The 57,671-nt window shown below is 58.2% G+C and carries 49 protein-coding genes and 5 pseudogenes; 21 read left to right on the forward strand and 33 right to left on the reverse strand.

The annotated features are described in order from the left end of the window. Positions 1–320: flavoprotein (locus AC1DNW_RS31395; protein WP_477855366.1), on the reverse strand; the 320-nt coding region annotated here is incomplete at its 3' end. Beyond that, positions 304–1,812: a UbiD family decarboxylase gene (locus tag AC1DNW_RS31400; protein ID WP_477855367.1), complete on the reverse strand. Its 1,509-nt coding sequence runs from the start codon at positions 1,810–1,812 to the stop codon at positions 304–306. The genes AC1DNW_RS31400 and AC1DNW_RS31395, both read right to left, overlap by 17 nt. Before the next feature lie 101 nt (positions 1,813–1,913). Here AC1DNW_RS31400 and ubiT point away from each other — a divergent pair, with 101 nt between their 5' ends. The 8 genes from ubiT (at position 1,914) to AC1DNW_RS31440 (ending at position 6,684) form a co-directional block, all read left to right on the forward strand. Beyond that, entirely contained in the window at positions 1,914–2,420 is a 507-nt protein-coding gene (ubiT, locus tag AC1DNW_RS31405; RefSeq protein WP_113298857.1) for a ubiquinone anaerobic biosynthesis accessory factor UbiT, read from the forward strand. Next, complete coding sequence (ubiU, locus tag AC1DNW_RS31410) at positions 2,411–3,388, forward strand: ubiquinone anaerobic biosynthesis protein UbiU (RefSeq protein ID WP_477855368.1); 978 nt, start codon at positions 2,411–2,413, stop codon at positions 3,386–3,388. The genes ubiT and ubiU overlap by 10 nt, the downstream gene beginning before the upstream one ends. A 3-nt stretch (positions 3,389–3,391) precedes the next feature. Beyond that, the gene (gene ubiV / locus AC1DNW_RS31415; RefSeq protein WP_113298859.1) at positions 3,392–4,309 is read left to right on the forward strand and encodes a ubiquinone anaerobic biosynthesis protein UbiV; all 918 of its coding nucleotides are present in this window, start codon (positions 3,392–3,394) and stop codon (positions 4,307–4,309) included. After that, entirely contained in the window at positions 4,306–4,728 is a 423-nt protein-coding gene (locus AC1DNW_RS31420; protein WP_477855369.1) for a hypothetical protein, read from the forward strand. Before ubiV ends, AC1DNW_RS31420 begins: the two co-directional genes overlap by 4 nt. Next, the gene (locus AC1DNW_RS31425) at positions 4,725–4,934 is read left to right on the forward strand and encodes a hypothetical protein (RefSeq protein WP_113298861.1); all 210 of its coding nucleotides are present in this window, start codon (positions 4,725–4,727) and stop codon (positions 4,932–4,934) included. The genes AC1DNW_RS31420 and AC1DNW_RS31425 overlap by 4 nt, the downstream gene beginning before the upstream one ends. 126 nt (positions 4,935–5,060) lie before the next feature. Next, entirely contained in the window at positions 5,061–5,243 is a 183-nt protein-coding gene (locus tag AC1DNW_RS31430) for a twin-arginine translocase TatA/TatE family subunit (RefSeq protein WP_113298862.1), read from the forward strand. Positions 5,244–5,293: 50 nt separating this feature from the next. Beyond that, the gene (locus AC1DNW_RS31435) at positions 5,294–5,692 is read left to right on the forward strand and encodes a hypothetical protein (protein ID WP_477855370.1); all 399 of its coding nucleotides are present in this window, start codon (positions 5,294–5,296) and stop codon (positions 5,690–5,692) included. 428 nt (positions 5,693–6,120) lie between these two features. After that, the gene (locus AC1DNW_RS31440; RefSeq protein ID WP_477855371.1) at positions 6,121–6,684 is read left to right on the forward strand and encodes a threonine transporter RhtB; all 564 of its coding nucleotides are present in this window, start codon (positions 6,121–6,123) and stop codon (positions 6,682–6,684) included. Between the two features lie 330 nt (positions 6,685–7,014). Here the strand turns inward: AC1DNW_RS31440 and AC1DNW_RS31445 are convergent, their stop codons facing one another. Further along, positions 7,015–7,476, reverse strand: coding sequence for a hypothetical protein (locus AC1DNW_RS31445; RefSeq protein WP_477855372.1), 462 nt, complete (start codon positions 7,474–7,476; stop codon positions 7,015–7,017). Positions 7,477–8,223: 747 nt separating this feature from the next. After that, the gene (locus tag AC1DNW_RS31450) at positions 8,224–9,117 is read right to left on the reverse strand and encodes a DUF3313 domain-containing protein (RefSeq protein ID WP_477855373.1); all 894 of its coding nucleotides are present in this window, start codon (positions 9,115–9,117) and stop codon (positions 8,224–8,226) included. 92 nt (positions 9,118–9,209) lie between these two features. Here AC1DNW_RS31450 and AC1DNW_RS31455 point away from each other — a divergent pair, with 92 nt between their 5' ends. Next, entirely contained in the window at positions 9,210–9,608 is a 399-nt protein-coding gene (locus tag AC1DNW_RS31455) for an amidohydrolase family protein (protein ID WP_477855374.1), read from the forward strand. A gap of 202 nt (positions 9,609–9,810) precedes the next feature. Here AC1DNW_RS31455 and AC1DNW_RS31460 read toward each other — a convergent pair whose 3' ends face one another. The 7 genes from AC1DNW_RS31460 to AC1DNW_RS31490 form a co-directional block, all read right to left on the reverse strand. Then, positions 9,811–10,680 (reverse strand): D-psicose 3-epimerase, encoded by an 870-nt coding sequence (locus AC1DNW_RS31460; protein WP_477855375.1) that lies wholly within the window; start codon positions 10,678–10,680, stop codon positions 9,811–9,813. Between the two features lie 121 nt (positions 10,681–10,801). After that, positions 10,802–11,449: a nucleoside triphosphate hydrolase gene (locus tag AC1DNW_RS31465; RefSeq protein WP_477855376.1), complete on the reverse strand. Its 648-nt coding sequence runs from the start codon at positions 11,447–11,449 to the stop codon at positions 10,802–10,804. A gap of 38 nt (positions 11,450–11,487) precedes the next feature. Continuing rightward, entirely contained in the window at positions 11,488–12,348 is an 861-nt protein-coding gene (locus tag AC1DNW_RS31470) for a sugar phosphate isomerase/epimerase family protein (RefSeq protein WP_162748636.1), read from the reverse strand. Between the two features lie 3 nt (positions 12,349–12,351). Next, complete coding sequence (locus AC1DNW_RS31475; RefSeq protein ID WP_113311812.1) at positions 12,352–13,347, reverse strand: ABC transporter permease; 996 nt, start codon at positions 13,345–13,347, stop codon at positions 12,352–12,354. Beyond that, positions 13,344–14,360, reverse strand: a complete 1,017-nt coding sequence (locus AC1DNW_RS31480) for an ABC transporter permease (RefSeq protein ID WP_113298871.1) — start codon at positions 14,358–14,360, stop codon at positions 13,344–13,346. The genes AC1DNW_RS31475 and AC1DNW_RS31480 overlap by 4 nt, the downstream gene beginning before the upstream one ends. Then, complete coding sequence (locus AC1DNW_RS31485) at positions 14,353–15,843, reverse strand: sugar ABC transporter ATP-binding protein (protein ID WP_477855377.1); 1,491 nt, start codon at positions 15,841–15,843, stop codon at positions 14,353–14,355. The genes AC1DNW_RS31480 and AC1DNW_RS31485 overlap by 8 nt, the downstream gene beginning before the upstream one ends. 114 nt (positions 15,844–15,957) lie before the next feature. After that, positions 15,958–16,932 carry an autoinducer 2 ABC transporter substrate-binding protein gene (locus tag AC1DNW_RS31490; protein WP_113298873.1) on the reverse strand — a complete coding sequence of 325 codons (975 nt, stop codon included), beginning with the start codon at positions 16,930–16,932 and terminating at the stop codon, positions 15,958–15,960. 244 nt (positions 16,933–17,176) lie between these two features. On the opposite strand from AC1DNW_RS31490, the gene AC1DNW_RS31495 reads away from it, so the two are divergent. Beyond that, positions 17,177–18,241 carry a LacI family DNA-binding transcriptional regulator gene (locus tag AC1DNW_RS31495; protein WP_477855378.1) on the forward strand — a complete coding sequence of 355 codons (1,065 nt, stop codon included), beginning with the start codon at positions 17,177–17,179 and terminating at the stop codon, positions 18,239–18,241. Positions 18,242–18,460: 219 nt separating this feature from the next. Here AC1DNW_RS31495 and AC1DNW_RS31500 read toward each other — a convergent pair whose 3' ends face one another. Beyond that, on the reverse strand, positions 18,461–19,132 hold the full coding sequence (locus AC1DNW_RS31500; protein ID WP_477855379.1) for a hypothetical protein: 672 nt from the start codon (positions 19,130–19,132) through the stop codon (positions 18,461–18,463). 624 nt (positions 19,133–19,756) lie between these two features. Beyond that, entirely contained in the window at positions 19,757–20,074 is a 318-nt protein-coding gene (locus AC1DNW_RS31505; RefSeq protein ID WP_113311816.1) for a DUF982 domain-containing protein, read from the reverse strand. Between the two features lie 805 nt (positions 20,075–20,879). On the opposite strand from AC1DNW_RS31505, the gene AC1DNW_RS31510 reads away from it, so the two are divergent. Then, complete coding sequence (locus AC1DNW_RS31510; protein WP_477855380.1) at positions 20,880–21,554, forward strand: hypothetical protein; 675 nt, start codon at positions 20,880–20,882, stop codon at positions 21,552–21,554. Positions 21,555–22,052: 498 nt separating this feature from the next. Next, the gene (locus AC1DNW_RS31515; protein ID WP_477855381.1) at positions 22,053–23,138 is read left to right on the forward strand and encodes a sensor histidine kinase; all 1,086 of its coding nucleotides are present in this window, start codon (positions 22,053–22,055) and stop codon (positions 23,136–23,138) included. Positions 23,139–23,274: 136 nt separating this feature from the next. Here AC1DNW_RS31515 and AC1DNW_RS31520 read toward each other — a convergent pair whose 3' ends face one another. The 3 genes from AC1DNW_RS31520 to AC1DNW_RS31530 form a co-directional block, all read right to left on the reverse strand. After that, on the reverse strand, positions 23,275–23,706 hold the full coding sequence (locus AC1DNW_RS31520; protein ID WP_477855382.1) for a response regulator: 432 nt from the start codon (positions 23,704–23,706) through the stop codon (positions 23,275–23,277). After that, a complete protein-coding gene (locus AC1DNW_RS31525) occupies positions 23,703–24,830 on the reverse strand; it encodes a PAS domain-containing protein (RefSeq protein WP_113298881.1) in 1,128 nt (375 codons plus the stop codon). Before AC1DNW_RS31525 ends, AC1DNW_RS31520 begins: the two co-directional genes overlap by 4 nt. Before the next feature lie 237 nt (positions 24,831–25,067). Next, positions 25,068–29,063, reverse strand: a complete 3,996-nt coding sequence (locus AC1DNW_RS31530; RefSeq protein WP_477855383.1) for a hybrid sensor histidine kinase/response regulator — start codon at positions 29,061–29,063, stop codon at positions 25,068–25,070. A gap of 383 nt (positions 29,064–29,446) precedes the next feature. Here AC1DNW_RS31530 and AC1DNW_RS31535 point away from each other — a divergent pair. The 3 genes and pseudogenes from AC1DNW_RS31535 to AC1DNW_RS31545 form a co-directional block, all read left to right on the forward strand. Further along, positions 29,447–29,674, forward strand: a pseudogene (locus AC1DNW_RS31535) (Ku protein); the annotation flags it as partial. Between the two features lie 260 nt (positions 29,675–29,934). Beyond that, positions 29,935–30,261, forward strand: coding sequence for an RT0821/Lpp0805 family surface protein (locus AC1DNW_RS31540; protein ID WP_477855403.1), 327 nt, complete (start codon positions 29,935–29,937; stop codon positions 30,259–30,261). A 139-nt stretch (positions 30,262–30,400) separates the two neighbouring features. After that, the gene (locus tag AC1DNW_RS31545) at positions 30,401–31,285 is read left to right on the forward strand and encodes an MBL fold metallo-hydrolase (RefSeq protein ID WP_477855384.1); all 885 of its coding nucleotides are present in this window, start codon (positions 30,401–30,403) and stop codon (positions 31,283–31,285) included. A gap of 423 nt (positions 31,286–31,708) precedes the next feature. Here the strand turns inward: AC1DNW_RS31545 and AC1DNW_RS31550 are convergent, their stop codons facing one another. Then, the gene (locus AC1DNW_RS31550) at positions 31,709–33,133 is read right to left on the reverse strand and encodes a sensor domain-containing diguanylate cyclase (protein ID WP_477855385.1); all 1,425 of its coding nucleotides are present in this window, start codon (positions 33,131–33,133) and stop codon (positions 31,709–31,711) included. Between the two features lie 326 nt (positions 33,134–33,459). On the opposite strand from AC1DNW_RS31550, the gene AC1DNW_RS31555 reads away from it, so the two are divergent. Beyond that, positions 33,460–34,848, forward strand: a complete 1,389-nt coding sequence (locus AC1DNW_RS31555) for an enoyl ACP reductase FabMG family protein (RefSeq protein ID WP_477855386.1) — start codon at positions 33,460–33,462, stop codon at positions 34,846–34,848. Positions 34,849–34,984: 136 nt separating this feature from the next. Here AC1DNW_RS31555 and AC1DNW_RS31560 read toward each other — a convergent pair whose 3' ends face one another. The 4 genes from AC1DNW_RS31560 to AC1DNW_RS31575 form a co-directional block, all read right to left on the reverse strand. Next, positions 34,985–35,128 (reverse strand): hypothetical protein, encoded by a 144-nt coding sequence (locus AC1DNW_RS31560; protein WP_477855387.1) that lies wholly within the window; start codon positions 35,126–35,128, stop codon positions 34,985–34,987. A gap of 335 nt (positions 35,129–35,463) precedes the next feature. Then, a complete protein-coding gene (locus AC1DNW_RS31565; protein WP_477855388.1) occupies positions 35,464–35,862 on the reverse strand; it encodes a VOC family protein in 399 nt (132 codons plus the stop codon). 2 nt (positions 35,863–35,864) lie between these two features. Then, complete coding sequence (locus tag AC1DNW_RS31570) at positions 35,865–36,302, reverse strand: FadR/GntR family transcriptional regulator (RefSeq protein ID WP_477855389.1); 438 nt, start codon at positions 36,300–36,302, stop codon at positions 35,865–35,867. Between the two features lie 48 nt (positions 36,303–36,350). Further along, a complete protein-coding gene (locus tag AC1DNW_RS31575; protein WP_477855390.1) occupies positions 36,351–38,312 on the reverse strand; it encodes an elongation factor G in 1,962 nt (653 codons plus the stop codon). A 133-nt stretch (positions 38,313–38,445) separates the two neighbouring features. Between AC1DNW_RS31575 and AC1DNW_RS31580 the strand changes: the two genes are divergently transcribed. After that, positions 38,446–38,649, forward strand: coding sequence for a hypothetical protein (locus AC1DNW_RS31580; RefSeq protein WP_477855391.1), 204 nt, complete (start codon positions 38,446–38,448; stop codon positions 38,647–38,649). A 402-nt stretch (positions 38,650–39,051) separates the two neighbouring features. Here the strand turns inward: AC1DNW_RS31580 and AC1DNW_RS31585 are convergent, their stop codons facing one another. The 7 genes and pseudogenes from AC1DNW_RS31585 to AC1DNW_RS31615 form a co-directional block, all read right to left on the reverse strand. After that, positions 39,052–39,981, reverse strand: a complete 930-nt coding sequence (locus AC1DNW_RS31585) for a glucosamine inositolphosphorylceramide transferase family protein (RefSeq protein ID WP_477855392.1) — start codon at positions 39,979–39,981, stop codon at positions 39,052–39,054. 35 nt (positions 39,982–40,016) lie between these two features. Beyond that, positions 40,017–41,117 carry a glycosyltransferase gene (locus AC1DNW_RS31590; protein WP_477855393.1) on the reverse strand — a complete coding sequence of 367 codons (1,101 nt, stop codon included), beginning with the start codon at positions 41,115–41,117 and terminating at the stop codon, positions 40,017–40,019. A 653-nt stretch (positions 41,118–41,770) separates the two neighbouring features. Then, positions 41,771–41,866, reverse strand: a pseudogene (locus AC1DNW_RS31595) (integrase core domain-containing protein); the annotation flags it as partial. Positions 41,867–41,967: 101 nt separating this feature from the next. After that, positions 41,968–43,539 (reverse strand): glycosyltransferase family 39 protein, encoded by a 1,572-nt coding sequence (locus tag AC1DNW_RS31600; protein ID WP_477855394.1) that lies wholly within the window; start codon positions 43,537–43,539, stop codon positions 41,968–41,970. A gap of 40 nt (positions 43,540–43,579) precedes the next feature. After that, positions 43,580–44,713, reverse strand: a complete 1,134-nt coding sequence (locus AC1DNW_RS31605; RefSeq protein WP_477855395.1) for a glycosyltransferase — start codon at positions 44,711–44,713, stop codon at positions 43,580–43,582. A gap of 347 nt (positions 44,714–45,060) precedes the next feature. After that, complete coding sequence (locus tag AC1DNW_RS31610; RefSeq protein WP_477855396.1) at positions 45,061–45,831, reverse strand: phosphatase PAP2 family protein; 771 nt, start codon at positions 45,829–45,831, stop codon at positions 45,061–45,063. A gap of 177 nt (positions 45,832–46,008) precedes the next feature. Beyond that, positions 46,009–46,863 carry a MipA/OmpV family protein gene (locus AC1DNW_RS31615; RefSeq protein WP_477855397.1) on the reverse strand — a complete coding sequence of 285 codons (855 nt, stop codon included), beginning with the start codon at positions 46,861–46,863 and terminating at the stop codon, positions 46,009–46,011. A 226-nt stretch (positions 46,864–47,089) separates the two neighbouring features. Between AC1DNW_RS31615 and AC1DNW_RS31620 the strand changes: the two genes are divergently transcribed. The 3 genes and pseudogenes from AC1DNW_RS31620 to AC1DNW_RS31630 all read left to right on the forward strand — a co-directional run. Further along, complete coding sequence (locus AC1DNW_RS31620; RefSeq protein WP_477855398.1) at positions 47,090–47,827, forward strand: response regulator transcription factor; 738 nt, start codon at positions 47,090–47,092, stop codon at positions 47,825–47,827. Beyond that, positions 47,824–49,188 (forward strand): ATP-binding protein, encoded by a 1,365-nt coding sequence (locus AC1DNW_RS31625; protein WP_477855399.1) that lies wholly within the window; start codon positions 47,824–47,826, stop codon positions 49,186–49,188. Before AC1DNW_RS31620 ends, AC1DNW_RS31625 begins: the two co-directional genes overlap by 4 nt. Positions 49,189–49,384: 196 nt before the next feature. Then, positions 49,385–50,049, forward strand: a pseudogene (locus tag AC1DNW_RS31630) (transposase); the annotation flags it as partial. Positions 50,050–50,127: 78 nt separating this feature from the next. Here the strand turns inward: AC1DNW_RS31630 and AC1DNW_RS31635 are convergent. The 5 genes and pseudogenes from AC1DNW_RS31635 to AC1DNW_RS31655 all read right to left on the reverse strand — a co-directional run. Continuing rightward, on the reverse strand, positions 50,128–53,235 hold the full coding sequence (locus tag AC1DNW_RS31635) for an efflux RND transporter permease subunit (RefSeq protein ID WP_477855400.1): 3,108 nt from the start codon (positions 53,233–53,235) through the stop codon (positions 50,128–50,130). Then, positions 53,232–54,467 (reverse strand): efflux RND transporter periplasmic adaptor subunit, encoded by a 1,236-nt coding sequence (locus AC1DNW_RS31640; RefSeq protein WP_113311835.1) that lies wholly within the window; start codon positions 54,465–54,467, stop codon positions 53,232–53,234. The genes AC1DNW_RS31635 and AC1DNW_RS31640 overlap by 4 nt, the downstream gene beginning before the upstream one ends. Before the next feature lie 540 nt (positions 54,468–55,007). Continuing rightward, positions 55,008–55,691, reverse strand: a complete 684-nt coding sequence (locus AC1DNW_RS31645) for a DUF3313 domain-containing protein (protein WP_477855401.1) — start codon at positions 55,689–55,691, stop codon at positions 55,008–55,010. A gap of 93 nt (positions 55,692–55,784) precedes the next feature. Beyond that, entirely contained in the window at positions 55,785–56,228 is a 444-nt protein-coding gene (locus tag AC1DNW_RS31650; protein ID WP_477855402.1) for a hypothetical protein, read from the reverse strand. Further along, positions 56,225–56,644: pseudogene (locus AC1DNW_RS31655) on the reverse strand (ATP-binding protein); the annotation flags it as partial. The pseudogene AC1DNW_RS31655 and the gene AC1DNW_RS31650, both read right to left, overlap by 4 nt. Before the next feature lie 70 nt (positions 56,645–56,714). On the opposite strand from AC1DNW_RS31655, the pseudogene AC1DNW_RS31660 reads away from it, so the two are divergent. Further along, positions 56,715–57,388 (forward strand): annotated as a pseudogene (locus AC1DNW_RS31660) (IS6 family transposase). Positions 57,389–57,671 lie beyond the last annotated feature (283 nt).

Consider the following 57,671-nt stretch of genomic DNA (forward strand, 5'->3'; position numbering starts at 1 on the left):
GAGGAAAGGCCGGTTGAAATCGCAGCCAGCGTGTTCATCGAGCAAGGCGCGACGATCATCCCTGCGACACGAAACGAGCCGCTGGCAATGGTCGCGCCGATGTCTGCATTGTCATAGCTTCTGTAAGCCTTCGGCAGCATCCGGTCATGGGCGTCGGCCCCGGCCTCGTGCAGAAGCGTCCGCTTGCCGCTTTGCGAGACGACGAGATGCACCCGAACGCCGAGCCCGCACAAGAGATCGAGGACGGCAAGGCCGAGAGCCGCGCCTGAGGCTCCGGTAATCGCCAGCACGACGTCGCGCTGCTCATGAAACGATGTCACGTTTGATCCTTTCCCATGTTGTTGCCGCGCGCGCCGCAATGTCTGACGGCATGCGCAGTTCGCGACCCCATTCGCGGTCGGTCTCCGGCCCGATCTTGCGGGTGGCGTCGAGGCCCATCTTCGTTCCGAGACCCGCTCGGGGCGATGCAAAATCGAGATAATCGATCGGCGTGTTTTCAAGCACCGTCAGGTCGCGCGAAGCGTCGAACCGGGTCGACACTGCCCACATCACGTCCTCCCAGCTCCTCACACCGATGTCGGCATCGACCACGATAATCAGCTTGGTGTAGTTGAACTGCGGAAGCATCGACCAGAACCCCATCATCACCCTGCGGGCCTGTCCCGGATACCGCTTGTCGATGGAGACGACCGCCATGCGGTAGGAGCAGGCCTCCGGCGGCAGCCACAGGTCGCGGATTTCGGGAAACTGTCGCCGCAGGATCGGGACGAACAGCTCTGTCATCGCCTCCCCGAGCCTGGAGGGCTCGTCCGGCGGGCGGCCGGTGTAGGTCGACAGATAAACGGGCGAGCGGCGGGTGGTGATGGCGCTCAGCCGGACGATCGGAAAGGGTTCTACGCTGTTATAATAGCCGGTGTGGTCGCCGTACGGTCCTTCGGGCGCAGTCTCGTCGATCGACACGCGTCCCTCCAGAATGATCTCGGCACAGGCCGGCACGTCGAGCGGCACGGTCAGAGCGCTGACGACCTGCGTGCGCGCGCCGCGCAGAAGACCGGCGAAGTTCAGTTCGCTCACGCCTTCGGGCAGAGGCATGACGGCGGCAAGCAGCGTTGCAGGGTCGGCGCCGATCGCGATCGCCACCGGCATGTCCTGACCGCGTCGCTGCCATTGGCGGAAGTGCTTTGCGCCACCGCGATTGGCGAGCCAGCGTATAATCAKCGAGGAGCGGTCGCGAACTTGCATCCGGTAGATGCCGACGTTGATGTCGTCCGGATCGTCGGGATCGCAGGTTATGACCAGCGGCCAGGTCACCAGGGGGGCCGGCTCGCCCGGCCAGCACCATTGGACTGGAAGCATACCGGTATCGATATCGTCTCCCCGGTAGACCACCGCCTGCGACAGGGCCGTGCGCCGATGCTTGGGCCGCATGCGACTTGCGGCCTTGATCAGGGACAATCTGCTCAAGGCGTCTGCGAGCGACTTTGGCGGAGATGGGTTTCGAAGATCGGCGAGGTCCTCCGCAAGTCGTCCGAGGCCGCCCTGCCCGACCCCGAAGCCAAGCTCTATGCGCTCCCTGGTGCCGAACAGATTGACGAGCACGGGGATAGGGCTGCGCCGTCCATCGGCGTCTATCGGTGCCCTTATGAGGAGGGCCGGCCCGTTTTCCTCAAGAACGTGCTGATGCAGGGCTGTCAGCTCGTGGACGAGCGACACGGGTTCGTCGACCGACAGAAGCAGCCGGCGCTGCTCGAGCTCGTGGATGAAGGATTGCAGGTCGGCATGACGTTTGATCTTGAGTGGATTGTTTAGCATGGGGATGCAATCGGCGAGGAAACCACTCCTGTCTTTGTCTCAAAACAAACAGGGCGAATGCGCCAGGCCCTAGGGTGCCGACCTCACGAGAAGAGGCCTCAATGCTTGCTCCATCCCGCCTGATAACTGCGGCCGGTATCGTGCCGTTGCCGATCGCGGCGCGCGCCGCATCCCTGCTGTTCCAGCAGGTTCTCAAATCCCACCCCCGGCTCTTCGACCGGCTCGGAGACTATCGATATTCGTGTTTTGGCTTTGCCCCTACCGACCTTGCCTTCGAGTTCGTGATCCGGCCCGCCGGAGGCGGTATCCGAACCTTCCGGCGTGGGCGCGCGCCGGAAGCCGACGCCAGGATCAGCGGTCCGCTGCTCCTGATGCTTGCGCTTGCCGAAGGCAGGGTCGACGGCGATGCCGTCTTCTTTGCCCGCAAGCTTATCGTGACAGGCAACATGGAAGCTGTGCTCGCGCTTCGAAATGCGCTCGATGACAGCGGAATCGATCTGGTGAAACTGGCCGGAGACATGTCGGGGCCGATTCGCCGTCCCGTAATGGGGGCACTCTCGTCCATCCGGCGCCACACACTCGAGGCCGAAGGTGCGAGATGGAACTGATATGTCCGGCCGGAACGCCGTCGTCCTTCAGAGAAGCAGTCGATGCGGGTGCAGACGCGGTTTATTGCGGCTTTCGCGACGAAACGAATGCCCGAAACTTCCCAGGTTTGAATTTTGATCTGCAGGAGCTCCGAGAGGCCGTTTCCTATGCCGGCGTCCGAGGCGTCAAGACCTTCGTGGCACTGAACACATTCATGACGGCAGGGCGGGAAGATCTCTGGTATCGCCGGGCGCAGGAAGCGACCGATGCCGGGGCCGACGCGCTGATCGTAGCCGATTTCGGGCTGATGGCACATGTTGCCGAACGTCATCCGCACCAGCGCCTGCACATCTCCGTACAGGCTTCGGCCTCCAATCCGGACGCGCTCGCCTATCTGGTCGAAAGTTTTAGCGCAGCACGCGTCGTCCTCCCCCGGACGCTGACGGTCGCCGACATTGCCCGCATCGCTCATCGCGTAGCCTGCGAGCTTGAGGTCTTCGTCTTCGGCGGCCTCTGCGTCATGGCGGAGGGGCGGTGCGCGCTGTCCTCCTATGCCACCGGAAAATCGCCCAACATGAACGGCGTCTGCTCGCCGGCAAGCCATGTCCGCTACCGGCAGGAAGGCACCGACATGGTGTCTGAATTGGGCGGGTTTACGATCAACAGGTTCTCCGAGAAGGAACCGGCCGGTTATCCGACCCTGTGCAAAGGGCGCTTCGAGATCGGCAGAAGCAAGACTTATGCCTTCGAGGATCCGGTTTCACTTGATGTCATGGATCAGTTGGACGAACTCCAGGCAGCCGGTGTCACGGCGCTGAAGGTGGAGGGGCGCCAACGCGGCAAGGCGTATATTTCGCAGGTCGTTTCGACGCTCCGTGCYACGATGGAAGCCGCCCCCAGCGAGCGTCCGGCGCTGATGGCCCGTCTCAAGGCCCTCAGCGAGGGATTGGCGACGACGCATGGCGCCTATGAGAAGCGGTGGAGGTAAAAGATGAAGCTGACACTTGGCCCGCTCCAATATCTCTGGCCGAGCGACCGATGGCGCGACTTCTACTTCGGGATCGCCGACGAGGCCCCGGTCGATGTCGTCGTCATCGGCGAGACGATCTGCTCGAAGCGCCTGCATTTCATGGAGGCTGAGCTTGCTGTTGTCATCGAGCGGTTGGAGGCAGCAGGAAAAGAGGTCCGGCTCTCGACACTGGCGCTCGTCACGCTCGATCGCGAGGCGAACTATCAAAGGGCGCTCGCTCAGGAGGAAGTCAGGCTTATCGAGGCCAATGATCTGTCTGCCCTCTATCTTCTGAAGGGCCGGCCGCACGCCGTTGGACCGTTCATCAATGTCTATAACGCCGCGACCGCACGCGTTCTGGCATCCAATGGTGCGACGATGATCTGCCTGCCGCCGGAGCTTCCAGCTTCGTCCGTGGCCGCCATTGCCAGGACCTGTCCGGATCTCGACCTGGAGGTCTTCGCCTTCGGCCGCATGCCGCTCGCCATCTCCGCACGCTGTGCTCATGCCCGTTCGAAAGGGCGAACCAAGGACAACTGCCAGTTCGTCTGCCAGGAGGATCCTGATGGCATTACAGTCAAAACCATTTCAGGTCAGCCCTTTCTTGCCCTGAATGGCGTCCAGACGCTTTCGCATACATGTCAGGCGCTTCTTGAGCCCCTCGACGAATGGACAGGATGGGGCGTCAGTTCGCTTCGACTATCGCCGCAGACCTGCGACATGGTCGAAGTATCCCGGACTTTTCGCGGGATGTTGAACGGAGAAATCGAGTCTGGGCAGGCGTTGGCGAGGTTGCGCGATCTTTATCCGGACATTCCGCTATCGAACGGGTTTCACCACGGCAAGACCGGCGCGGAATGGGTCGCGCGCCTGAGAAACGCAAAGGAAGCGACACAATGACCACGAGCCTGGCGGAAAGTGATGCTGCTGGCGACAGAAAGATCTTCTCTGCTCTGCGTCAGATAAAGGCCTTTGCAAAGGACCCGGATTGCGACTGCAGTTGTACCCTCATTATCGCGGAATTGCTCGCACGCCTGGTCCCAAGACAAAGAGCCGCCGTTGCGCAGGAGCTGTTCATGTCGGCACTGCGTCAGCGGACGAAAGTCGGAACACTCCTCGAGCTTCTGAAGGAACTCGATCAGTTCGGACCCGCCTCTGAGATCGGCGAGGTCGAGGAGGTGGCTCTGATTTTCGACGATGTGGCAAAACAGGCAAGAATGGGCTCTCTGCTTCTCAGAGCCTTCGCCGCCAACCGGCGCGACGTTGTTGACGGTCGGCAAACTTTTATCGCCAACCAGGCCGGGGAACGTCGGTCATGACTGCAGACAGCCGCCGGGACCGACATGTCGACGTGCTCGAGTTCATAAGCTGCGACGGTTCGACCGGAGGCGAGGCGCGCGCCGCACTCGAAATGTTTCTCCTGCAGACACGGCCGATCCTCACGCCGGAGCCGAATGCCGTCGAGCGACTGAACGGTCGGCGTAGGCGCGGCGACAATGAGGCGGGCGGGCATCCATATCCGTGAGTCCGCGTCCTCGGCTACCGCCGCCAGCAATTGACCGCCAGTTCACGAACATCATTGCATTTGCGCCAGATCAAGTACGGTCGAGGCGGAAGGTTTAAGCTCGTCACATGACTAGGAGTGATTGAAATGGGAAGCTTTAGCACCTGGCATTGGCTGATCGTCCTCGCCATCGTCCTCATCCTGTTTGGACGCGGCAAGATCCCCCAGCTCATGGGCGACGTCGCACATGGGATCCGGGCCTTCAAGAAGGGCATCGATGACGGGCAGGTTAGCGAGAAGGACAGGGACGGCGATGCAGATCGATCTTGATCCGGATCAATGCGTGTTCGGTCATGGTTGAACGTCCGGGGAAGCCCAAGATGGAATATTCGATCATCTCGGCCCGGTTCGACGACGCAGAAAAATGCGGTCGCGTCGGTCTTCGAACCGCTGAGCAAATCAGGTCACTGATCGTCACCCGGCGATCGCTACTAAGCGTCGCCTCGCCCCCGCGCGCGAGTGAGGCGCGGCTTTTCCAGTTTCTGCATAGCTTTTGCGAAATCGCGCTCACCTATGGCAAATGCGATCCGAGGCATGCCGGGACCCTGATCGTCACAGCAACCGACGTAAGACGTTGGCGCCGCGGTTATTCACAGTCAGAACCGCTGTGGACGTGGCAGGGTATCGACAGTACAATCACACCCGTTCCCCGCCGAATTGATCCATTGCCTGGCTTATACGCTTCGGCAGAAACGCTCGAACGCTTCGCGGGTGCATAGGTTCTGGAGATGTTCCTCGTCMTGATCGTGCGCGAGATGACGAAGCACCAGCTTGAGCAGTTCCCATTCGGTGGCGCGGTTGCGATTGAACCACGACGCCTCCGCAATATCGTCATAGATGTGGAGAACGCGCCTGGCGGTGACTGGATCGAGATCTCTCAGGAGCATGGTGGGAGGGGCCGCTTTTCGAACATGGATTACATCCCTATGGTGATGCGAGAGCTTCGCTCGTCTTCGATGAGGCAGCACAACAGGGGTGCTGATGTCTTCGCATGACGGACGAGTATCGCATGCCGTTGCTATCGCCCCTCGGCTTGCTCGTCCTTGATAAATCTCAATCTGGCCGGAGCGGTACTCGAACTGATACAGATCAAAACCGTCCGTCAGAATTCATGAGAAGGGTGGCAGACAATCAAGGACCGGATTTGATGAACCTGCCGACATTCGTTATCGCCGTCTTCACGCTGCTGATCCTTCCAGGCCCCACCAATGCGGTTCTGGCGTTGGCGTCGACAGCGCTGACTGTCTGGCGGTCTCTGTCGCTCATCGCCTCGGTGGTGCTCGCCTATCTCGCAATCATCGTTCCGGTGTCGGGCATCGCCGCCCCGCTCCTTAATGGCCATCCAGGCATCGCCTGCATCGTCAAGCTCGCTTCGGCGATATGGGTTCTCTATCTTGCGCTCAAGCTATGGGTTCCGGCACCGGCGGGCCGCCAGAACGCGCTCGGCATCGGTCAGCTCTTCGTCACCACGCTGCTCAATCCCAAGGCCATCATCATCGGCCTCACCCTTGTGCCTGCCGTCCAGGCGGGAGTGCCCGCAGCGATGGTGGCATTCGTCGGTTGCGCAACGGTGACGTCGGCAACATGGCTTGGTATTGGCGGTCTGCTTGTCGGGCGCCACGCGCAAATGCCACCTTTTGCGCGGCATTGTGGTTGCACGGTGCTGGTCGCCTTCTCCCTGACACTTGCCGTCAGCGCTCTTTGGACCTGAGACCTGTGTGAGATTTTCATGCCGGATAGCGCGGCCTTAAGACACCTATGAGCCATCGTTCACGTGGTTATGCAGCGCCGGTGACTGTCTGCTGACTTGACCTTTGGCGCGCTTTGACGGTGGGTCTCTCCGGGTCCCTAACGCGCCTTCATAAACGACCACACCGAGATAGCGCTCGCCCGTTTAGTCCCAGATATGCACAAAAATTGCGACAACCAATCATATATGACATGTCAAATTCAGGTCAGCCGTGCCGCTGACGCACGGACCCACATAAGGAATCCGCTAGCCTTCGGACCGATCATCTCGTCTCGAGTATCCTCTCCGATTTCAGCTCGCGCAGAGCTTCTTCAATGCATTCTCCACTCCCTTGCGAAGGGCAGCCGAGATCTCGGGTTCGAATGTTGTGACAACGTCACCAAACTCGCCGCCGGCCTCAATGATCTCGATCGAACTTCCGCTCATGACACAGGTGGCAAGATTGGCCTGCAGGTGAATTCGAGCCTTTGCCGAAAAACCGCCCTGGAGAGGGGCATCGTCCGATGTCCGGCAGGCGAGCGTGCCGAGTGCGCTTGCCTCGGCCAAATCTCTGTCAACCCGGATTTCAAGCGTGTCGATCCTAACGAAGTCGAGCTTATCGATGCCCAATTGGATCTTCACGCCCAAGACCGATTGCCTGACCTTCAAAGGCTTGCAGGGCTKGGCTGCCGCAATCGCTCGTTCGAGAACATTGGCGGCGGATGCCGGCGAGCTCAAGAAGGGGGTGACGACGATGACCGCTGTGAACGCCATGCACCTCAGAAGGTGCCTGGCGTTCCGGTATGTCATGGCCTGACGTCTCAGGTCGCCGGGCGAGCCTGTCAAGCCAGACACCATCTTCGAACGAATTTCAAAATGATCGACACGCATGCTCATCCTCAGGTCGAAGTGTGTCTGGCGACATCAGAATACAGCGTCCTTACGCAAAGGGAAGAATGTTGCATCAGGTCCCCAAATACCCGGCTCCAGCGTAGCGGCAGGCATCGGTTCCCAAATCTATCGCCGGAGAAACTTCGACCCAATCGCGACAAACGTGGCTGTCAGCAATGGGGAGCGAACTGTGCGATGGCACAAAACCGCCGATGTCCCGGCTGTCAGCCAGAGCAATCACCACACCCTCTCATCACAATTCTACTCGCAGCTGCCTCATCGAAGCGCGCCGGATGGTGGTTTCGTAAGGGACAAGCGCCAGGAACGCGGCCAATGCGGTCTCCTATGAAGGAGTCTCGCAGTCCGAGCGCGAACACGCAAGAACCCGTCGCCGCATAATCGTCCCTGCGACGTCTTCCCAGGTGGATCGTGTATTTGTCAACAGAGGCACGTCGCCGTTCGGTGAGATCGTCAAGGCTGGCGCTCCCGCAGGCAAACAGCAGGCGGGCAGAGCAATGCCCGGGGTCTGGCACTGTCTCCGCCCGTCCCTCGATCGGCGAGGCCGGTCGATCTCTTATGCCTGTTCCAAACCTTCGCAGAGCGACTGCGACACCCACGCTAACCCTTCCGTCAATGCGTCATTGCAGGCTTTGGCTTCCTTTCCGTCCATTGCGGCGGAGCGCCGTACTTCGAAGCGACCACCCCAAGCAGCCCGGGTGCGCGGCCGAACGCATCGCAGGCAGCATATTTCGGCTTTCCGCCGAGCCAGGACCGAGCGCGTTGTCTTGACGGAAGTGAGAGGTTCAGTCCCTTCGGTTCCTTTCCGGCGATCAGCACCCGCGAAAAATCACCGGCAAATTTTGTTGCGAGGCMATAAGCGTCCCCGACCTCGGAAACGCGGGGATTGTCCTGAATGGAGTTGGCGCCGCGTGCCCACAGCATTGCGGCATTTTGCATTCCAGTGGCGTCGAGCGCTTCGGCTTCGATCGCCAGGCCACCGAGGCCGAAGGGGAGGCGCGGCACGCTCACAGGCAAGGCAAAGCCCGAACCAACGCTGACGACGGTTGCGACCCCGGCAACGGCCTTGTTGGTCGGAACGATGTCGGCGACGACCGAACGGACGGTCAGATCTGCCGGCTGGCCGGCTGGGACCATCTGGTATTTGTCGCTTAGCGCCACGCACAGTGCCCGGTCGAGAGCGTTGGACACCAGAGACCGGTCGGCCTCGGACTTGATTTTGGACGCAGCGCTGAAGGAAAAGACAGTCGGAACGATAGCGACGGTCTTTACCCGTGCCAGTTGCTGCCCGTCGACGTAGAGCCGTTTCTTGCCGAGCGTCCCCTTCGATGGACCGAGATTCGTGTAGGAGGCCAGCGTTCCCGCCTCCTTGAGCGGCACGGCAGCACACCCGGAAACGGTTGCCGTTATCAGTAAGGCAATAAACGCCAGGAGCGATGCTCTGGACTGCTGGTTGAAAAGCGGTTGGTTGAAAAATCGACGACGTGAATGCGAATTGCTGGGCATGTTTCTCGTTGGCCTCTGGTCATGACGATGACCGGACACTCGGAGCAAACAATTGCTACACCATTACGTGGTCCACCGTTTGCTGCATTTGGATGCAGGATCGATACTTCTGTTCCCGACGAACCGCGTTCATTCCCGAATTTTCCGCAGAAGCGGATCGCATTCGGCGGCGATATAGACATTGGAAGCGCACCGAAGGAGCCCGCGGCCTGAAGCTCGATCACAAGACCGGCTCGCTGACGCCGGGCAAGGAAGCCGACATCATTCTGCTCGACGCCAATGCAATCAACGTTGCTCCGCTGAACCATGTGCCCGGCGCTGTCGTAACCCTTATGGAGCGATCGAACGTCTCGACGGTTCTTTGCGCCGGCAAGGTCMGCAAGTGGCAGGGCGCTTTGCTTGGTCACGACATTGCCAAGCTCTGGGTCGAACTGGAAGGAAGCCGCGACTATCTGATTGAAGCGGCAGGCATCAAACGACGTTATTTCTGAGCAATCCAAGCAACGAGGGGTTCTCATTTTGGTCACTCAATCGCGGGTGGGCGTCAACAGAATTGTCGACGCCGCCACTCCCTCGTCTTCCGGTGCCGGAAGCTGAATAGTCATTTAGCTGAGCGGTCAGCTCCCCTGCGGTTGGCAGGAGAGCTAACATTTCAAGCCGAAGATTGGTTCAGAACGAAAGACGCGTTCCCGATCAGCCGCCAAGTACAAATCGAGAAAATGCGAGGGAATTCTGCGCATCCTCATCCATCCTGGCTTCGTCTGCGCCGTCAGTCAGGTCTCGCCAGACCCGAATGTCAGAGCCAATCGTACCACCGGTCTTGACGAATGGTTCCATGACGACAGCGCCAGTGTAGTCGATTTCGCGGAGTGCGAGGCCTATCTCGTGCCAGGGTATTCTGCCTTTCCCGGGCACGCGGCGATTGCTCTCTCCAGTGTGAAAATGACCTAGCAAGGGGCCAGCGGTGCGGATGGCATCGCCGAAACTGTCTTCCTCGATGTTCATATGGAAGGTATCGAGCATCACCTTGACGTTTGATTTGCCGACATCCTTCACGAAGGCAACGCCTTCAGCGGCTGTGTTCAGGACGTGGTTTTCGAACCGGTTCAGCACCTCGAGGCAAAGGTTTATGCCCAGGTTGTTTGCGAAGTCTGCAATGCCATGAATGCCCTCGACACCACGCGCCCGATCACCGGCTTTGTCGATCGGCTGCGAGTAATCAACCGGCCAGTACGAGTGGAGTGCACCGCCGATCGTCTTGATATCAAGCTTGGCTACGTTGGTGAGAGTTTGCTCGAAAAACGCCTTGCCAGCTGCCCGTATCGCACTGTCAGGCGACGACAGGTTTTTGGACCTGGAAGGACCAATCCCCGCGGTCAGAATGATACCGTTGTCCTTCGCGCTCTGCTTGATCGCTGCGAGATCTGCATCGCTATATTCATTGATGTGATGCGCGGCGACTTCGAGAATGTCGAACCCGAGCTTCGCCACCTTTTCGACGTACGGGCCAAACTTGGCGCTCCATTCATGCTCCCAGTAGGAGTAGTAGATTCCGTATTTCATAAGAGTCTCCCTTAGGTTTCAGCTGTATTGGTTGGTGGCTGGCAGGACCGCGGCGCCGACGAAGGCGGCAACGAGACCTTGAGCCGAAGCAGCGAACCGAAAGCCGTTCGGTCCGACATGGCTAGTTGTTGTCGATGCGTCGGTCGGGCTCAGCACTGCCAGAGATGATGGCAAGACCGTTTGGCAGATCGTTCTCTTCGACCTTGCGATTGATTTCCGTCGGATCGAGCCCGAAGGACCGCCAGYGATCCTGGAGCCGTTTGCGTAGATTGTCCTCGCTGACATCCACGAAGACAGTGAAGTCAAAAATTGGTTTGAGCCTGCCCCACGGCGCTTGGCGGGAAAGAAGGTAATTCCCTTCACAGACAATGATATCAGTTGATTGCGGGATTAGACTTCCACCGGCACGGGCGATTTCGATCGAACGATCAAACACGGGGACGGCGACGACGTCGTCTTCGTTTGCCTTGAGTCGCTCGAGCATCCGACGGAACCCGTGCGCGTCGAAGGTGTCGATGGCTCCCTTAAACGGCCGTCGGCCCATCTGTTCCAAGACGACATCGTCGTAGTGATAGCCATCCATGGGGAACAAAGCCGCATTGACACCATGATCCGCCTTGAGCCGTTGCACGATCCGCTCGGCAAGAGTTGATTTTCCCGAACCGGGTGCACCTGCAATGGCGATCAACACTCTCTTGCCGCCACTTTCAGATAGCCGTTCAGCGGCGACCCTCGCGATCTCACCCGCGTTTTCTTCAATATTGCTCAAGGAACTCCTCCCTTAATTTCGGCCTGGCGCACTAAGGCCTATGCGCCAAAGCCTTGCATTCCGTATTGCGCAGCCTTGCCGCGCAGAAACGAGAGACCGCTTCCCATGACTTCCTCTTCGTCGCGAGCAACCGGACGCCAGGTGGAAATGTCGCCGGCCATCTCGCGCGGCATGCTGACAAAGCTCTCCAGGACAAGAGCGCCTTTGAAGCCGATTGCTGAAAGGGCAACGAAGATCGAATCCCAGGGTACGTTGCCTGCACCGGGGGTTCCGCGATCGCTTTCCGACATGTGCATGTACTTGAGGTGATCGCGAGCGGCGAGAATGCCGTTGGCGGCCCCCTTTTCCTCAATGTTCATGTGGAATGTGTCCAGATGGACGAAGACGTTGTCCATTCCGATCCGCTCGACCAGCGCCGCGGCCTGCTCCGCGGTGTTGACGAGATGGTTTTCGTAGCGGTTTACCGCTTCGACGCCGAGCTGGATGCCCTTGGACTTAGCGCGTCGCGCCGCCGCCTCGAGGGCGCGGGTAAGGTTGTCGTACTCAGCCTCGGTTGGCAGCGAGCCGGTTCGTTCGTTGGTACCACCAAACGTCACTCCGGTGAGTGCCTCAGCGCCCATCTCGGCGGCCTTGTCTATTGCTACTTCAAGATGGCGGATGGCGGCCTCTGGTCGCTTTGAGGCCCAAGCCGCCTCAGGAAGCACGAGCGAGCATGCTGCCCTGATCCTGTTCTTTGCCAAAAGCGAACGGGTGTGCTCGGCGTCTACAGAGGGTGCGTCGACCAATGGGATTTCAATGAACCCGAGCTGGTACTTCTTTGCACCGGCAATGGCCCGCTCCGCTCCTGCGCGGTCCCAGTTCATTGTCCACATGCTTGCGTGAATTCCAAAACCCTGCACGGTTCATCCCCTCTTTCTGCGTGAGGCCCTGTAGGCCGAAACGATGGTTCTGGCGGCCATGACCACGATCATCAGAACGCCCCAGAGCGCGGTTGCGAGATGTTGATTTGCCCCCATCAGGTTGAGACCCGATGACAGGAGTTGGAGCACGATGAGTGCAACGAAGACCGGCAGCACGCGGCCAAAACCGCCAAACGGATTGATCCCGCCCAGAAATGCAGCAAGCACCGTGATAAGTAGGTAAGATTCGCCGTGTCCGACGCGGACGGAATTGAAGCGGGCAAGCATGATCACCCCAGCAACGGCGCACATCAGCCCGGACAGCATGTAGACAAGGACCAGGATGCGACGGGTGTTCAAGCCGGAATAGCGAGCTGCCTCGATGTTGGAGCCGATCATCAGCAAGCCGAAACCGAGCTTGAAGCGCGTCAGCAAGAGCTGCCATAGACCAACACAAACGATGAAGATCATCAGCGGGATCGGGAAGCCGAATATCTGTCCGTGCCCGATCGGAGCGATGAAGCTCGGAAAACCGGAAACGTCCCCGCCTCGTGTGAGAAACTCCCCCAGGCCGCGCAGGAAGATCATCATCGACAGCGTCACAAGGATCGGATGGGCACGCGTATAGGCGATCGCCGCACCGGTCATCAGTCCCGCGGCGCCACCGGTGGCAAGCGCAGCCAAGATGCCAAGAAGAAAGGCGAACGGAGGCGCATCCACTCCGCCGTATGATTGCATCACCCACGCAGCGGCAAGACCCGACAGATTGGCGGTGAATGTAACCGAGAGATTGATGCCGCCAGTCAAAAGCGGAAGCAGCATCGCCAGCGTAAGGAGGCCCAATTCCGGAAGCTGGAATGCGACGGAGCCGAACGTTGCAGCGGAGATGAAGTTGTTTGCTGCAAGACCGAAGATGATCATTACGGCCAGGAAGGCGATGGCCGGACCCATCATATCAGCGCCGAAGGTGGCATTGAACCTTTGAGCCATGGCTTTCATTGGTGTGTGCTCCCTCTGCTGGTGCCGCCCTTGGCAAGGAACGGCAGGAGCTTGTCGATCCGTGCGGAAGACAGCGTGATGGCGATGAGGATGATCGCACCGACGATCATCTTGAATGCGAATGGCGAGACACCCATGAGGTTAAGGCCGTTCTGAGTGATCGAAACCATCAGCACACCCAGGACACATCCGATGACGGACCCTTTCCCGCCACCCAGCCGGGCCCCACCGAGAACTGTGGCGGCCAGGACATCGAGTTCACGACCATAGAGAGCGTTGGGAACGACTTCTTCGGCGTAGTGGGCCTGCATCAGTCCGGCGATACCCGCCATGAGGCCCAGCCAGCCGAACGAGATGTAATGCATGGCTCCGATGTTGATACCGAAGCGGCGTGCACCCTCGGGATTGTCGCCGAATGCGTAGAGCTGACGTCCAATGGTCGTGCGGGAAATCATGAACCAGGTTGCCACGCAGCAGAGGATCATGACGACGACTGGCAGAGTAAGCTCCACCCACGAGCCATCGGCCATCTCGTGCTCGTAGAAGACAACCCGTGTGGTCAGCCACTCAGGCAAGTCGTAGATCGACACGCCCTTGGTGAAGAACATCAGGAGCCCGAAGAAGATGTTGAACGTGGAGATCGTCGCGACGATTGAGATGATGTGAAGCCGATAGACCAGAGCTGCGTTGATCAGACCAAGGCCGATCCCAACGGCTCCAGCGATGATGAAACCTTCGGCCCAGTTTCCGCCGCCCAATGCACCCAGTGCGAGCGCGGTCACGTATTGGACCACCGACGCGGCAACGGCGAAGGAAATGTCGATCCCGCCTGAAATCAGGACTACGAGAAGTCCGACGGCGAAGATGATGTTGACGGCCGAGACGTTCAGCACGTCGAATGCATTCGAAACCGTAAGAAACCGGTCAGTTCCAAAGGACAGTCCGACGCATAGCACGATCATGACCGCCAGAAGCGTGGATTCTGTTGTGTGTCCAAGGATCAATCTACGCATAGACGGCGGCCTCCAGTTCGGCGAGCGACACGCTTCGGGGGTCGTAGGTCGCGTGGATTTTGCCTTCCACCATGTGAATGATGCGGTCGGCGTTGAAATACACCTCGGGGGGTTCGTCGKAGATCAGGATGATCGCCAGGCCCTGGGCCGCCAACTTGCGCACGATCTCGAAGATGCCAGCGCGGGCACCGACATCGACGCCAACGGTTGGCGCATCGAGGATCAAAATCTTGGGACCGATGGCCAGCCACTTGGCGATTGCCACGCGTTGTTGGTTGCCGCCGGAGAGTGTTCGAATCGGGTCATCCGGCGTGCCAATCTTAATGCCCAGCGCCTTAATCCAATGGTCGACCACGCTCGCCTTCTTGGGCGGCGAGATCATGCCGCCCGACAGAAGCTTATCGAGCGATGACATGACCAGGTTGTCAGCGATTGACTGCGGCTGGTTGAGGCCGAGTGACAGCCGATCTTCGGAGAGATAGGCAATGCCCGCGCGGATGGCGTCTCGGTTGGAGCCAAAGTGAGCGCGCTTGCCCTCGATGGTGATTTCACCCGCTTGAGGGCGGTGCATACCGAAGATCGTCAGCGCAAGTTCAGTACGGCCAGCACCCAACAGGCCGGTTATTCCAAGGGTCTCACCGCGACGCAGGTCAAACGTGATGTCCTCGAACTCCCTTGCGCGAGTGAGCCCGCGGACGGAGAGGATGACGCTTGCGTCGTCATGGTCGGCGGCAATCACGGAACTGTCGAAATTCCGGCCCGTCATAAGCTCCGTCACGCGGGACTGGGTCATCCCCTCTCCCGGGAAAACGCCGACGAGCGAGCCGTCGCGAAGAACGGTCATTCGATCGGAAATCTCGAGTACTTCCGCAAGACGATGCGAAACAAAAACGACCGCGACACCGGATGCCGAGAGGTGTCGAACGATGTCGATCAGGTAGTCGGTTTCGGACTGTGTCAGCGATGCGGTCGGCTCATCCATGAAGACCAGTCGAGCTTCGCCGACCAAGGCGCGGGCGATGGCGACGATCTGGCGTTGCGCGATCGGCAATTCCTTGAGCGGCTTATGAAGGTCGATGCTGACACCGAGCCGCGCCAGTGCCTTTTCGGCCGCATCCACAATCTTCCGCTTATCGACCAGGCCGTACTTTCCGTTGACCGCGTACTGAAACCCGATGTTTTCGGCGACGGTCATCTCCGGGAAAAGCGCGAGGTCCTGCCAGATGACCTGAATACCCAGCGATTGCGCCAGCGTCGGTGTCATTGCCGTGATTGGCTGGCCGTCGAAAAGGAATTCGGCACCATCCTGCGGCTTATAAACGCCAGTGATGACCTTGATCAGCGTGCTCTTGCCGCAGCCGTTCTCACCTGCAAGGCAATGCACCTCGCCKGGATTGACCTCGAACGAGACCCCTTTCAGAGCCCGCACACCGCCAAACGTAACTTTGATATTCTTGAGTGAAAGGAGCGGTACAGCGCTCATAGCATATCCCCCTGATCAGCCGCCCGCTCGGCGGGGTGCGCAGGTGCCTAAAATCTCGATTGGGGGGTCGCGAGGAGCATGTCCCACGCGACCCCGGCCTGGGCTTGGGGAGGGTCAGAGGCCCATGGCGACCAGCTTGTCGATGCTTTCCTTGTTGATGGTCAAAAGCTGGTCGACGATGATCGTGTTGCCTTCGGGGTTGATCTTTCCGAGACCTTCGATGTCATCACCGGCCTTGGGAACTTCGCCCTTGGAGATACGGTCCGCAAGGGTCACGAAGACCTCGCCGGCTTGTTTGGGATTCCACATGAACCCGCCGGTCAGAGCACCCGACTTGATGAGCTTGGCGCCCTGCCCTGGCGAGAACGGACCGATCACGAACACCTTGCCGTCCTTGCGACGCTCTTCTACGGCGCGACCAGCACCGATTGGACCCTGCGAACCGAATGCCAGGAAGCCCTTGAGGTCGGCGTTCGCGGCCATCAGGTCGAGAGCCGTCGAGCGGCTCTTGTCGACGTCCTCGGCAACGCCGTAGCGGTCGCCGACGAGCTTCATATCAGGATAATTCGCTTTTATGTATGCGATAGCGGCATCAGCCCAGGCATTGTGCAGCGGAACGGTCAGCGATCCAACGAAGACCGCATAAGAGCCCTTGCCACCCATCTTTTCTGCAAGGAGCTTGCCATGCGCTTCGCCAAAGCCCTTGGCGGAAGCAAGTTCGAAGTCCCAGTCAGCGCCGACCTGCTTCGGCGATTCATGGGTGATGACCTTGATTCCGGCTTCCTGGGCCTTCTTGAGAACCGGCTCCAGAACCTTGGCGTCGTTGGGTACGACACCGATGAAGTCGACCTTCTGGGCGATCAGGTCTTCGATAGCACGAACCTGAAGAGCCGGATCGGCACTGGTCGGACCGACCATGAAGCCTTCGACACCGAGCTTGCTGCTCTGCTCCTTAATGCCGGCCTCCATGGCATTGAACCACGGGATACCGCCGATCTTCACCACAACACCGATCTTTGGTCCAGCGAAGGCGACGGATGCGAGAAGTGTCAGCGAGAGGCCGAGCGTGACTGCGAGCATTCTCTTCATGGATTTTCCTCCTCCAAACACGGTCAAAGGAGATGCGCCACACGAGCCCCATGCTTGTGTGCTAAGCGTTTTCGGCTCCATGATAGAACCTCCTCCCCTGCCGCTTTCCTCAAAGCGCCCATCCTTTGCACAATCGTTATTGCTTTCTTGCACAATCGATGGTGCAATAACCATATCACTAAAAGGCCTTTCGTCAAGAGGTTCGATTGTTCTAGATAGTGAAGATCGGTGAGGAGATTCGGGGATGTCGGAAAAAGAGCAAAAGAAAGCAACGATTTACGATTTATCGGTGGTGTCCGGCGCATCCCCGTCGACCGTCAGCGCTGTACTCAACGGCACCTGGCGTAAGCGGCGCATTTCCGAAGAAACCGCTGACAAAATCATGACGCTTGCAAAAGCGCACCGCTACACGGCGAACCTTCAGGCCCGTGGGCTGAGAAGCTCGCGCTCCGGCCTTACTGGGCTGCTCCTGCCCGTCTACGATACCCGCTTCTTCTCATCGATGGCACAGACGTTCGAAGCGAAAGCGCGCCAGCGTGGGCTGGTGCCCATGGTCGTTTCGGGACGACGCGACCCCGAGGAGGAACGGCAGACAGTCGAGTCGCTGATCGCATACTCCATCGATTCCCTCTTCGTTGCCGGCGCGACCGATCCAGACGGCGTTCATCAGGTCTGCCTGCGAGCAGGTGTGCCGCATGTGAACATCGACTTGCCGGGCAAATACGCCCCGTCGATTATCTCCGACAACCGGCAGGGGGCGGAGATGCTGACGAGCGCGATAATCCGGCATGCCGAGGGGATGGGGCCGCTTGCCCCCGAGGATGTATGCCTTTTCGGTGGGMGCGATGACCACGCAAGCCGCGACCGAGTACTCGGCTTCCACGCGGTGAAGCAATCAATTTTCGGCGATGACGTCCCGAAGGACGATATCGAGACCACCGGATATTCTCCGGGCATGACCGCCCTCGCCTTCGAGCGCTTCTATGAGAAACATGGCAGGCTGCCGCGCTGCTTCTTCGTAAACTCGTCGATTAATTTCGAGGGGCTCTTACGTTTCATGGGACGTCACGATGGCGAGGCCTTTGGCGACATTGTTGTGGGATGCTTCGACTACGATCCGTTCGGGTCGTTTCTTCCGTTCCCCGTTTACATGATCAAACCAAACGTCTCGGAAATGCTCGATCGAGGGTTTGATTTGCTGGGGGAAGATKCACTGCCCGAGATCATCATGATCGAGCCGCAACTCGTGCTGCCGCGTACGGCGCTTGAAGGGCCTCTCGACGCCATCAAAGACCCCACACCCGCTTGACGGCCTGCCGATCATTCGATCGTCTGCCGCCCTGAATTCACGAATTCAAGCTGAGATTTTGGTTCGCCTTCCACCGAAAACAAGGTGCCTCGTCTTACGCAGTCAAGTGGGCACGGGTGATTGGGCGGGATGGCATCGATGTTACATGGCGAAGACAGGGACACCCAATGTCGATGCTCCACTCGGTGTACCCATCCGTCGGCGGCGCGCCCGCCCTCGTCATCGATCAGCTTCCTCGCCTATCCTGGGAAAGAGTTGCAAAACATTTGAGCCACTCGTTTGCACCTCAGCGCCATTTTTCTGGCGAKCGGAGCTACGTTCGCCTGCACTCTGGATCGCCGAGACGAACCCCTGCCGTTGGCGGTAGTAGTCCGGTTTGGCAGGAAGGGTCAGGTCAAACTCCTCGAGCATCCGCTCGATGATGTCCATGGCCTCTGCCGCCAACCCCGCATACCCTTGCTGGCGTCGCTCGAAGAATCCATCATAGCCTGGGCCCGAAAGGTCCAGGCTGTCCAACGCATATGTGAGGTTCTTCACACGGTTCGAGAGCCACAGGATTTGTTCTGAAAGTTCGGCATTGAAAAGGGCCCAATTGACTTCCCTGGGAAGGACAAGCGTGGGCTCCGGAACGTGAAAAGTAAATTCGCCCTCGTCCATGGGATTGAATTCGGGCGTGTCGTGAACGGCCGCGTAGCTTGCTCCGACAAAGTCATCAAGCGCCAGTACCGTCATCATTGCGAGATTTCTTGCCTCGGCTTTCGGTCGCCGATCCAAACCGCTCTTCGCAAGTCGAATGATGGTCGGAACCAAAACGCCGACAGCTAAACTGCCAGCCCCGATGAACGCCCCCATTGCCATAATACCTTGGGCGGATTCGAAGAACTGCGTCAATATTCACCTCGTTGAGTGTGAGATGTGAGTTGCGTCAATAAGCTCGCGTAGACGGAATCAGCACTTTCACCTCCAGTTTGCCTTGAACCGAAGAAATAGGAAACCGCCTTGGTAGGAGCTTCGGTGAACGTCTAAGTGTCAGCATATCAAGTGAGGCTAAGCCCACTGGCTTTCAAGGGCCTATCTTCCGGGAATTGGCCAAAGCAAGATCGCTCTCCCTAGAGTACGAACGCTATTGAGGGCTTCGTTTTCATGCGCGGAGTCGTCGTTTGTGCTCCAGTCCTTAATCCTCTTCTTGCCCGGAGGCGGTATGCGGAATGAAATATGCCGGGAAACGTCGATCCAAGCCGACGATCGGCAGACCTCAAATTGGCGAGGAAGGTTCCAGCGGCGCTCGATACAAAAGCACCCGACCGCTTGGCATGAGTTGGGAGAGGAAATCGAGGTCGCGGACGTTGCCGGTCAACGCGCTCGCACCGAGCTGGCGCGCCTGCAGGAAAGCGAGGGAATCGTTGTTGAGCAGCGTTTCTTACAGATATTCGCTACGTGTTCCACAAATCTGGCCCCCACGTCATGGGACGTCATCAGTGTCACAACGTCAGCCAAAAAATTGAGATTTTTGTTTCAGAGGCCCTGCGGAAACCGAAGTGGCTCGACGCGCTCCTCGCGCAGAGCCGGGTCGCAGACCAGCGAGAGGGCGCAAACGCCAGCCTCGAGGGCAGCGTTGAGAAGGCTCTGCCGGAACTCCTCCGGGCTGACTTCCCCGATCAGCGCATCAGCGCAAGCCTTGACGGCTATGACGTAATCCTCGCCATCGTCGAGAGGCCAATCTTCTATGAGAACACGCGCCGCGTCGGTCAGGTTCCGGACGATCATTTGCGGCTGACTGTTGTGAAATTTTAGTCCGATCGGCGCAAAGGCCGAATATCTATTCGCTGCCATGCCTTCACCCAGTCCATTGAGAGCGTCATTATACACGACGAAAGCGCGCTTGTATTTCAATTAGTTAAAACAGCGTTAACGTGGCGAGAGTTGCTGATTGCCCCCGCAGAATCGCGGACACCGAAGGAACCCGACGGCCGCACCGTAAGCATTCCATCGTGGGGGGTCGATCGTATGCACGCGCTGACTTCTCAGGCGATCGCGTGTTGCCGGGCTTGCTGTAGGAGAGATATGAAATGGCGCTAAGAAGCCGGAATATGCCTCATCGCCGAGCGTCGCAGCATGTTGATTTGTGCATAGGCAGTTTGCGAAAGCGGCATTTGTCATCGCAGCCGAGCGGCAGTAAAGCACAGCCCATGTTGACGGCCTGCCGATACGTCAGTGTTTGCCGTCGGTAGCAACACACGGGCGCTCCCTGATCAGGTCGAGCGCCCGTTTTGTTTGAGCCGACTGGACGCTTCGCAGGTACTCGATCAACGAGGCATCAAGCGAGAAAAGGAGCGCGGCCCGTGGCCGCTGCAGGATTGGCGGCGTTCGCCGAAAGCGCGATGCGTAGGCGATCCCCCTCCGCATTGTCTGCTTGTCTCCTCCCCCCGCCGTTGCCCACGAGCTCGCGAAGCAGGAGCCCCGGGTCCTGCGCCGCAGGCTCACTTCACGGAAGAGAGGAGGTTATGACTGAGACAGAATAAACCAGAGCCCATCGCTGCCCGCTTGCTGCAGCGAGCGGCCGTTCAACATCATCAAACCTTCAGATAAGGTAATCCAAATACGTCCATCATAGTTCGCCTCCCACCGGACGTGTGCTGTGCTGAGCGCCGGCGGCACCACACCAACTGCCCCGATCTCGAAGATTGCATTGGCCCTGGCCCTTGTGGCAGAGACGAGAAACATCGTTGACAGCGCCATGGCGGTTTGTCGGGCCCACGCCGAGAGACCGCTCACCTGTGTCGACAACCATTTTAGAGCTGATGCCCACATGGACCCATTGATGACCGCCTCGATTTATACCGACTATGTTCATGATTTGAAGGCGACGCTGGACGACCTTTATGAACGGCCAGATCGATACCAGACCTTCGACCTTCACATCGAACTGGCGATGGGTGATGCCCTTCTCGTTTATCAGACAAGACGGCAAAAGGGGCAAACGGATACGATCGCCTATGCCCGAACGCCAAAAGGCAACACGCAGGTTTCGCCGGCCACTGCCTATCAGCGGGTTTCTGCCTTCTTAACGATGCAGAACCATATTGCTCTGACGGGCGAACCCATGATCGGCCTCAACGCGGAATATCCGCACGCTGTCATCAGCTTCGAGCACAGGGCCAAGGGCGCGCCATTCAAGAGTTCGATGAAGATGATCTTCGTCGGGGTCAATGACGCAGACGACGCCAGCCGTTATCGTGCAATAACGAAAGAACCCGCTGCCATCGTCACCACACGACCGCACCATTCGGTTGGGCTCTGGGAGTGGAAGTAAGCGCCAAGAAACGGTGCAACATATCCAAGCTCCGCACCGTGCCGCGCCTCCAAACCGCGTCTACTGCCAGCACAAGCTAGCGTGTAAAGAAATTCGATCAAGTCGCGGCGAGCGGTCGTAACCTCCTCATCTCCGTCGATACCAAAGCCAAGGCATCGAAGTTCCTTTCGCAATCGGGCCGCGGCCGGCTCTCGCCATATGCCGACCTCGCCGCTTCGCGCTTCCGATGCGTGGAAGATCTTCATATCCGGCGAGGCAGGCCATGGTGACCGACCAGGAAGGCGGTAAGCACTGACCGGCTCTCTTACCGCACGGCATCGCAGGGTGAGGACAACGGCGACTATCCCTTTTTGCGCCAGATCACCCAATCGCGACGGGCGCAAAATCCGGGCAAGTGATTACAGGCTTGTTCATCACAGCGTTCCGGCAGCCCATAAGTTCATTGTGCACCGGCCCATCTCTGACCTATACAGGCTGGACGATTGTCCGGAGGACCACATGGATTCCACAGGTAACATCACCCCCGACGACGTCGAAAAGCTCGCAGAGATGCCCCACTTGGCTGAAGCGCTCGAGGCCGAGCAATTCCGTCAGTTTCTGGACCACATTCCCTTCGGCGTCTGTGTATCAAGTCTCGACGGTGACGAGCTCATCATTTTTGCCAATCCTGTCTTCGAGCGATTGGTTGGTCTCGAAGCAGCAAAACTTCAAGGCCAGGGTTGGGATGCGATCAGTTCTGAAATAGCACATCAGTCCGACGGCCGTCCTCTGAGCGTAGCAGTTATCGGTGACGAAGAGTATCTCGGGCGGTTTACCGCACGGGTCGGCGAACAAGCGGTGAGTATCGATGCCTGGTCCAACAGGATTCTGGACGATGCGGACAAGCCAGTGTACCGGCTGGTCGCGTTGTCGGAAGTGATCGAGAGCGACCGCGACGAGCGAGCGGCGCTCGCCCAGGAGCTACTGGACAAGGACACCCTGCTGAAGGAACTCCAGCACCGCGTAAAAAACAATCTGCAAATGGTAACGGCGTTGATAAGGCTGGAGGCCCGCAACACGCAGAAGCAAGTCGTGCCAGAACAATTTGAAAGACTGGCCGGGCGCGTCGATGCCCTTGCACTTCTCTACCGCTCGCTGTCGGAGGACGAAAAGGGGGAGACGGTGGACCTTGGCGTCTATATCAGCCAAATCGCCTCCGCGGTCATGGCCGCCCATGCGACAGAAGGAATCCGGCTCAACCTGAAGGTCGACGCCTGGCCCGTCTCGATCAACGCGGCCATGCCCGCCGGTCTTGTGGTCAACGAACTGATGACAAATGCGCTGAAACACGCCTTCATCGGCAGGGAGTCGGGCGAGATTGCCGTTGAAAGCATTGTCGACGAGACAGGCTGCACGGTCACCGTCGCCGACAATGGAATCGGACTTCAGCCCGGAACGGTCTGGCCAAAACCGGGCAAGCTCAGTGCTTTGATCGTAAAATCCCTGGAGCAGAACGTGAAGGCAAAAGTCGTCATGGAGACCGCTTCGCAAGAGGGTGTGAGAGTGCGCCTGTTTTTTGCCCGGGACTTGGCGATGAACGCCTGAGAAGACGCGGCTGGCGGCTTGTCCACAGTTGCGCCTGAATGGCTATTTTTTTGGGATGGCCAAGGCAAACATAGGTCGTTCCACTTTCAAACGCCCTGCGGCCGCAAGATCACATGTCGATATCCGCAATACCTTGTCATGCGTGCCGACGGATGGTCCGGGGCTGGGCATCAGCGGCCAAAACGAGACTGGTCGGCGGTTCTACATCCTCGTTGCCGGCAACCACGGCAGAAATATATTGCAGTGCGTTCTTCATCCCGTTGATCGTGTAGGGTTTTTCGATTGCCCCGAGAGCCCCGACGAAATCTTCGGGAAGACGCTTGATGTTTCCACTCACGAACACGAACGGTATCTCTGCTTCCGCGAGGCGCCGCCCCACGTCTATTCCAGTGGGGCCGTCCATGAGATGGATGTCGACAAACGCGAAATCCGGGATCGAAACAGCCAGAAGATCACGAGCCTGATCGCTGTTCATCGCAACGCCAATCACGTCGTGCCCCTCCGTTTCCACTTCATTTTCCAGTTCCATGGCAAGCAGCATCTCGTCCTCGACGATCATCACCCTCATTTTTTATTCTCCTGATGGTCGTCGACAAGTAATGTCACATCGACAATGGTTTTACGGCCCTCGTTGCTTCGCACGATGTGAGCGCCAAGCTGTTGCGCCGAAGCTTCCAGAAGCAGCCGACCATAGTCCGCGCTTTCCGGGTCGGGCTGGACGGGTTCGGCAATATCCTCCACACGGATGCGGAAATGCCCGTTAAGCCGCTTGATCACAACATGGATTTCACCACCGCCGTCGCTCAAGCCGCGTCTGACCGCATCGCCTACCAATTCATTGACGATCAGCGAAAGAGGTGTCGCCTTGACGGCCGGCACATACAGCGGCTGCAGGTCTAGGGTCAGATGAATATCGTCTCGTCCGAGCGCGCCGATGAGATCGGTGACGAGCTCACGGGCAAAATCGGAGACGTCAAATCTCGATATATCGTCAAGTGTGAACAGCTTGCGATGAACCGTGCTGAGCGCTTCCACCCGATTGAGGAGGGCCATTAGGGTTCGTCTCCGGCCCTCGTCTTTCGTTGTCCGGGCCTGCAGCTTAACGATCGAAGCCATCGTCAAAAGGTTGTTTTTTACCCGATGATCAACTTCATGGACGAGAAGTGTCTTTGCGGCGAGCGCGGCTTTAAGATCTGCGGTGTTCTTGGCTACCTCTTGCTCTGCCTGATGCCGGGCTGCTGCCAATTCGGCCTCGCGGCTCTTCACATCGGTGAAGTCGAGCTGCGAGGCAAAGTAATAGACGATCCGACCCTCATCGTCCCAAACGGGGCTAATGAAGAGAGCGTTCCAGAACGTGCTTCCGTCCTTGCGATAGTTTAGGATGTCGACCGCAACGTCTCGACCTTCACCGACCGCCTCTCTGATGCGCGTCACCGTTGTCTTGTCTGTCTCAGGTCCCTGCAGAAGCCTGCAGTTGCTTCCAACCAATTCTTCTCTCGAGTAGCCGGTGAGCCGCTCAAAGGCGCTATTGCTAAATATGATGGGGTTATCACCCTGGTTGGGATCTGTAACGATCATCGGCATACGCGTCGCTTTAAAAGCAGCCGCGAACGGATCTTCTCGGACATGGCCCGCGACAAGCCTGTCGCCGGCGCTTTGAGCGTCGGTAAGGTATTGATCCTTTTGCCGCATAAGCCTCTCGCACAAATTATGCAGGACCTAACGCTGTATTGAAGGTCTGGTTCCGATGGATGAGGCGCTGCTGCGTGTCGACTGCCGTCCCTTCCCTCGGGCATAGGCGCCTTCAATGCGAGTGGATTTCCCCCTGTTGAATAGGTGTGCGGAAAACTCCTGCTGATCGCGATAGAACGCAAAGTGGCCCTGGCCGTTGCAGCGCTGTCGCCGCATCGTCCTTCGACTTGTCCGGGATTATCCGGTGCTGACCGCCTCCAGTGCTTTCTTCAGCTCTTCCAATCCGTGCGGCTTGGGGAGCAAGGCGGTTCGCGTGCTGTCTGGCATTTCTGGCCCGTGGCTCGCGCCCGTCGCGAAGACAATGCCGATGTCGGGCCATCTGGTCCTGACGTAGCGGCAGAACTCCTCGCCAGACATTCCCGGCAGGCCGAGGTCGGTGATCAGAATATCTGTACCGCCCTCCGCGATCAAAGGTAGCGCTTCCTCTGCAGAACCTGCTTCCAGGACGTCGCAGCCAAGGTCGGCGAGCATGTCGGCAGTCGCCATTCGGATCAGCATATCGTCTTCAACGAGCAGGACGCGCCTTTGCCTTTTTTCCCGCGTTGCCGGCTCCGGGACTTTTCTTTTCGGATTGGGTCTGCCACCAGCAGATGTTGTCCCTCTTTCCATCTCAAGAACCTGGCGGATCTTTCGTGCGAGCGCCTCGCGCGTGTATGGCTTCGAAAGCAGCTGTACGCCTGGGTCAAGCCTGCCGCCGTGAACGATGGAATTCTCCGTATAGCCGGAGGTGAACAACACGGCGATGCCCGGGAGCCGTTCCTTTGCTTTCCTGGTCATCTCGCTGCTCTTGAGCGGCCCGGGCATGACGACATCGGTAAACAGCATGTCAATATGGATGCCGCTTTCGATGATGTTCAGCGCAGCAGTCGCGTCCGGCGCCTTCAAGACCCGGTAGCCCAGCTCTTGCAGCATCTCGACCACTGTTGTCCGCACGCCCTCGTCGTCTTCGGCGACAAGGACCGTTTCCGGGCCGCCTTCGACGGGAATGTCGTTCGTTGAGACCTCAAGATCTTCTTGCTGCATGGAACGAGGAAGATACATCTTCACCGTCGTGCCCTGACCAAGTTCGCTGTAGATCTTCACGTGMCCGCCGCTCTGCTTGACGAAACCGTAGACCATGGAAAGGCCAAGGCCGGTGCCTTTGCCTTCCGGCTTCGTCGAGAAGAATGGTTCGAACACCTTCTCGATCAGTTCGGGCGCCATGCCCATTCCGGTGTCGGTGACGGCGACGACGACATATTGTCCGGGCTCGACCTCCTGGTGCTGCCGCGCGTAGGCATCGTCGATATAGGCATTGCCCGCTTCGATGGTCAGCTTTCCGAAACCGTCCATTGCGTCGCGCGCGTTGATGGCGAGATTAAGAAGGGCGTTCTCGATTTGCATCGGGTCGACCAGCGTATTCCACAGGCCCCCCGTAACGATGGTCTCGACCTCAATCCCCTCGCCGATGGTCCGGCGCAGCATCTCGTCCATCCCGCGGATCAGCCGGCCAGCATTGACGACCCGCGGATCGAGCGCCTGCCGGCGGCCGAAGGCGAGCAGTTGCGATGCGAGCTTGGATCCGCGATCGACGCCCGCGAGCGCGTTGGTGATCTTACGCTGCGCCCGTTCGTTTCCGACGACGTCCTTGCCAAGCAACTGCAGATTGCCTGCAATCACCTGCAGCAGATTGTTGAAGTCGTGGGCGACACCGCCGGTCAGATTTCCGATCGCCTCCATCTTCTGCGCTTGCTGAAGCGCCAATTCGGTCCGGCGCAGGTTGGCGGCAGCCTCCCGCTCTTCGGTTACATCGCGGCCAACCGCATGAATGAACGCCTCATCCGGCACGGCCGTCCAGGAAATGAGCCGGTAGCCTCCATCCCGCTTCTGATAACGGTTCTCGAAGGAGAACGTCGTCGCACCGCTGCCGAGCCTAGCGACTTGCGAAAGCGTGGCTGCCCGGTCGTCTGGATGAACAAAGTCCATGAACGAACGCCCGACCAGTTCGTCCTCGTCCCAACCGAAGATACTCTTCCACGCCGGATTGACGGCGGTGATGTTTGCCTGGAAATCGGCAACGAGCATGATATCCGTCGACAGCCGCCACATGCGGTCGCGATCGGCGGTCCGCTCCGCCACCCGTTGCTCCAAGGTCTCGTTTAAGGCTTCGAGCTTGGCGCGCGTCTCGCGCTGTTCCTCGATGTCCGTATTGGTTCCGATCCAGCGCACGACTTTACCCTCGTCGTCCTTGGTCGGAACAGCCCGGGCGATGTGCCAGCGGTACCGCCCGTCTGCCCGCCGCAGCCGGAACTCCGTTTCATAGGGCTGATCGGCATCAAGAGCGGCCTGCCAACGCTCAGCTACGCCGGCACGGTCGTCCGGATGGACGATGTCGGTCCAACGGTTGTTATCGAGATCACCTTCGTGAACCCCGGAATATTCGTAGACACGCCCGTTGAACCAGTCGAGTTCTCCGTCAGGTTTGGCGGTCCAGACGTGATTGGGGATCGCCTGTGCCAGCGCCTTGAACCGCGCTTCGCTTTCCCGCAGCTCCCGCTCGGCCCGGCGCCGGTCGGTCACATCCTGAACGACTCCGACAAACCGGATCGGATTGCCGTCGCTGTCGGTCTCGAACTCGCCACGCCGGGCAATAAAGCGCTTGCGCCCATTGTCGGCGCGACGGATGCGGTACTCGACGTTCAACGGCGATGTTCCCGTGGAACGGGTGCGCGTGTTAGACCCTATCTCGCGGTCCTCCTCAACCACGAGTTCTTCCACCCGTTCGATGGAGATCTCATCGTCCTCCGGAAGCCCGTAGATCTTGCAGAATTCAGGCGTCGGATTGAGCAGATTGGTGGTGAGGTCAAGCGAGAAAACGCCGACACGACCTGCTTCCTGCGCGCGCCGAAGCCGAGCTTCAGCTTCCTTGAGCGCTTGTGCAGCGAGGTGCTCCTCGGTCCTGTCGCGCAGCACCTTGACCAGCCCGACCGRCTTTCCCTCGGGGTCTCGAAGAGGACTGATCTCGCCGTTCGCCCAGAAGCGTGCGCCAGACTTGCGCATGTGCCATCGTTCGTGGTGGGCGGTCCCAAGCTCGAGCGCAGCGTCCATTGCCTCGCGTGCCCGGTCGGATGCACGATCCTCCGGCGTGAACAGCATCTCCCAATGAATGCCGACAACCTCGTCTTCCGTCCAGCCGAAGATCCGTCGTGCACCCTCGTTCCAGCGCAGGATGCGGCCGTTCAAATCAAGCGCCAGGATCGCGTAGTCGACCGCCCCGTCGAGGACCTGACGGGTCTCGCGTTCGCTTGCCTTCAGTGCCTCCTCCGCAGCGACGCGGTCCGACACATCCGAGCCCTGCGCGAAGATGCCGACGACCTCTCTATCGGTGCTCAAGATCGGCTGATAGACTAGGTCGACATATTTCCGCTCTACGGGTGCGTCGGCAGACAGCTGAAAGTCGACCGCAAGCGCCTTGCCCTCATAGGCGATGCCTGTCCGATAGACCTCGTCGAGCCGCTCGAAATAGCCTTGCCCGCGAAGATCAGGCAGTGCATCGCGCACGGACATCCCCACCACATCGCGATGTCCGATCAGTTGCCTGTATGCTGCATTCGTCAGTTCGAAGACGTGGTCCGGGCCATGCATCAAGGCAACGAAGCCGGGAGCCTGCGCGAACATCTGACGCAGGCGCTCCTGCTCCCCGTTGCGCCACCGCTGCGCCTCCACCTTGGCGGTTGTCTCGACCACGATTGCCATCACGCCGCATGGTTTGCCATCCTCCCCGATGATCGGCGAGTAGTCGAGGTTCATGAACACCTGTTCGGGATTGCCCGATCGATGAAGGGTCAGTTCCTGATCCTGGTAGGCCAACGTCTTGCCAGAAAGGCCGACTTTCATCACGTTATCGTTGAAGTCGGCGACTTCAGGCCACCCCTCCCGCACCTTGGAACCGAGAAGTTGCGGATGACGGGCGCCGGCGAAGACCGAGTAAGCGTCGTTGTATATCATGATCCCGTCGTCACCCCAGAGCGTCACGATTGGCACGGGCGACTGCAGGATCGTCGTCGTCGTCATCTTGACGATCTGCGGCCATTTTGCCGGAGGACCGAGCGATGTCCTCGTCCAGTCGAAGTTCCGGATCTGGGTGGCTAGCTCGCCGTCGTGAGCGAGAAAGTCGAATGGTTGGGATGTCATGGAATCCGGTTCATTGATGGTCCGGCCTATGTAGGGCACCGGTCCGATTACGGAAAGCTCCGGCAGATGAGTTTCCTTTAGGAGTTCAGAGCGTTGTTGAGGTCATGCAATCCAACCATCAGCATCATGGGTCGGCGGCGAAAGCAGGAAGCCGACCGCTTCATAGAAGGCTCGTGCGTCATCGGAAATCACATGTACGACTACGCCGCGAATTCCAAGGATGTCAGCGGCATTGAGCAGGCGTAAGCCCGCGTCGCGCACGAGCGCCCTACCGATACTGCACCCCCTGGCGTTAAGTCATTGAAAAATGATTCGTTTTAACTCGGAACAATTCGCTGCCGAATCACTTGAATCGTTTGAGTTGCGTCCGGAGTGTCGATGTCATGGCGGGTTCAAGAGCCAATTGGAAGCGCTACAGGTTCGGAGAGGTTTCCTGTCCGATGGCGCTCTATACCGCCGCATCGTCCTCCGAATGGATCGCGGTCAATACGCTGAACCGCAAGACCGGCAACAGGGTCAATCGCGAGTTCATCGACAGCGAGACGGGCGATCCCGTCGAGCGTGAGGATCAGGTCAAAGGGTATGAAGTCGAGAACGGCCGATATGTCGTGACATCGGGGCGAGTGACAAGGCGTTCTGGATTGCGRTCGAGATCGACGGCGCCGTATTCGTTGGCGACCTCGCGGGCCCGATCACCATCCGTGTCGCACAGACCAGAAGACGCGCTCCGTCTTCTGTCACGATCTTCGCGTGATGCCCGCCCATCAAGCAATCACTGAAACCTCGCCAGAATGTGAACTACTATTAACTTGAAACACAACAGGCAAAACGCTTTATCCGAGCAATGAATTCGAAGCACTTCATCTGGACAATGAGCATCGCGGCTTTGACGGCATGCTCACATATCGAGCCGCTTGAGACGCCCCTCGCCCAGTCAGCAATCTCGCACCAGGCGCTTTTGACCGATCAAGCGGTGATCGCAGACACAGTCGGTCGCGGTGCTGTCGGTGCAACTGCGCTCGCTTGGGCCAACCCATCCACAGGCAGCGCGGGCGTTATCGAACAAATCGATGCCGGTAACGATGGACCGGACGGATGTCGCGGTTTTGTAACCAGTCGGCAATCACTCGACGGCATGACGCGCGTCGACGGCGTAGCCTGCCCGTCTGGGGATAGTTGGAAACTGGGCGGGCAATAGGGTATCCTACTCCTACCCTAGCGCCTTGAATTATATCCGCTAGAATCGCAGCGGTGGTATCTTCGCTTGATTGCGAGGTGACCTGGCTCGGTGAGGGAGACTAAATGACTTCATCGCCCCCGAAGTGAAGGATCGCGTCATGTTGAATTCCAAAACATTATTCGTGGCTTCGTCTCTGACGGCATTGGCGATTGCAGCCTCCGCCTCCGGGCAAATGCCTCCGCAGCAGCCGAACTCAAGGGCCTTTAAAATTGGTTCCCTCGATTTGGTTTCCTTGCACGACGCCCAGTTCGTACTGCCGAACGACGGCAAGATCTTCGGTGTCGGCCACTCCACAGCGGAAATTGGTGAACTACTAAAGGCAGCGGGTGCGCCCACCGATACCGTCACGCTGAGCGTGGATGCGTTGTTGGTGAAAGAGCCAAAGCACGTGATCCTGATCGATACTGGGGTCGGCGGAGCGCTCCAGCAGTCCCTCGCTCAGGCAGGCACCAAGCCGGAAGAAGTTACCGACATTCTGATAACCCATTCGCATCCAGACCACATCGGCGGTCTTGTTAAGGACGGGAAGCTGGCCTTCCCCAAGGCAACGATCCGCATGTCCTCGGCGGAATGGGCATTCGCCAAGAAGAACGCCCAGCTTGCGGACATCGTCAAGGTGATCGACGATAACGTGAAGACCTTCGAGCCGGGCGTGAAGGTTGTGCCACAAATAACTTCGGTCAGCTTAATGGGCCACACACCGGGCCATGTCGGCTATGAAATCGTATCCGGCAAGGGGAAGCTACTGGACATCGGAGACACGGTTCACAGCTCGATCATCTCGCTTGTAGAACCGGAATGGCCAGTTGGGTTCGACAATGACGAAAAAGGCGGCGAGAAGAACCGCATCGACACCTTGAAKAAACTAGCGAAGGACAACGAACTTGTATTCACGCCGCACTTTCCCTTCCCGGGCGTGGGTCGCATCGCAGCCGACGGCGATCACTTCTCGTGGGAGCCGAGCCTCCCGGCAGCGAAGTAACTCGGAATTGGGGGCTTGAACTGGATCGCGATCGCCAGCAATCAAGCCTCATCCCGGAACGCGTTAAGTGGCGAGCGTTGACTTCAGACCTGAATGCGACTGGCCATCTCGGACACGTTCGACGGCTGAGGAAAGGATGGGTCACCTCTCTTCCGTCAACGCGTTCGGATCGACGGCGCGGATCAGGCAGTCTTCGTGGGAATTCTGGAACGGATGTCCTTGGGAGTGAATGTAACGTCCCGGAGGCAGCGAACCGGTGGCTTCAAGTGTCTTCTCGCTCGCCCCCGATGCGTCCCCATTTCGAGCCTTGGACGCTTCGTACGCATGCTCGACCGCGCCTTCCGGATGATCATTTTTTCGGGCTTTGGGATTCGTATGTAACGGGTTTCTACTTCGGTCATCGCGAACCCCGCGTTACCCTGTCTACCCGAATGAACGAACCGCCTGGATAGTCGGGTGCTGGGGCACAACGAAGATGTTCCCCCTTCCCTTTCTTTTCGCGGCGTATAGGGCCTCGTCTGCCCTCCGAAGCGCGCTAGCGCAGCTTTCGGCATTGTTTTCGGCCACATCCGCCAATCCGAACGACGCTCCGATTGTCACTTGCCCGCATGCAAGACTGTACGGGGCCGACAGGCTGGATGACAGGGTGCGGCACGAACGAACAGCCTCCTTTTCTGAAACGGACGGCATCAGGATCGCGAACTCGTCCCCACCCAAACGGAAAACCAAATCGCCTTCGCGGGAGCCMGTTTCGAGACGCCTGGATACCTCTCTCAGCAACTCGTCGCCGGCCGCATGACCGTGTCGATCATTGACGAGTTTGAAGCCATCCAAATCGAGACACACCACCGATAATCGACCGGACCCGGACAGCCGCGCAAACTCCGTGTCGATGAGCGAACGGTTGGCAAGACCGGTCAGGAAGTCGTGGGTGGCGGCATGGCGCATTTGCCGTTCCGCATCAAGCAGCGAGGCCACGGTTCGACGTGACGACCAGACAGCGGCTGCACCACCTATAACGAGCACGACCGCGACGGTGGCGACAAGCGGTAGTGATTGTAGGAGAAGGTCACGTGCAGGGGTTGGCGAGCGCCATGACAGGACTTCGGTCCGGCCGTCTTCCCCCACCGCGATCTCTACGCGCGAGCGGTCAGGCGCGACCGAGCCGAGTGGCCCCACTGCGGCGGCGTCCAGAAGAAACCGGTCTCCGAGAAACGCTTGCAGGCTCCCAGCGATGGGAACGGCAGAAACAAGGACGGGCGCTCGGCTTCCGCGCGGCGTCGACGTCTTGAAATCCGGCTGGAAGAGGCTCGCAGTAAGGAGAACAGCGTCGGACCCCAGCACCTCGATCTTGCTGAAAGCAATGGGATCTGGAATACCAGCCTTTTTCGGTGCCTTTTCCTCCGCTCGCACCTTATCCACGAGGGCGCGCGCGCCAGTCACCACGGATTTGGATCCACGGGCGAAAAACGGCCTTTCAGCAACCTCGTCGGCGATTTTCGAGTAGATGATACGATCCTCTGGATCGAGAATGGCGGCAAATCGCGTCCGGGATGTTCCGATCAGGGAGGCGCCAATGTTGCGGTCCGCCCACTCTGCGTCGAAGCTGTTGTCGATCCTCGCGATCGACTCGTCCCAGATCGTCCAGGCTGTCAGGGCAAACTCAACGTCGGAAACCCAAATCGAGATGTTTCGTTTGACGAGCGTTTCCTCGCGATTTCTAATCTTCGCGTCGAGTTGGGCCACTCCGAAATACGGTATGGCCGCAAGCCCTGCGATCAGCAGAGCAATCGCGATTATCGCGGGACCGACCAGCTTGAAATGTGTGAAGCGTGTAGCCACGGCCATCTTTCTCTCTATGCGTGGCGCACACCGTTGCGTCTTCGCGTTACTTCCGCGTTATCGACAATACGCAATCTGCCTGAGCGGTTAACACGCCATGTATATTGCCCAAGGTTGGGACAACGAGGGTTTAGTACCACGCGACGGATCAGCGTAATTGCCTCTCTGGCTTGATCCTCCTAAGCGAAAAGTGTGGTCCCAAACTGCGTACAGCGACCGTCGGGTCTTCTTGAAGCTTCACGTTTCGACATGATCCGTCACTTTAAATGACTTTCCATCGAGAACGGTTGTGTTCAATTACCCATTATCGACTATTGGAGCGGTTACTCGACATGGAAAAACCGATTGCACTGGAGAGCATCTCCGAAAACACGGTGTTTCGAAAGGGCGACGTCTTCGTTCTCTTCGGCGAATTGTTCGGTCGCGGTTACGCGACCGGCCTTCTCGATCAAGCGCGGAAAGCCGGGATGCAAATCGTTGGGATTACGGTCGGGCGGCGCGACGAAAAGAATGCCCTTCGGCCCCTGACCGACGATGAACTCGGCGAAGCGGAAGCAAGGCTCGGCGGAACAATCATAAACGTTCCGCTGATGGCTGGCTTCGATCTCGATGCGCCTGCGAATGGTCCCACGCCTACCGACCTCCTGGCTGGGCTCACTTTGGAAAGCTGGGAKAGTGAAAAGCTCGACTGGGAATACATCGCAAAATGCCAGGACGTAGCTACCACACGGTTCACAAAGTCACTGTCGCAGGTCATGGCCACCCTCGACGGCATGGTAGCTGACGGGCGCAACGTCTTCTTTGCCCATACGATGGCCGGAGGCATTCCCAAGGCAAAAGTCTTCCTGGTCGTCGCCAATAGAATCTACAAGGGAACGGGTCCCCGGCACATGTCGTCGCAAGCCCTGGTCGAAAGCGATATGGGCAAACTGATCCTTCGCAATTTCGACGAGGTGTCGGCAAACACCTTCCGCCATCTTATCGATTTCAGCGCAGCAATCCGGGAACGCATTGAATCCTCGGGCGGCCAGGTCAGGTACACGGCATATGGTTATCACGGCACGGGTATCCTCATCGACGGAGAATACCGGTGGCAGACATACACAAACTACACTCAGGGCTACGCCAAGATGCGCCTCGAAGGCATTGCGGAGGATGCATGGGCGATGGGCGTGAAGGCGAGCGTCTACAACTGTCCCGAGATTCGGACCAATTCATCCGACGTGTTCACCGGCATTGAACTGCCTCTGATTCCCATACTGCTTGCACTGAAGAAGGAACACGGCGGCGAATGGGCAGCTGAACAATGGCAGAAGTGCCAAGAGCTTTTGTCGGATGGTTTCACTTTAGATGACGTAGTTCGCAAGATCAGCGAGTTGCAGGCGAGCGAAGTCATGACTCCGTTCTATAATTTCTCCGCTTGGCCGATGCCTAATAACCAGGCACAGGCCGATCTGACGATCGGGACGTCGAACGAGATCACCTCAATGCACCGTGACAGCAAGGTCATGATCAGCGATCTCCTGAGCGCGTTGGTCGTGGAAGCGACCGGACAATTGATTTTCGGTGCATCGTCTTCACCTTCCGGCCCAGTGCGGTGGCTTAACCACGACATCGTGGCCCGCCGCCTCAACGCTTCTCACGGAGAATACGAGACGGCATCGAAAGTGAAAACACGGCAGTTGCACGATGACGCTGCATCAAGGCGGGAAATTGCCTAACTGTTAAATGACCATTTGAAGTCGGGTGGCTGCCCGAGCCAAATTGCCGGCACGGTTATCCACAATGGCTTCCTTTCCCTTTATCCATAGGCGCTTTGAGCCCTTGCTGTTGAGACGACAATACCATCGATATCGGTCACCACAACGACGGCTTGGTAGCGAAACGCTCCGGTCTGAAGGCGCGRGCATGGAATGCTCCAGACCCCGCGACCTCGTAGGCGAGCTCCATTACCTTGGAAGCTTCTGCCAGAAGCGCAGCAACGACGCTCTTCAATTTCATACCCGCCGTCCGCGTGCACCGTAACGCCGTCGGCGGCCGCCCAGTCGGCATCCAACGAGAAAGTGCCGCCCGGCGCAGGGCGCGGCCTTGTCTGCACGAGAAGAGCGATCGGCGTCCCATCGCCGATGGCGTGCCCGTTCTCCGCGGCCATCTTCGGCACGGCCGACCCCGTTGCCAAACGACCCCAGTGGGACTTGCCGTCAGCCGCGGCCACACCCAGGATCGTCTTGGTTTCGTCAAAAACAGTCAGGCTTCCAGTGTCACTTTGGAAGTCACGGGAAGACGCAACCGGTGTCAGCACGTGCTTGCACTGATGGCGTGATTGCCAAAAGCACTTAAGGCAATCGTTCAGCAAGCTCGATAAGTATACCGTCGGGATCGCGCACGAACGCCACTTTGTGCAGCACCTCGCGGTTGACGGCAAGGCGCGGACGTTCCTTCAACTCGACGCCGGCCTTTTCGAGCTTTGCGAAGGTCTCGTCTATATTCTTGAAGAGAAAAGTCAGATGTCTGAGGCCGGACGTCCCTTCCGGGACATCAACGGCCCTGGCCGCGCCGTCGGCCGGTGCGAATATTTCCAGCATGCTGCCGCTGGCGTCGAGAAAGGCAAGGTCGGATCCGTCGGGCGCTGTCTTGCGCAGGTGCAGGCGCAGGCCAAGCAGCGTGCAATAAAACTCGACAGCACGGTCCATATTGCTGACTGTCATGCCGACATGCTCGAAGGATTTCAGCATTCTCAGGAACCTTTCTTTTTCTCGAGCTGCATGATGTCGGGCGAAAACCGGCCGCGCTCGTAAGCTTCCATCAATTCGTTGCTCACATTGCGGATATGGCGGGCCATCGCCTTATAGGCCGCATCCGGATTGCGCAGGCGGAGCGCGGTCAGGACAGCGTGGTGATCACCGATCCAGAGGGGGCGGACGCTTGGCGCATGAATATGCTCGTGCAGTTTCTTCCACATGACGGATTCGTCGCGCTGCGCCCATAAGGCTTCGACGATCGAGACGATGACGRCGTTGCCCGTCATCCGCGCGATGGTCATGTGGAAATCGCGGTCTCCCTTTTCCTTGAGCAGCATCACATTCGTCTCGTGCTCCATCTGGGAGATGCATTCCTCCAGCACCAGGATGTCGTAGCTTGTCGCCCGCTCCGCAGCCGTCGCCGAGCGACGCAAACGACATGAGCMTCATTCTGCGAACGAGCATGAAGTGGCGCGAACGTTTCAGTGTGCGACGCCTGGTTCCTTGTGTGCCTTCACGATGGCGTCCGCTTCCTTGCCGTATAGCTCCTCGAAGTGATCGAAGGTCTTGGAAAAGTAACCAATGCCCTGCGTCGCCGAGCGCAGCGCCCGCGCCAGATCGTCAAGCGCGCCGCCCGGAACAAGTGCCCGGAAGATGTCCCATCCCTTGGCAGTTTCATCCCGGTCGAAGCCGAGAACCTGCCCCTTGAGGGCGGAGACGATCTGGACGAGGCTGCCGGAATAGATTGACGGAATGTGAATTTCGCTGCGGAAGACCGGTTGCATTAAAACGGCCGACCCTTCGGAAAGCGCCTGTCGCACTCCCATTTTCGACGCGGTCCTGAAGGCGTGTTCCGAACTGTCGACGGCATGGTGCTGACCATCGAACAGCGTTACGCCGACATCGATGACCTGGAAGCCGAGCGGGCCTTTCTCCATCGCTTCGCGCGCGCCAGCTTCAACGGCAGGGATGTAGTTGCGCGGAACGACGCCACCCTTGACGGTTTCGCTGAAGGTGAAGCCCCGGCCGCGCTCGTTGGGGCGGATGCTCAGCTTCACATCCGCGAATTGCCCGGCACCGCCGGTCTGTTTGCGATGCCGGTAGTGAACCTCGGACGGCTTCGCGATTGTCTCGCGGTAGATCGGGCTGGGCGTTCGATCGGTTACGTCGATGTGGAAGACGTCGGACAGGGTTCGGCAGAGATCGCGCAGATGTACCGGGCCCTGGGCGCGGACGAGCTGGGCGCCAGTGCCTTCCTCCTGCAAAACGACAAGACCGCGATCCGTCTCGGAAAGTTTTGCCAGCGTTTCGGAGAGCTTGTTTTCATCGCGTTCGCTGCCCGGGACCAGGATCCTTTCAAGCATCGGCGTAGGTGGCTCGGTCCATTCGGGTGGGGCGACCGTCGCGTCTGATGTCAACAGCGACGGGACGGGCAAGTGGTCGGACTTGACCGTCGCGAAGACATCCCCCGGCGAAGGCCCGATCGCCGAGTTCGGCCGTCCGTTTGCGGGATCCTGCACGGCGCCGAGGCTGGAGCCGCCCAGTAATGCGCCTTGCCGCAGTCCCTCACCAAACGCACGCACCAGCACCGTCTTGCCGATATTCTGACGATGATAGGCATGGAAGCTCACGGCGGTCAGCTTGTTTTCATCGATATTGCCTGCACGAGCCAGGCGCTGTCGAAGAACCCCTGCCGGCGGCGCCTCGTGGCGCAGCGCCTTCATCAGCCTCATCATGCCGTTGCCGTGACTTGCGGCACCGATCAGGACTGGAATAATCCTGTTTTCGCTGAGAACCCGCGATGAAATGGCATAGAGCGCGTCGCTGGGTGGCTCGCGATCTTCGACCAGTTCCTCGAGAAGCCAGTCATCGAATTCGGACAGGTATTCCAGGAGTTCGCTGCGCGCTTCGTGCTCGCGCTCGGCGGCGCTTTCGGGGATTGCGATCAGCGCCGAAGTCTGGCCTTCCCGGTAGCGCCACGCCCGTTCCGAAATCAGATCGCAACTGCCTATGATCCTGTCTCCCTCGCGGAGCGGGATCTGGCGAAGCAAAAGCGTGTGGTTGGCGTAGTCTTGAAGCGCGGCGATCACGTCCCTCAGCCGCCCTCTCGGTTCGTCCATTCGGTTGACGAAGAGGATGCACGGCGTCCCCGAGGCCTCGACTATCCGCAGATAGGGCGCGGCGAGCACAGCCTCCTCGGGTGCCGATGAAACGCACAGGATGCAGGCGTCACTGGCAAGAAGCGCGTGCTGTGCATGCGCCAACGCTTCGTTGGGTCCTGGCGCATCCAGCGCACACCACGCCTCGTTTCCAAAGGTGAATTCTGTGAGGTTCAATCCATAAGGGGACTTGGATTTTCTCGGCCCCCCCTCCAGGGAGCCGAGCTTTTCCACGACTGTTGATTTTCCGGTCTGCGAGGGTCCAAGCACGGTAAAGCAGCGCATCGGCATTCCTCCAACTGCCACAAACACAATTTTCAGCCATCATAGGATGCCCTGAACCGCTGCAAGGCGCCAGAGGTGTTCAGTTTCACAACGCTTTGACCTGCTGTCATGATCACGAGCAACTGACGGTATCATGCTCCTGGAAGGCCGCCCCCACCTGTCCGGCCGAGCCGACGATGCCGATGAGATCATTGCGAGCGGCGGTCTGATCCTCCCGGCTCTAGGCAACACCGAGCTCGATCCGGAAATCAACGCCCCGCGCCTTCTTCAGCTCGAAGCCTCCGTTCGGCAGATCCTGCGTCCTTCCCGGCGCGAAGCCGATGTCAAGACGGGCTGAGACCAATGATACCAGCGAGAACGTTCATCCGCCGAGCGCCGAGACTATCGAAACTGCGAGCACACCCCGGGATTCTTTCAACGCTGGACACGCTCGAGCATGGAATCGCATTGCGGAGAAACTTCCGCTTGCTGTTTTCGAATGGGATTGAATTTTCCCTTAGACCCCCCCGCTCGCAATAAAGTTCCACGGTATAGATCCCCTGTCCCTCCTGCTCATTGCAGAAGGCAAATAGGTGGCCGGATCTTACTCAGCCCGCGAACGGACTATGCCGCGGCTACCGTGGTCGGTTTTTGCACCGCCACTCTCGTTGCGGGGATTGTCGAGGTCCTACTGTCACGACGCGGCAGCGAAATGGAAACGACACAAGGTGCTCGGAAGTCGCCAACGCGGAGGTTGTCCTTACCGGCTGGATGACCTCGTGCGAACCAATCCTGCCCTTCGCTTCAAATTGACGATGTGGCGGGTAAAGGATCGAGAGATACGTTTCACATCGATCAGTGTAACGTCGCCACAAATACTGAACGTATGCAGCCCGTCGGCATAATCGGCTGCGGCGAGATTGCCGGTCAACCGCTGAGGAAGGTGCTCGCAGGCGACATGGGTGGGGCTCAGCTCATTAAATTGCAGAAAGCGTATACTTCCGCCATAGCTGACGCTGCAATCCTGAACTGGAAGTATGATCTTGTCATCGACGCCTACAAATGGCGTTCCGCCCGGGCGCGCGCCGGCTCGATCCTCCAAAACCGGATTGCTCGGGTGTACCTTCCATGGGCCTGTTAGCCGGTCGGAAAACGCGATATGCAGCTCTCGTTGGTCGCGCGCACCTGCCCCTACAATAGTGTAAAACATCCACCAAGTTCCCTGGTGTTGGATGAGGCAGGTCTCAGCAGCTGGAGTATCGGCCAACAGTACCACTTCGCGTATCCAGCGGTCCGGAAAAGCGTGGGCACGATAAAGGGCGATCTCACCGGCCTTGTGACTTTCCGGCACCATCAGCACGTCACCGTTTTGTTCAAGAAGAAAAGGATAGGAGAGATGAAAGGGCCTGGCCAAGGCAACGTTCTTGCCTCGCCATTCCATATTCGGTCCAAATTCGTGGCGCTCGATGAAGCCGTGCTTCGTCCGATAATCATAGGCCTCAACGAACACATGAAGCGCGTCACTTCTTTTTATCGCGAAGGGATCGGCGAGATATCGCCAGGGTCCGGGATCAGGCAGCCAGGTGATGCGGCTCGCACAGTCCGTCAGTGTCTCGGCATCAAGGAGCGCCTCGGCCGGGGCCGGCACAATGCCGACTTTCCAAAAATCGCTGCTGGGTTTAAAACGCATCGGTCACATCTTCGCAGGCATGGTTGACGCATTGATCACTTCACGAAACTCGATCTGCATTCCTCGACTTCCCCGTAAAATCGCAAAACATTGTCTACGCCGGTCGCCCTTGAGAATGGCACCATATCGTGGTCGATGCGCCATGGCCGGCTAGTGTCGTCGGAGCGCAGGGCGTCAGCCAGAGCCGCAGCGAGAGCTTCGACAGAGCCGGGCTCAACGAAGCGAACCTGATGCTCGCGGAGATATTCCGAAGGGCCTTCCGTCGCCGAGGCTATTACCGGCACGCCCTCGTTCATGGCTTCGAGAATCGCAAGACCCGCCGATTCTTCGCGTGACGGCGAGACGAACAGATCGAGATTGCGCAAAAAGCCGGTTACATTGTCACAATAACCAATCATGCGGATCCGTTCGTCTCCAGCGACCAGCTTTTCAAGCACCGCCCGTTGTGGACCGACGCCCGCAATAACTAACGCCGTATTGTCAGGTGCCGCGCGCAAGAAAGCGGAAATCAGAACGTCGTTTCCCTTGCTCGGGTGCAGCCGTCCGACCGTCCCGATCAGCCTGGCGGCCGGAGGTAATCCCAGTTTGGTCCGAAGGTCGAAACGTTCTGTCTGCTTGACTTCCGGAAGCCAGTTTGGAATGCGGCTGACACAGCCGGCATAGTCGCCGATGCGCAATAATTGCGCTTCGTTGACGCAGATGATTCCGTCCAATCGCGCATGTTGCTTGGGCTTATATCCGACATGTAAAGTCGCAATCTTCGTAACGCTCCCTTGGACCGTAACGAGCGCCTTGCAGCCCGGGCTCAAGTGCGCATGCGCTATCTCAATCCGCTCGGCGGCAATCAACTTGCGAAGCCGCCAGCGTCGAAAAAGCCGAGTGGAGAAGGCGTGGAGGACAACTTCGCGGTGTAGGTGCTTTCCAATGTCGACGCGAGATGAGGAAACCAAGTGCACATCGTGGCCAAGTGCTGCTTGAGCATTGGCAAGGTCGATACAATAACGCTCCGATCCGGCGACTTCGGATGCAAACAGGACATGAAGAATCCGGAGCTTTTTGGTTAAAAATGGGACCGAGAGAGGTGCCAGATTCTGTAAAGTGTGGCCATATTCAACGTCTAGGTTCTCGTAACGCATGCGGTGCTCCCCATAGCTCGTGAGACACGATTAGGGCAAAGAGGAACGTTGACATGTGTGTTGTAATATTAAGATATATTTCGAAACTGCCGAATTTCTTAGTATAAAATAAGCCACCTTGTCAATTCTATGTATATCAGCAGGCTTTAATACAAACAGATGCGTGATGGCACCCGGTATATAGCAACAAAACTTAACCAAAATTAATTATTAAGAATTACGAACCGTTTTAGAACTGTCATGGTCAACAAGAAGCTCACCCCAATTGCTAACGCTTCAGGTCGACTAGAGGGTCCGAGCCGCAACGAGTTCTGCGGAACGCAGCAGCTATCGTGAGCGCAGTTACGCGTTTCACGACCGAAGATCTCAGACGGACTGTCTCGAATTCGGCTGGGAGAACTGGCCGGGCTCTAAACCCCAAGCCCGGCCAGCCAGACACTTTGGACCAACCGCTTCGATTTGATAAACCCCGTCGCACACAGGAGAATTTTACGGCCCTGGTGGCGCCGCGCGCTCAACGAGCAGATTCCTGGTGCGTTCACTGGAGTTGGCCCATGCTATGCATGATGATCGGCGGCGTGGTGGAAAACGTTCCAACGACGAGTGTTGCAACGTAGCCCATGGAGTTGCCCCTTGAAAACCGGACAGAATCGGGTTTCTGTTTTACGGTTTAAGAACTGACGCGGTGACCGATACCCCAATGCCTTGTGCGGGTGAAGGCAGTTGTAGTGTTCGAACCATAGTGGCAACGCAAAGGCGTCGACCGCATTCAAGTCCGATCGTTACCATGCTCACCTTCTTGCGCGGCATGGGCGGCGTTGTCGCCTCCACCGGCGGCAACGATTTCGTGCTAACGCGCCGCCCCTATGCACCCCTCGACTGGGATGACAAGCAGGACGAACTCCGCTTGCCCTCCCCGGCCTATCTGCACGCGCGCGGTGGGACGGGGATCTTTTGGCATGCACGATACCGTCATCCCGTCCTTTGCCCATGCTTCCTCGCTAGCGACGATGACAAGGCCTTGCCTGCTGGACAGACGCGGATCTGACCGTGTGCCAAATCCGCGCTTGTCGCTTCCCAGCACAAGCACGGGCGCGATTTCCCCCACCGCGGCATCCAGCTTTCCGGCCTCGGCCCAGTTCAGCCCCGCTACTGCGGGTCCATCCGGCTTTCCAATCTTCAACCGCGCGAGGACGTCCGCAATCGGAGACCAATCAACGAAATCTTGGGTTGGGTCATGGAAGGAAGTGAAATTCAACCGGTGAAGCGCTCCTGAAGCTCCCAACGCGGCGCCTACTGTCAAGAGCATGAGCGTCAGGAATGAAGTCGCGATGGCATAGCGAATGGTTGGCCAGGCGCAGCGGCCCCACCGAGCACCCAGCAATGGAAAGACGAACAACCACCCTGGCATGGGCCAATGCGGAAACCCGGTTCCGGACCCGAGCGCCTGAAGCGTGGTGTAACCGATCGCCGGAGCTGCAAGGGCAAGGCAGAACAACTCTCTTTCCGTTCGCCCCTTGCGAAATACGTGAAGTACCGTGCGTATGAGCGGAAGCGCTATCCAGGGCCCCAACCAGACGATCTGTCCGAGAACCATGCGGGCCAGGGCCCAAGGGGAAAACTGCCAAGTGCCTCGCCCACTCTGGAAGCGCAACGACGCCCAGTTATGCTGAGCATTCCAGACCAGCACCGGTAGAACCACAACCAAGCCGACGAGGCACGCGGCATAAGGACCGCACCTTGACAACTGGCGCCGATGCCCGGTTGCAATCACAAAGAACACGAGACCGGTCAGTGTGAAGAACGCCGAATATTTCGCCAGGCCCGCAAGGCCGAGAAGCCCTCCCGCGAGCAACCACCAGGACATCGAGGGTTCTTCCTCACTCGGGCGCGGGAAAAAAATCCTCGCCATGACTTGTGCGCCGCAGGCCAGGAAGGGAAGAAGGGGGCCGTCCGGCACGATCCAGGCGCCGGCCGACACGAGAAAGAAGAGCGAAAGGTTAAGGAAAAGGATGGACAATACCGCCGCGATGCCGCCGAAGAGGCGCTCGGTCAGGCAGAAAATTGACCACGACGTCGCCGAAAACAGCAGGACCGTGGGAATGCGAACCGCCCAGCTTGTTCCGAAAAGAACACCCGCCGCGTGGGTCATCCAATAGTGTAGGGGCGGGTGGTCGAAATACGATAACGCGAGAAACCTTGCCTGGCCGATCGTATAACTTTCGTCTATTCCAAAGCCGACGGAATAGGCCCACAATAGTCGCTCGAGTGTGAAGGCGAGCACGATCGCCACCGCGATGCGCCGCGGCGATATGGGGAGATCCTCGGATAGCTTCGCGCCGGGAAAGGGCCGCGCGACTTGCTTCCTCTCAACGGAATTGCCGCCCAAGGTACTATCGGTTGGGTGTGGTAGAATTACCATCGCGCATGCCTCCGACGACAAGGGAGAAAGTCGATGGTCATCATGCGCGTGCGCGGTTCCAGACGAGGGCTTGCGTCACCACGTAATTCCAGAGACCGCCGACGAAGGCACCCGCAAGACCCGCGACCCACCAAGGACCAGCCACCGTGAACAAAGCCGTCGCAATGCCGACGTTGACCGCGGCTCCAAGGCTACATAATGCGGAATATATCAGCACTCCCCGGAGGAAGCCTCGGCCTCGCAACCGTTGATCACGATAGGTCACCAGGTTATTACCTGAGAAATTGACGATCATGGTGACGACGGTTGCGGTCGCTTGCGCGCGCGCGAAATCCGTGCCCGTGGCAAGAGCCGCGACTAGCAGCGCCATGTGCAAGGCCAAGCCAGCGACACCGACCAGGACAAAGAAAATCAGCCGCAAGGAGACAACCCCTCTCGTTGCCTTGGCAACAAGAAGCTCCAAGAATTGAAGAGCGACGCGATGATCCAGCTTGCTTTCGCCGGCCGAACGGGTCGCGAACCGGTAAGGTAGTTCGGCAATGCGGACATCCGGGCCCGCATTTGACAGGATATCAAAGAGTATCTTGAAACCCTGCTTGTTCAGCCGGGACGCCATCGCTTCGACCAGGTCGCGCCGTGTCGCGAAGAAACCACTMATGGGATCGGTTATCCTTGCCGAGATCGCACGTTGTGCAACGAAAGTCCCGATCCGGGAAATGGCGCTCCTGCATGGCGAGAGCGCCGTTTCCTGATAGGGTAAGCTATAGCGGGTGGCGATGGCAAAATCATTGCCTTGGCGGATGGCGGCAACCAGATCCGGCAGGAGCCGGTGATCGTGCTGGAGATCGGCGTCCATGACCGCGACTATGTCTGCCTGTGCGGCCAACATTCCCTCGATGCACGCCCCAGCCAGCCCACGCCTGCCGACGCGGCGAATACAGCGTATCCGCGGCTCAGTACGCCCTATGTCACGCAGCACCTCGACGGTGCGATCGGGTGAATCGTCGTCCACGAATATCACCTCCCAGTTCAGGCCGTGGAGGGTAGCAATCAGGTAGCCAATGAGCATGCCAACATTATCCCGCTCGTTGAATGTTGGTATGATCACCGAAACGTCGGGAGCTTGGAGAACTTGCCCCAGTTTGGCTCCATCGATTTGGAGGAACACGTCCATATGCTGACGCCTTTGTTTGATTTGACGCAAACGTTTTGCCGCGCAGCCACTAAGCGCGCGCCGACAACAGTTTCTGATCCACAGCAAGTCCAAGCAGGAAACGCTGGGAGGAGGTCCATTGCGTGTACGCAGATCAACCGACGGGACGTTTCTTCTCGTTGCGAACCGTCAACCTGACCCGTGTCTCTAAATTGCTCGCGAAGCTGAGCTCTGCTGTTTCGTTCCACTGCATTCTCGCTTCGCCCGCCGGATTTTCCGCCGGGAGGAGAGCTATTCAGGCAGTTCGGCCGCTGGCGCGGAGGTTCCAATGCTGCCTTGGGGCGAATTGCAATATGAATCCACTGCCCTCACACGTCGGTATTCAGCCCCATTTTCCGGTGAAGCCACAGCATCAGCCAGCACACAAGGATCCACCCAAGCACGACGTCCGATAGAAAGTGGGCTCCAAAAACGACACGGTTCAGGGCGGCGATTATGGATAGCGGAACAATCAGCGCAGTGACGTATTTGCGGTACGCGTTGGGCACGAACACCAGAAGAGCCAGAAATGCAGCCGCCGATGCTGCTTCCCCGGACGGGAACGAACAATTGCGTTCGCATATCGATGCGAATTGCCATGCCGGCGTAAACTCCATCGCCCCACCAAACTCCATCACATCTCGGGGTCTGGCCCGGGCGAAGAAGTTCTTGAACAAGTGAACCATGATTGCCGATCCCAGGACGTAGCTGAACACAACGAACAAGGCGCGCCTTGTCGTCAGACGATCTGAACGCTTGAGTGGTTTCGCCATCATCAAGACAATCATCATGGGCAAGACAATGTAGGGAAGCATGCGGTTAGCGTCGCGGATCAATAGCAGCAGTGGATTGTCAGAAAGATAAAAGTGCGTCCCGGAGGTGAAGAACCGCGAAACGCGCACGTCAATCTGTGGAAACATGACGAAGATCATGCTGGATAAGAGGATCAGGATTCCAAGTGCATCCAGCGGATCCAAGGAGACATAGCGGGTTAGGGGATTCCATTGCCCGCCAGCTGCCGCGTCAAGGGGGACGGCAGAGGGAACTTTTTTGAAGGGAAGCCGATCAACGTCCTTTGACGCTGAAGATGAAGTTTGCACTAGGACCATCCGCTTAAAAGAAGTGGTTGTTTGAACAGTTTTTGATTGGGGATTGCGTGCTTTCGCCATCCGCTGTGGCGCGGCCTGGTGGCTGGAGTTCTTCCAATGCCTGACTTGGCAGGCTGGCACGGCGCGTGCTCATGCTTGAACAGGCTGGGCTCTTGACCACCTCTGTTCCTAGAATCGATAACCCAGGACCAGCATGGACTTCGGCTGGACCTTTTGCTTCACGAGAGGGCTGTCCGCGGCGTCCCCCACCAGAAATCCGACTTCCTGTTCAGCGCGGAGCATCCAGTTTTCATTGAACATGTAAGTCGCGGACACCGAGAGATCGACGCTTTTCAAACCCGAACCCGGTTTGTATGCGTTGTATCCGGAACGTGCGGCCTGAGCCTCGGTGACCCCAAAATAGGATTCCATATAGTTCTTGTCGGCGAAGGTCGCGGACGCACCCGCACCAAACATTAGCTTTTCATTGACTGGTTGCGTCAACTCGACACCGACCGTCCCCAGGAGCCCGTCGCTGCCACCAATGGTCTTGTCGACGGAGACAAAAAACTCGGCCGGTCCATAGCTCAACGTCGCCTTGCCGCCGACTGTCACGCCGCCATCGATGTCGCCCATCCCGCGTAGATCGTCTGAATCGTCTTCCCCACGACCGAAGTCGTAACCGACCTTCGCATCGAACTGGAACSGACCCTGTTCATAGGCCTTCAGCTCGACGCCGGTCGGATCGATCGTCAATCGATCGAAGAAGGTCGCAGAGACAAACGGAAGCGGCGAAATTTCCATTTCATCGCTACCCTCATATTTTGGTTGGTACATCACGCCGGCGCCGATCATGACCTCCCAGTCGTGAAGCTTCTGGCGCACCGGACCAAAGCGCTGGGGATCGGGCATGGGCGGAATGGCAGCCTGATCGGAATCCTGTGATGCATCGGCAGCGTGGACAAGCGATGGCATGAGCGTAATAACGAGTGCGATGGAAAGTGTTCCGCGCGCTGCGGCCTTTGAAATGAACTTGTAAAACATGAAATCTCCGGTCCTTGCCTTCACACGTTTGCCCGCTCGAGGCTGCATCGAAAAAGGCGGTTTCAATGCCTCTCTTCTGCCACTGCGCGGACAGCCAGAATGTTTGATCGTGTGAAGTTTTGTTTCAGGTCGGCCGGAAATAGGCGAAATCTGAAACAAATTTTAATATTGCCGCAAGCCAAAAAACAGGCGCCGCCGTGCTATTCAGAAATAGGCAAAGTGCCCTATGGATGGTGAAGGGAGCCAGAGCTTGTCGGACGCCTCTCGAATTCTGATTGTCGAGGACGACGCACTGATCGCCGCCATGCTGCGCGATAGTCTTAACGAAAGTGGAATGATCGCGGAGATCGCCCAGGACGGCGTTGCAATGGATGCGCGCATGCGGGTATTCAATTTCGACCTGGTGATCCTTGATGTCATGCTGCCTGGCGAAAGCGGCCTTAGTCTGTGCCGGCGGCTACGGGTTACGACGAACATTCCCATCCTCATGCTGACGGCGGCCGATGCGGAAATTGACAGGATCGTCGGTCTCGAGATTGGCGCCGACGACTATGTCACGAAACCATTCAGTCTGCGGGAGCTCATCGCGCGGATACGCGGCTTGCTGCGGCGCGCGGCCTTGCCTTCGCTAAAKGATCCGCGAAAAAAGCAACTGCGTTTTGACGGATGGTTCGTGGATCCCATTAGACGACAGCTCTACGATCCCACCAACGCACGCGTCGGCTTGACAACGCATGAGTTCGATATCCTGCTTGCCTTTTGCCGAAACCCGGGCCGCGTTCTGACGCGAGAGGAACTCTTAGGGGTAACCCATGCTGGTTTGGCCGGTCCAATCGAGCGCAGCATTGATGTTCACATCAGTCGATTGAGGCAAAAGATCGAGCATGATGTCCGCGACCCCGTTGTTATCAAGACCGTACGTCTCGGCGGCTACATGTTTACCGCGAATGTCGAGGAACTATGAGGCTGAAGCGTTTCCTCCCCACCACGATAAGAGGCCAGATCACCCTGATCATCATTGCGGCGCTGATCCTCGTCAGCGTCGTCGGCAGAGTATTGGAACAGTGGGCAAGGAATGCCGCGCCGGACATGGAAGATATCGTCATGCGCGTCGACACGATGGCGGAACTCCTGAAATCGTCCACACCCGGCGCACGCGAAATAATCCTCTCGTCATCGCGCGCTGCCGGCTGGCATTTCTCGCTGGAACCCTTTTCGGTCAGCGAGACCTTCACCGGACCGTCGGAACCTGAAGGCGCGCTGGCCATGGCCATCGACTGGCTCTTTCCAACCGATCACATCCGCCCACCCGTGGGAGGTTGGCGTACCTTCTGGAACGGAGAGAGAGTGATTGCATCAAAGGTCGACGACACCACGCTCCTCATCCTTTCCGGTTTTCCGGATACGATCCTGAACAGCTCGATCCTGAACGAGGGCCCGTATTATTCTGTCGCCATCGTCGTCCTGATCGCGTTCTTTTTTATATTCGCCATTCGCGTTATAACCGAGCCAATCAAACGGATTTCCGAAGCGGCCACCCATTCGGACATCGCAAACAGCACGGAGATTTTCGAAGAACGTGGACCTGTCGAGATCGTCGCGCTCGCCCATGCTCTGAACGCGATGCGAAGCCGGATACGGGTGATGGTCGAATCAAGGACACGAATGCTGCGGGGCATTGGCCATGATCTTCGAACCCCGTTGACCCGGTTACGGCTTCGGGCCGATCGCATGGAGGACGGACCGGTGCGCGAGGGACTGTTGTCCGACGTCATGCGCATMGACGGCCTCTTGAACGAAGTCCTGAAATATCTCAGGGACGACTACGCGACCGAACCAATGCAACGTGCTGATGTTGCTAGCCTGCTGCAAACCGTTTGCGCGGAGTTCAGCGATGTCGGCTTCCAGGTCCGGTTCGAGGGACCCAATCGGATGATCATCGATTGCAAGCCACTGGCCATCATGCGCGCAGTGACCAACCTCTGCGATAACAGCATCAAGTTCGCAACTGAAGTCATTGTCAGTCTACGAAAAGGCAAAGCGGGCTGCGAGATCGTTGTGACCGATAACGGACCCGGAATTCCAGAACATTTGAGAACGCGGGTTCTCGAGCCCTTCTTCAAAGGGGATGATGCGCGGACGCAAGCACAGGAAGGTTTCGGGCTCGGACTTTCAATTGTCGCCGATATCGTGCACGCCCATCGCGGCACCGTCTCTCTCGCAGACAACGCGCCGAGGGGGCTCATTTTTCAGATCCTTATCCCAAGCCATGTCGATACCAGGACCACGATTGAGGCGAAGAGGCCCTTCCTCGATGTGAAATAGAAATACAGCCGCCTTTGGTTGGATTGGAAGCGGTATCCTGTGGACGGAATTCTGCGTGTACCCTTTGCTCCCGGAAAGCCCACTGACAGTGGATTTAGCTTGCCGGATCGTCCCGATCAGGGATCGAAAACGGCAGGGGGCAATTGACCAGCGCGGATGGCCAGTCCGATTTGCCCCTCACGTCTCGCGCCCATCGATCGGCGGCTTCGCCAGAAAGCCGTTTTTTAGCACCGGTGGCGTACACCGCATCGGCGAGACCGGTTCCGCCGCGTTGGTGKAGCGGCTTCACTGGAAACAAATGAGACCCTTCTTCTCGGAGCTCCCGCCATATTTGATCGGAGTGTTGGGCTCGCACGCTCGCGGCCCATCGGCCACGAGGTCCGGCTCATCCCCCTCCTACGTGAAGGCTTGCGTTAAGCGCGACAAGAGCGATGCGTTGGAAGCGGAAGCAATCTGCCAAGCGGTGCAGCGCCCGACGATACGCTTTGTGCCTGTCAAAACGGTCGAGCAGCAGAGTATTCTGATGACCCATCACACTCGGTCATTGCTCGTTTGCCAACGGACCATGGTGGAAAACGCATGCGGGCACATCTGGCAGAACTTGGTCTCGTTGCAAATCCCAATATTGCCAATCTCGCGACATTGGTGCATCAGGTTTTGTCTGCCGCGGGTGACTTGCCACGATATGCTCGCGCTACTCCGGAGATCCTTATCCGACAGATCTGGGCATTTAGCGACGAGATATCCGTGTTGGACCAGCAACTTCGGGCTTGGCGCATAGAGAATGAGGCCGGCCGCGGGCTCGCGGCCATCCCCAGCCTTGGCATCGTCACAGCCGCGGCTGTCGCCGCCACCGTTACCGTCGCCGCTTGGGCTCATCCCCCCCGTGACAGCAGGTGACAAGCAAGCGTCCGCAAGCCCCTTCTTTTGTCATTCCAGTCATGGAGCCTCCCGATCGGGGCGAGGCGCGCCGTATGCGAGACCGTCGATCTCAGGTTTGCTGAAATAGGAGCGAAACCGCGCGGAAACCCTGTCACTGAAATCGCTGACGATCAGGTGAAGCGCTGGAATGACGATCAACGACAACAAAGTCGAGGCAATCAGCCCTCCCGAAACGGCGATCGCCATTGGTGCACGGAATTCGCCGCCATCGCCTATCGCGAACATCGATGGCACCATKCCGCCAACCATCGCGAGCGTCGTCATGATGATGGGGCGGGCACGTTCCTTGCAAGCCTCGACCATCGCCTCGTATCGTGAATGGCCATGGGCCTGGATCTCGACAGCAAAATCGACAAGCATGATCGAGTTCTTGGTCACGATGCCCATCAACATCAAGATGCCAATGACAACGGGAAGTGAGATGGGCGTTCCGGTCAGGAAAAGTGCGAAAGCCACTCCCCCGACCGACAATGGAAGCGCGGCGAGAATGGTCACCGGCGTGAACACATTGCCGAATAACAATATCAGGACGATGAGGACAAGCATGAGGCCCGAGCCCATCGCGATGGCGAAGTTGTGAAACACATCACCTTGCGTATCGGAGTCGCCCGTTGCCTGTATGCGCACTCCCTCGGGCAAGGACCGAATGGTTTTCAGATCAGCCAACAGCGCTACACCCTGCCCGAGCGTCAATCCCTCATCCAAGTCGGCGCCGATCTTGATCGTTCGCTCGCGATCAAAACGATCGATCGACGAGACGGTTTCGTCGAATCGGAAGTCGACTACACTGGACAGGGGTACACTATGGCCAGCGGCCGTCGGCACGCCAAGTAACTCGAGCGCCGCCATATCGTTGCGGCTCTGGCGGGCGAGTAACAGGCGGATGGGAATCTGACGGCTCCCCTCGATGAACTTCGGCAAGTTGCTGTCCACATCCCCAATCGTTGAAATTCGGAGTGTTTCGGCGATCAATGCGGTCGGGACACCAAGTACCGCGGCCTTGTCAGCCTTGACCTCCATTTTGAGTTCGGGCCGCATCGCAGCATTGTCCATTGCTGGATTGATGAACCCTTTCTGGGTCGCCATTTCAGCGACAATGGCGTCTGCTGCTTCCTGGGCATTGTCTCCATCTGTGCTCAGGACCGCGAAGGTTAGGTCCCGATCGCCGCTTGCGTTGAGAAACCGCAGACGAACATCAGGAATGTTCGAGAGTATTCTCTTGACGGCATCCTCGACCTTGAAAGAAGAGAGTTCCCGCTCAGACTTGTGAACGAGGTCAATGGAGACCGCGGCGCGACGGACATCAAGTTCCCCCGACGGGCTCGTCCCACCTCGAATGAACACGCCTTCGACCTCCTTTAGCTGGCGAATCCGCTGAGCGATTTCGTCAGTGACGGCCCTAGTTTCAGCGAGCGTCGATCCCGCCGGCAGTTCCAACGACAGGGAGAGGCGACCGTTGTCTTCCTCGGGTAAAAACGCGTTCGGAAGCGTTAGAAGTGCGGCGATGGAAATCGCGAAGAAGGTGACCGCGGCGGCCACGGTCGTCCATTTGCGGCGAAGTTGCAGCCTCAACACGTTCTCGTATATCCTCCCGGCAAGGCCCTGCGGCCTTTCCCGATGCGGGAGGCTGGTCATGATGTATGCCGCCATGATTGGGGTGATGAGCCGGGCGACCAAGAGTGAGAAGAAGACAGAGATGGCGACGGTGAGACCGAACTCCTTGAAGTAGAGGCCAGTGACCCCTTTCATCAAGCCTACCGGCGCGAACACGGCGATGATGGTCGCCGAGATTGCGATCACAGCCAGCCCGATTTCATCTGACGCATCGAGAGCGGCGCGATACGCGGATTTCCCTATGTTGCGATGGCGCACGACATTCTCGATCTCAACGATCGCGTCATCGACAAGGATGCCTGTCACAAGAGTAATCGCTAGCAGGCTGAGGATGTTCAGCGAAAACCCTAGCATATCGATGGCGAAGAATGTTGGCAGGATAGAGAGGGGAAGCGCGACTGCCGCCACGAGCGTCGCGCGCCAGTCTCGCAAAAACAGGAAAACGACGACGACGGCGAGAAATGCGCCTTCTAGCAGGGTGTCGATCGCCGATCGATAATTTCCGGAGGTGAAGCTGACGCTGTCGTCCACAACTGCGAACTTCACCAGGGGATACTGCGGTCCTAATTTGTGCAAGGCCTCGGCCACCGATGCCGCAACGGCCACGTCGCTCGCGCCGAGCGATCTGTATATGGAAAACCCGACGACGTCGGAGCCATTCAATGTCGCGAAATCGCGCGGTTCCGCCACGGTGTCGGAGAGCTCGCCGAGCTCGCCGAGAAGGACGTTCCGGGTTCCGGGTGTTGCGATACGAAGGCCTGCGAGATCATCGACGGTTTCGACGGCCGCCGCCGTCGTCAGCGCCTGTTCGCGGCCGTTGAGCTCACTACGTCCGCCGGAAGCGTCCAACTGGGTCGTCATCAGGCTTTTGTTCACAGTGCTGGCTGTCAAAGAGTACGCATGCAGCCGATTGGGGTCGATCTCGACATGAATTTCTCGCTCCACGCCGCCGACACGATCAATGCGGCCGACGCCCGGCACGCCTTGCAGCTCGCGAATGAGCGTGTCATCAATAAACCAGGAGATTTGCGACTTGCTCATTCCTTCTCCGGAAACAGCATAGGTCACGACAGCCTGTGACTCTTGCTCCATTCGTTCGATAATCGGTTCATCGATCGTGTCCGGAAGATCGGATCTTATCTTGGTAATGGCGTCGCGAACATCGGTAACGGCACGGTCGGTCGAGACTACGCCGAGCTCGAATTCGACCGTGGTCGTTGAGCGACCCTCCGTGATGGTTGAMGTCAACTCCTCAACACCCGTCAACGACGCAATCGCATTCTCAACGAGTTTTGTTACTTCGGTCTCGAGTTCGCTCGGCTTCACCCCCGATTGATCGATGGTGACGGTTACCAGTGGGACGTTGATCGACGGGAAATAGGTGATCGGCAATTTTATAAAACTGAAAATGCCGACGATCGTCAGGGCCGCGAACAGCAGGATTGACGGCAATGGGTTCCGGATGGCCCATGCGGAAATATTGCTGTTCATCGCGCCACACTCTCTTCGGCCTTTAACGAGGAAAGTTCGCCAGCTTTCAAACCGGAGGTCGGAACGGTCAGTATCCTTTCATCCGTCTTCAGGAAGCTACCCGATTTGGTGACTACGATCTCGCCTTCCTTAACGCCGGAAAGGACCTCTATCGCGGCACCCGCCGGGGAACCGAGGATTACAGGGCGCAGGATCGCACGATCGTTTTCAACGACAAAAACACTGGCTTCGCCATTCTGGATCCTGACGGCGGTGGCAGGTACCGTGACATTTGAACGCCGTGCGACCTCAATGCTGCCGTGGACGAACGCGCCTGGTACCAAGGCGTGACGCTGGTCGAGCGCCAGCCGCACCGTACCCATACGCGTGAAAGGATCTATCTGCGCCGCGCTCAATCGCACGCGACCCTGGATCGTTTCGTGTTCACCGGCCACGCTCATCTCAGCGACCATCCCTTCTTCGAGGCGAACAAAGCTCGCTTCGCTCACACTGGCCTCCATCTCGATGAGGCCGTCTTTCGCCAAGATGAATAGCGGGGCGCCTGAGGATGAGGTCATGGCGCCAATGCGTGCGTTGCGACTGAGAACCCTACCCGCTTCTGTCGCACGCACAGTGCTTCGTTCAATCGTCAACGCAATATCGGCGCGCTCGCGCTCGATCAGTTTTCGATCCGCCTCAGCCAGCATCAGCGATTGATGCGCAAGCTCGAGCAGGGACTTGACCCGAGAAAAGGCATTCTCGTGTTCATCGAGAAGCTGCTGGGACACAACTCCCCTGCCCACCAGTGATCTGCTTCGTTCGACAACTTTACGCGCCTCGCGCTCGTTGACGGCGGCGACATCAACCCTACTCTGCTCTTGCGCGACAGCAGCCGCGGCGCGTGAAAGTTGAACCGTGTTTCTGTCAAGCGCGAAGCTCGCCTCCGCTACGTCGAGTATTGCCAGTGGTTGACCCTTGGATACGACGGCGCCCACCTCKACGAGGATTTCCCTCACTTCCTTGCCTTCGATAAGCGCGTTTACCCTAATTTCCTCCTGCGCGATCAGTGTTCCAACGGCCGCGACATGGTCGTGAATGGTGGCACGCTCTGCGGCGCCGACACTCACCGTTATGGCCTGTTGAGCCAACAATTTCCCGCCGGAACAGAGGGTCATCGAAGTAAACAATGCTGAGACCAAAAGCGATTTGACGGAACGCCCCGGTATGCATTTATGCTGTTTTCGATGCGTCATCACTAGAACCACTGTTGGCCGTTTGCACCTTGCAGACGGTTACTTCGCCCTTGTTATCGAGAGTGCGGCATGCCGGATGTGTTGATATTTTAAGATTTGTTGCAATCAGCCCCAAAAGCAGATCTCCTTACATGCGCCGCTTCCATCGATGGCGGCTCATTATTCTCGATGTCCGGGGAAAGGGGTTCGCAGCTCGATCTTCCATCCTCTGCGGATTACGAAGACAGGAGCAATCCACTCAATTGTGGCACCGGCTCGTACAAGCGTGACGCGCCTGTTTCCCTGCTATAGCTGTCCCGGCCCCCCTTGCTGCGGCGTTCACGGGGCCATTGAAGTAGAAAATTTGACCGGCAGCTTTCCGCTGGCAAAAACACGCAGCGCGTTGATGCTGGATTGATCAGGCCCGTCGAGATAACTCCTCATTCGGGCCGGAGCGCTTGTTCTCGTACCGAAGCAGTTCGGTGGGTCCATAACAGAGTCGATTTGTCTGAGTGAAGGCAGCTGCCAGTTATCCGTTGCCATGTGAGCTCGTTATCGCCTTCAGCGAGCCGCGATGGGTAATTTCGGCTGTAGCTTGGAGAGAAGGGCGTCCGCGCCCTTGTCTATTCCGACTTTTGACGCACCGAGTGGGCCAAGGCTAGCGCCGACGTCTAACGCGCTCGGATACTGCTTGGAGACATAAGCCAGGAGTAGGTTGTTCGACGCGCTGTCATAGACCTCAACGGAATAATTGATTGAACCGCTGAGCGTTCCTTCTTTTCCACGTGCGGCTTGGAGCCCGTTTACGGCCAGACCCATCGGCATCAATTTTGCCACGGTCGAGATCACGACGGCGTTGGTCTTTGCGCCAGTCAGTTCAAGTTTGAGCCTAAGCGTGCCGGGACCTGGGATCTTTGTAAGTGCGTATTTTGGCCTAAGGCGGCCTTCGAATGACCGCTGCATGTAGGATGCAAGCTCGACCTTGTCCTTCTCGGTGATGCTGCCAAATTGATTATCGCGGTTTCGATAGATCTCCACAGGCTCAACGATTATAGCTGAGTACGCGCTAAAATCGACGGTTCCATGGGAGTAAATGAGTGGTATTTTTCCGTCCTTGTTTTGCGTATTGACGGATAGCTGCTTGGAAGATGCGATGCCTTGATACGCGATCGGATCGGTGCTCACACAGCCAGTGGAAACAGCAACGAGCGCAAAGAGACAAAATTGAATCGACTTGGTAACCACGGGTATCTCCTGGATGGGTAAGCGGATGTCTGGTCGGCGCGTGATCGGAACGACCGCAGTGCGCAGAATCGGTAGGATTGAGAGAGCCTGGCGTCAGGCGAAGCGGTTGGAGATGGCGCGAATGCGTTCCGTCAACTTCGCCATCATCGCGTTTTCGCAAGAACGACGCTTGGTTGTTGTAGGCACCGCGGTAGGTGCGGATCGACGATCAACCAACGCGTTGATMCTTCGAGAAAGGGACACCATGTCAAGCTGCGATCCAGCCTCTGACATGGCGCGTGCTTGCGCCACGTTGAGGAAAACTTCGATATTTACGACCGGAAGGGGCCTGACGCGCCGGACGATATCGATATTTGGGCGCGTCGTGACGATGAGGTCGTAACCGCCAACCGTAAGTTTACCTTCGAGGTCGGCCTGCGACGAAACGTGATTTGCGACGTACCCTTCTTCGTTCAGTTTGGCGACGATGCTCACCGCTGCCTCGGGCAAGAACACGAGGATTCGCGCAGGCATATGCTTTGCGGTGGGGTCGGTCATGACGCATATCTCCTTGGTTGACCGAACGATAGAAAGTTCCCGCGCTCCGATATGTTCAGTTTTGTTAAGTTATATGTACGGCTCAGACTGCCGAAACCCGTCCTTGGCTCGTTCCCGGAATGGGATGCTACACGCGATGTCCGAGTGCCCGTGTTGAACCCTGGCAGCACTATTCTAACTTCCAACCCGCGAGGTTGACGATCGCGCAAGGACAACTCGCCGCCATGAGATTTGACGATATCGTCGACTATCGAGAGCCCAAGTCCGAAACCGCGTTTGCTTGAGGAATTTCGAGACGCATCGACCTTGAAGAACGGCGCAAGCACGCGTTTATGCAGCTCTTTGGGCAGGCTCGGGCCGTCATCTCCAATAGTGATTACGCCCGCACCATCCGACAGCTGTTCCAGCGCGATTTCGGTCGTTGCCGCTAGGCGGGTGGCATCGTAAACTTAACGAAAGACGGACATCGATATGAGATGACGGGTCATGACGAACCGTGATGCGCTCTATCGCCGCCACCGCTTTCCCGCCGAAATTATCGCCGCTTCCCTCTCAACCTGCGGATGGTGGAGGACATGCTGGCCGCCCGTGGCATCATGGTTTCGCATCAAACGGTCCAGCTGTGGGCTGAGAAATTCGGACGTGCCTTTGCCGACGAGATGCGTCGGTGCTCATCCGGTCGGCTTGGCGATAAGTGGCACCTCGATGAAGCCGTCGTTTCGATCGGCGGCGAGAAGCACTGGCTATGGCGCGCCCTCGATCAGGATGGTTTCGTTCTTGGATGCTGGTTCGAAGTCGCCGAAATGCCCAGGCGGCCTGGCGTTTGATGCGAAAACTGTTAAAGGGTCACGGCCGCGCGCCGCGTGTGATGGTTACTGACAAGCTTCGATCCTACGATGCCGCAAAGCGTGAGATCATGCCCCGCGTTGAACATCGCTCTCACAAGGGGCTAGCAGAGAATTCCCGTCAGCCAATCAATCAGGCGGCGAGAACGGTTCATGAAATGCTTCAAGTCGAAGCGACATTTGCAACACTTCGTCTTCATCCATGATCCGATTGCCAACCTGTTCTACATCCCGCGCCACGACGTCATCTCAAGCCACTATCGCGAACTACGTGCTGCGGCGATGAGCCTGTGGACGCAGATCGCCCGGGCGTAAACAGCGACAGCCAAGGCGGCCTGCTGTTGCCTCACGACTTTTAAGTTTACGATGCCCCGCGAGAGGGGGCGGCAATATAAGATTTTCAACGACAACTGATGTCGAGAGGCGCACCGTCTCAGTCAGGCGTTGCGATCGACCCTGAGCCTCTCGTGTCAACGCTTCTGCGGCGACACCCATGGCGCCTGCATCCTCGGAGAGTCCCAATCCTGTATCTGTCGGATCGAGACCACGAACAGACAGGGTAAAGAGACTGGCCCCGACAATCGCTTCCAGTTCACGT

It is taken from the genome of Rhizobium sp. 05L429 (assembly GCF_056397645.1).

Bases quoted from the DNA above. Each gene is read 5' to 3' on its own strand.
- AC1DNW_RS31590 (WP_477855393.1), bottom strand. From the start codon at position 41,117: ATGCGTTACGAGAACCTAGACGTTGAATATGGCCACACTTTACAGAAT.
- AC1DNW_RS31420 (WP_477855369.1), top strand. From the start codon at position 4,306: ATGACCACGAGCCTGGCGGAAAGTGATGCTGCTGGCGACAGAAAGATC.
- AC1DNW_RS31515 (WP_477855381.1), top strand. From the start codon at position 22,053: ATGGATTCCACAGGTAACATCACCCCCGACGACGTCGAAAAGCTCGCA.
- ubiT (WP_113298857.1), top strand. From the start codon at position 1,914: ATGCTTGCTCCATCCCGCCTGATAACTGCGGCCGGTATCGTGCCGTTG.
- AC1DNW_RS31490 (WP_113298873.1), bottom strand. From the start codon at position 16,932: ATGAAGAGAATGCTCGCAGTCACGCTCGGCCTCTCGCTGACACTTCTC.
- AC1DNW_RS31580 (WP_477855391.1), top strand. From the start codon at position 38,446: ATGCTCCTGGAAGGCCGCCCCCACCTGTCCGGCCGAGCCGACGATGCC.
- AC1DNW_RS31430 (WP_113298862.1), top strand. From the start codon at position 5,061: ATGGGAAGCTTTAGCACCTGGCATTGGCTGATCGTCCTCGCCATCGTC.
- AC1DNW_RS31435 (WP_477855370.1), top strand. From the start codon at position 5,294: ATGGAATATTCGATCATCTCGGCCCGGTTCGACGACGCAGAAAAATGC.
- AC1DNW_RS31440 (WP_477855371.1), top strand. From the start codon at position 6,121: ATGAACCTGCCGACATTCGTTATCGCCGTCTTCACGCTGCTGATCCTT.
- AC1DNW_RS31425 (WP_113298861.1), top strand. From the start codon at position 4,725: ATGACTGCAGACAGCCGCCGGGACCGACATGTCGACGTGCTCGAGTTC.
- AC1DNW_RS31520 (WP_477855382.1), bottom strand. From the start codon at position 23,706: ATGAGGGTGATGATCGTCGAGGACGAGATGCTGCTTGCCATGGAACTG.
- AC1DNW_RS31575 (WP_477855390.1), bottom strand. From the start codon at position 38,312: ATGCGCTGCTTTACCGTGCTTGGACCCTCGCAGACCGGAAAATCAACA.
- AC1DNW_RS31585 (WP_477855392.1), bottom strand. From the start codon at position 39,981: ATGCGTTTTAAACCCAGCAGCGATTTTTGGAAAGTCGGCATTGTGCCG.
- AC1DNW_RS31600 (WP_477855394.1), bottom strand. From the start codon at position 43,539: ATGGTAATTCTACCACACCCAACCGATAGTACCTTGGGCGGCAATTCC.
- AC1DNW_RS31505 (WP_113311816.1), bottom strand. From the start codon at position 20,074: ATGGCAGCGAATAGATATTCGGCCTTTGCGCCGATCGGACTAAAATTT.
- AC1DNW_RS31565 (WP_477855388.1), bottom strand. From the start codon at position 35,862: ATGCTGAAATCCTTCGAGCATGTCGGCATGACAGTCAGCAATATGGAC.
- AC1DNW_RS31480 (WP_113298871.1), bottom strand. From the start codon at position 14,360: ATGCGTAGATTGATCCTTGGACACACAACAGAATCCACGCTTCTGGCG.
- ubiV (WP_113298859.1), top strand. From the start codon at position 3,392: ATGAAGCTGACACTTGGCCCGCTCCAATATCTCTGGCCGAGCGACCGA.
- AC1DNW_RS31525 (WP_113298881.1), bottom strand. From the start codon at position 24,830: ATGCGGCAAAAGGATCAATACCTTACCGACGCTCAAAGCGCCGGCGAC.
- AC1DNW_RS31460 (WP_477855375.1), bottom strand. From the start codon at position 10,680: ATGAAATACGGAATCTACTACTCCTACTGGGAGCATGAATGGAGCGCC.
- AC1DNW_RS31475 (WP_113311812.1), bottom strand. From the start codon at position 13,347: ATGAAAGCCATGGCTCAAAGGTTCAATGCCACCTTCGGCGCTGATATG.
- AC1DNW_RS31540 (WP_477855403.1), top strand. From the start codon at position 29,935: ATGAGCATCGCGGCTTTGACGGCATGCTCACATATCGAGCCGCTTGAG.